Genomic DNA, 44,327 nt, shown 5'->3' on the forward strand with positions numbered 1-44,327 from the left:
TCGACCCCAGGCCCTACGTCTGGACCAAGACCGCGGACGAGATCCTCGAACGCCTCGCCTCATATCTGAACAGAATTCCTGACTCAGAAGACTAGGGTGTGTCGCGCATATGCCAGACACACCGCTCCGGGGGGGAACGGAATGCCCAACTCCGCGCGCTCGCGCACAAGATCCCGAAGATCCGGAAGATCGCTCTTCCTGGTCCCCGCTCTGCTGACAGCCCTCGTGGGGCCAATGCTCCCGACGGGCACGGCGCTGGCGGCGACGCCGGCCCCGGCGCCGTCCAGCGCGGCACCCGCGCAGGACCCGGCTCCCGCGCCCGACCCCACGACATCCGCGCCCGAGCCGTCCGCGACGACGGACCCGACGCCCGCGCCGACGGTCGAGCCGCCGCCGAACCCGACACCGCCGTCCACGACCGAGGCGTGCCCCGCGCTGCCGCTGACCCCGCTGGGCGCGACGGGAGCTCCCGAGGGCTCCGTGACGCTGGGGGCGAACGAGGAGACCTGCTTCACCGTCACGGCGGAGCAGCAGGGCCTGCACCGCGTGATGCGCGACGGCGCGGCCAACATCCACCTCACTTTCTTCTCGGGCGCCACCCAGGTCTCCTGCGAGCGTGACGAAGCCGATGAGCAGCTCTGTCCGCTCAGCCCGGGCACCTATACCGTCCGCGTGCGCAACCACGCGTGGGCGGACTCGCTGCGCTTCTCCGTCATCCCCCTGACACCGGGACCGAGCTGCCCGGAGATCCCCGGCACCGGTTACGACACCGCCCCGGCAACCGGTCCCGGCACCGGCCGGCTGGGCCTCGTCTGCCACACGTTCCACGCCTCCGCCGGTGACCGAATCACCACCGAGCTGCGCTCCGGGAGGAACTACCTCCACCACTGGATCACCGACGACACCGGCCGGCGGATCTGCCCCGCCTCCTCGTACGACGGCCTCCCCGGCTGCATCCTGCCCCAGGGGGCCGGCGGCTACCGCGTCATCGGCGACCTGTCCCGGGCCACCGACCCCGCCGCGGAGTACAGGCTCCTGGTCCGCCGCCTGTCGAACCCGGAGGGCTGCACCCCGATCACCCCGACCGCCTACGGCACCGCCGCCGTCCAGGCGTCACCGCCGAGCGGGTGCAGGAGCTTCACCCCGCAGGTGAGCCGCCGCTACGAGGCACGGTCCCTCGACACCAACGGCTGGGAGACGCATCTCGACATCTACCACCAGGACGGCCGATCGATCTCCTGCACCCTCATGAACGGTTGCGTCCTCACGGCCGGTGTCACGTACGCGTTCATCAGCGACGACCTGGTCGAGCTGCGCGACCGCGCTTCCGCCGAGGGCTGCACCGAGGACCTCGCCCTTTCGACCCTGTACCACGGCACCCTCACCGGCCTGGGCGAGACCGACTGCCTCACCCTGCCCGCCCCGCAGGGCTCCTCCGTGGTCCTCCGGCCGGACGACGCCGTGCACCTGAGCGTGCTGGACGCCACGGGCAGGGAAGTCTGCTCCTACCGTGACGCGGACGAGGACAGCACCTGCACCCTGACGGGCACCGCCCCGCACCGACTGCTCGTCACGAGTGCGAGGACCTCCGCGCCGACCGGCGCGTACCGGATCCGCGTGGACCGCGCCGACATGCCGGGCGACTGCCGTGTCCTCCCGTCCGGGGATTTCACGGACGACACGCCCCGCGCCGATCTGACGACCGGTGACGGCGTCTTCAACGACTGCCTGACGATCCCGGCGGCCGACCACTCCGCGAGGGAGCTGCTCCAGCTCCGGCGGACGGCGGGAGAGCGCGCGGCCGGCCTGGTGGTCTTCGACGCCTCGGGCAAGTGGGCCTGTTCCCTCCGGGCAGAGGGAAGCTCCGCACAGGAACTGTGCGGGCTGGCCCCGGGAGTGGCACACACCGTCTTCTTCCAGGGCCATGACGCACCGGCCACGTACGCCCTGGTCCGCCAGGATGTCACCGCCACCGCCAAGGGCTGCCCGAGCGGCCCCGCGGCCCCGGTCGGCGGCCCGTCCCTCGACGGCCTCCCCGGTCCGGTCGACGTCTCCCACTGCCACCAGGTGACCGCCGCCGCCACGGACAGGCTCCACCTGACCCTCCGCGGAGCGGGGGACACCGTGCGGTTCGTCGTGTACGACGCGAACGGCGTGGAGGTCTGCACGGACTCCCCGGAGGACTGCGCCCCCACCGGCTCCACCCGGTACCAGGCGGTCGTCACGCCGAACGCCGGGACGGCCCTTCCCTCCCACCACATCGACGCCCTGCGGATCGGCACCGGCACGGTCCCCGCGCCGGAGTGCGTCCGGCTCTCCGACGTGAGCCACGGCTTCGGCCCGCTCACCGACGAGCTGAGCGAGCAGAAGTCCGCGCTCTGCGCGGTGCTGCCGACCGCGGCGAGCGATGCGTTCACGCTCGACTTCTCGTCGACGGGCACGTACGCGACCTGGCCCAAGGCATGGCTCTACGACATCGCCACGGGCCGGAACACCTGCCAGAAGGCGTCCGGTTACTGGTCTCCCGAATACAGCTGTGCCCCGCAGGGCGACACGAAGGCGTCCTTCCCGACCACGCTCGTGATCGGACTGCCCGACCGACCCACGGCGTCCACCACCCCGATCCGGGCGGAGGCCGGGTGCATCGTGGCGGAAGGCGTCTGCGGCCTCGTGCCGTGGACGGTGACGTCGGTGACGCCTGGCACGGTCGGCGCCGGCAAGATCACGATGACCGTCACCGGCACCTCGCTCAGCAGCTGGACCCGGGTCGTCGTCGAGGAGCACGACGACCCGTACGCCTACTTCTACGGGGCCACGTCCACCACGGTCTCCGTCGCGCCCGACCGCCGCAGCATGGTCGTGGCTCTGGACCTGACCGGTGCGCCGGTCGGGCACAGACTGAGTCTTCGCGTGGACTCGGGCAGGGGCGTGGAGTACCGGCCCGCCCCGATCACCATCACGGCCCCGCTCGCCTCCACCGGCGTGCCCGCCATCACGGGCACGGTGGTCGTGGGCGGCAAGGTGACGGCGAGTCCGGGGCCGTGGTCGCCGGTGCCCGACGGGTACGCGTACCAGTGGAAGGCGGACGGCGTCGCCATCTCCGGCGCCACGGCGTCCACCTACACGATTCCCACGGCCCTCCAGGGGAAGCAGCTGACGGTGACGCTGACCGCGCGCAAGGCCGGCCACCCGAACGCGACCGCCACCACCCGGCCCGTGGTCGTGAAGGGCGTCGCGCCCAGGCCGACCACGGTGCCGTACATGTCCGGGGCCGTGCGGGTCGGCGGCAAGGTGACGGCCGTCGTCGGCGCCTGGTCGCCGACGCCGACCTCGTACGCGTACCAGTGGCGGGCGAACGGCGTGGCGATCTCCGGCGCGACCGGTTCCTCGTACGTGCCCGTCCCGGCCGTCCTCGGCAAGAAGCTCACGGTGACCGTGACGGCGCTGCGGACCGGGCACCTGAGCGGGGCGTACACGACGGCGGGGGTCGCCGTCGCCCTGGGCCTCGCGCCGAAGGCGACGAGCGCGCCGTACCTCACGGGCACGGTCCGCGTCGGTCGGACGCTCACCCTGAACCGGGGTGCGTGGACGCCGGCGCCGACCTCGTACGCCTACCAGTGGTACGCGAGCGGGCGGGCCATCAGCGGGGCGACGCGGACGACGTACACGCTGACGTCGGCCCAGCGCGGACTGAGGATCACCGTCCGGGTGACGGCGCTGCGGACCGGGCACACGTCCGGTGTCGCGTGGACCCGGGCGACGGGAGCCGTCGCGGGCTGACCGGAGCCGGTGGCCGTCGTCCCCGAAGGGTTCTCATCTGATGCACCGTCAGGTTCAATGGACGGTGTGATGGGACATGCGGGGATGGCGGCCACCGCCGTCCGACACCTGAGAGCGGCCGGTTCGCCGACGGCCGTGGAACCACTGCCCCGGCCGGATCTGCGCGCGGTCGGGGAGAACGAACGGGCCCCCGTCGACCCCGGCGAATTCCGCCGCGTCCTGGGCCACTTCGCCAGCGGCGTCACCGTCGTGACGGCCCTCGACGCGGACGGGCCGACGGGCTTCGCCTGCCAGTCCTTCGCCTCGCTCTCCCTCGACCCGCCCCTCGTGGCCTTCATGGTCGCCCGTACGTCGACCACCTGGCCCCGGATCGCGGCGGCCGGTACCTTCTGCGTCAACGTCCTCGGGGCCGGGCAGGGCGAGCTGTGCCGGTCGTTCGCGGTGAGCGGCGCGGACAAGTTCGCGGGCGTCTCATGGGCCCCGGCCCCGGCCACCGGCTCCCCGCGCCTCGCCGGCGCGCCCGCCTGGATCGACTGCACGATCACCGCGGTCCACACGGGCGGGGACCATCTGATCGTGGTGGGGCGGGTGGAGTCGCTGGACGCGACGGAGGGGACTGGGGATCCTCTGCTTTTCCACCGGGGGCGGTTCGGGCGGTTCAGCGCGTAGGCCCCCGTCGTCCGTTGTGGGCGGTCGTTCCGCCGGGGCGGTGCCCACCCCCGCCTCGCCCCGTTGTGGGCGGTCGTTCCGCCGGGGCAAGGGGGTCCCCCCTGCTCGAGCGGAGCCGAGAGCTTGGGGGAGGGTGGGCACAACGGACGGCGCCCCTTGCCGGGCCCAGGCTCCCGCGCCTGAACGGCCACCACCGGTGCGCCGCACACGGGGTGCGGGTCCAGGCGCGGAACGCGGAGGCCCCGCGAAGGGCGCCGTCCCGTGTGCCCACCCGTCCCGCCCCAGCGGGACGACCGCCCACACGGCAGGTGGCGGAGGGGCACCGCCCCCGCCGGGTGCGGGTCCGTGTCGCAAGGTCAGGCCGCAGCGATCCCGCCCAGCATGGAGACCGTCAGGACCGCCACCGTGCCCCACAGGAGCAGCCCGACGAAGTAGCCCTTCCGGGCGGGGCGGGTGAGGAGGGCCGCCACGGCGACGCAGACCGCCCCCACGAGCCACCCCTCCCACCCCGCGAGCGGCAGCAGCAGCGCCCCCGCGGCGGTCGACAGGAGCAGCTGCCACCACAGGGCGCGGCTTCCGGTCCGCCGCGCCAGGTCCTCGCCGAGCAGCACCGTCGGCAGCACGATCGCCGCGGAGACCCCCGCGGCGGCCAGCAGCGCCAGCAGCGACACGAGCGGAAGCGCCAGCAGCGTCAGGGCGCTGACGCGCTCCTCGCCCGGCTCCGGCTGCCCGGCCTCGCCGAACACCATCCCCAGGACCAGGGCCAGCGCCGCCTCCAGCAACAGCACCAGGGTCGAGACCCTCAGCATCCGGGCAAAGCTCCGCGCGCCCTCGTCAGGACCGCTCATCGGCGATCACCCCCCGAGAGGCATCATGCTCCTGCCGGGGACGGCGGCTCCGTCCGGGGTCGGCTGATGACCAGGGCCATCAGGGCCGCCGCCGCGCACAGTGCGCCCGAGGCGTACCAGACGACGTCGTACGTGCCGAAGACGTCGCGGGCCACGCCGCCCGCGAAGGCGACGGCCGCGGCGCCGACCTGGTGGGAGGCGAGGACCCAGCCGAAGACGATCGCCGAGTCCTCGCCGTAGTGCTCGCGGCACAGGGCGATCGTGGGCGGGACGGTGGCGACCCAGTCGAGGCCGTAGAAGACGATGAAGAAGAGCATCGGGGGGTGCACCGAGGGCGCCAGGAGCATGGGGAGGAACAGCAGCGAGACCCCCCGCAGCGCGTAGTAGACCGCCAGCAGCCGACGCGGCGAGAAGCGGTCCGTGAACCAGCCCGAGGCCACCGTGCCGACGACGTCGAAGACGCCGATCACCGCGAGCAGTCCGGCCGCCGCCGTCACGGGCATGCCGTGGTCGTGGGCGGCGGGCACGAAGTGGGTCTTGACGAGGCCGTTCGTCGAGGCGCCGCAGATCGCGAAGGAACCGGCGAGGAGCCAGAAGGGGCCGGTGCGGGCCGCCCTGAGGAGGACGGCGATCGCGCGGCGGGCCGCACCGGGGACGGGGGCGGGCTTGTCGGCGTGCTCCCCGCCGTACGGGGCGAGCCCGACGTCCGCCGGGTGGTCGCGGAGCAGCAGCCAGACGAAGGGGACGACGGTGAGGGCCGCCAGGGCCACCGTCACCGCGGCGGGGCGCCAGCCCTGGTGCTCCACCAGCCAGGAGAGCAGGGGCAGGAAGATCAGCTGGCCCGAGGCGCCCGCCGCCGTGAGGATGCCCGTCACCAGCCCCCGCCGCGCGACGAACCAGCGGTTCGTGACCGTCGCGGCGAAGGCCAGCGCCATGGAGCCGCTGCCGAGGCCGACGAGGACGCCCCAGTAGAGGACGAGCTGCCAGGCCGCCGTCATCCGGACGGTGAGGAGGGAGCCCAGCGCGATCACGCTCAGGGCCACCGCCACCACCCTGCGGATGCCGAAGCGGTCCATGAGCGCGGCGGCGAACGGCGCCGTCAGTCCGTAGAGGGCGAGGTTCACCGAGACGGCGAAGCCGATGGTGCCGCGCGACCAGTGGAACTCCTCGTGCAGCGGTTCGATCAGCAGGCCGGGCAGGGAGGCGAAGGCCGCCGCGCCGATGATCGTGACGAAGGTGACCGCCGCGACGAACCAGGCGCGGTGGACGCGGGGGGTGCGGAGCGGTCGGCCGGCCGGTGTACGGGCGGACGTCTCGGTTGTCTGGGCCATGCCACCGAGCATTCCGGGCCGGTTCCTCCCCCGCCATTGGCCCGAATGACAGGTTTCCAAAGGATCGGGACATGCGCCCTCAGATGCGCGGCAGCGTCCTGATCGGGCGCGCGACCAGCAGCGCCGCCACCACGAGCACCGCGATCCCCGCCCCCGTGAGCAGCACCTCCTCCGTGCCGACCGCCGCCGCCACCGGCCCCGACAGGGTGCGGCCGACGCCCATCATCAGGAGCGAGCCGGCCACGTCGTACGCGTGCATCCGGTTCAGGGCCTCCTGCGGCACGTGCGTCTGGACCGAGGTGGACCACATGACCAGCCAGAAGGCGAAGGCCGCCCCGCCGACGAACTGCCCGGCGCCGAGGACCCCGACCGGCGCGCCCGTGCCGAGCAGGGCGAGGCTCACGGGGAGGCCGAGGAGCGCCACCGCGCCCGCCGCGAGGGGGCGGCGCGGGCGCAGTCGGATCGCGAGGAGGCCGCCGACGGCGCTGCCGGCGCCGTTGACGGCCATGAGCACGCCGTACGCCGCCGCGCCGTGCTCCTCGGTGACGAGGCTCGCGGTGAGCGGGACCATGGGTCCGGCGACGGTCAGTCCGTACACCGTCCAGATGGAGATGACGCCCCAGAGCCAGCTCCGGGCACGGAACTCCCGCCAGCCGCCGGCGAGTTCGGCGCCGAGGGAGGCGCGGGGGACGGAGTCGGAGGGGATCGGGGGAAGCCGCATCAGCAGGAAGCAGACGGCGCTGACCGCGAAGGTGGCGCCGTTGACGGCGAAGGCCGCGCCCGCGTTCCAGACGGCGACGAGCAGGCCGGCGGCGGCCGGTCCCGCCATGGTCATCAGGGCTTCGACGACCCGCAGGACGGCGTTGGCCCGCTGCACGTCGGGGGCGATGCGGGGGATGGTGGAGGCGACGCCCGGCTGGAAGAGGGCGGCGCCGACGCCGCTGAGGACGGAGAGGGCGTAGACCGCCCAGAGCGGCGGGCCGCCGAGCGTGAAGGAGACGGCGAGGACGGCGGCGCCGGGCAGCCGCAGGAGGTCGGCGAGGATCATCATGCGGCGGGCGGTGAAGCGGTCGGCGAGGACGCCGCCGAAGAGCACGAAGAGCGCGAAGGCGGCGGTCCAGCCGCCCAGCGCGTAGCCGACGGTGGAGCCGGGGTGGCCGGCGCCGAGGAGGCCGGCGGCGAAGGCGACCGGGACCATGCCCTCGCCGAGGACGGCGACGCCGCGGGCGACGAAGAAGAGCCGGAAGTTACGGTTCCACAGCGTGGTCGGCGCGGGCGGCTGCTGTGCGGCCGGCGCGACCGGGACGGGAATCCGCCCGGGGGCCTCAGACTTGTACGTGTTGTCCGTCACGGACACGTACTCGTACCAGCCCTATGGTCTGGACCACCACCGATTAACGGAGGGAGCACCCCGCCCGTGCAGCAGCCGCACCGCGTCGCCGTCCTCGCCCTGCCCGGCCTCCTCCCCTTCGAGCTGGGCATCCCGCACCGCATCTTCGGCCGCGCGAAGGACCCCGGGGGCCGGCCGCTGTACGAGATCGTGACCTGCGCCCCGAAGGCCGGTCCGGTGCCGACGGACGCCGACTTCTCGATCCACGTCGAGCACGGCCCGGAGGCCCTCGCGACCGCCGACACGGTCGTCGTGCCCGCCTCGTACGAGCTCGGTCCGGTCCACGAGGAGGGCAGGCTCCCCGAGGAGCTGGCCGCGGCGCTCGGCCACATCAGGCCCGGCACCCGGCTCGTCTCCATCTGCACCGGCGGGTACGTGCTCGCCGCCGCCGGCTTCCTCGACGGGCGCCCGGCCACCACCCACTGGGCGTCCGCCGAGCACTTCCAGCGCCTCTTCCCGAGCGTGCGGGTCGACGCCGACGTCCTCTTCATCGACGACGGCGACGTCCTCACCTCGGCCGGGGTGGCGGCCGGGATCGACCTCTGCCTGCACATCGTGCGCCGCGACCACGGCACGGCCGTCGCCAACGAGGTCGCCCGCCGGACCGTCGTACCGCCCCACCGGGACGGTGGCCAGGCCCAGTACATCGAGCGGCCCCTGCCGGAGAGCGGCACCCACACCACGACCACCGCGCGGGCCTGGGCGCTGGCCCACCTCCACGAGCCGATCCAGCTGCGGGACCTGGCGGAGAAGGAGGCGATGAGCGTCCGGACGTTCACCCGCCGCTTCCGCGACGAGGTCGGCCTCAGCCCCGGCCAGTGGCTCACCCAGCAGCGCGTCGAACGCGCCCGGCACCTCCTGGAGTCCACCGGCCTGCCCATCGACCGGGTCGCCCGGGACGCCGGCTTCGGCACGGCCCAGTCGCTGCGGGTGCACCTGATGAGCGCGATCGGGGTGACCCCGACGTCCTACCGGCGGACGTTCCGCTCGGGTGCCTCCGCGGCGGCGTCCGCCGCGACCTGAGCACCGGGCGCGACCCCCACGGCACCGGGCGCGACTCCCGCCCGGACCTCCGGCACGTCGGGGGTGCGCCGGGACAGCCGCCGCTCCCCCACCGCGCCGATCGCCGTGAGCAGCGCCGTGAGGCCCACCCCGCAGAGGATCGCCGTCGACGGGGCCACCACCTCCAGCAGCCCGCCGGCGAGGCTGCCGCCGGCCGCGTAACCGGCGCCCACCGCCGCGTACATGACCGAGTACCCGGCGGCGAGCGCGCCCGGCGGGAGGACCTGCCGGAGCTGCAGGTTCCGGGTGAGGCTCGCCGGGGCCTGGAGGAGGCCGGCGGCCACCAGGGCGACCGCGATCGCCGCCGTCCAGGGCAGTACGGCGACCAGCGCGACGCCCGCGGCCACGCCGAGGACCAGGACCATGGACTGGACGGCCGGCGGGCCGGGCCAGCCCTCCCGGAGGCCGTACAGGAACGCGCCGACCGCCGAGCCGATCGAGAAGCCGGCGAGCAGCGGGCCCGCCCAGCCGATGCCGATCCCGCGCTGTTCGAGGAGGGCGGGCAGGATGAGTTCGGCGAGCGCGAGCAGGGTGAGGCCGGCGGCTCCCAGGACGTACACGGGCCAGGCCCGCAGCAGGGTCCGCCGCATCGACGCCCCCTTCTCCTGCGCCTCGGCGGACCAGCCGGCCGGCAGCAGCCGCAGCCCGGCCACCGAGAGCCCCGTCAGGAGGCCTTGCAGCAGCAGCGGCACCGCCGGGCCGACGCCGAGCGCCAGGCCGGTGGTGAGCGCGGGTGCGGCCGCCCAGAGGAGGAAGGTCGTCATCGACTCCACGCTCATCGCCTGGTTGACGGCCCGCTCCGGGACGAGGCTGGTGAGCAGGGCCCGCAGCGCGCCGGGCACGGCGGCGGGTCCGGTGCCCGCGACCAGCGCGAGGGCGGCGAGGACGACGGGGTGGGCACCGGGCGCGAGCCCGAGCCCGGTGAACCCGGCGGCGCCGACCGCGAGCCCGGCGACGAGCTGCGGCCGGGCCCGCTCCGCGTTCAGCCGCATGCCGAGGACGGGCGCGGCGAGGATCTCCCCGAGGACGTACACGGCGGCGAGGGCCGCCCCGAGCGTGTAGCCGCCGGGCCGCTCCCGCACGAGGAACACGAGCGCGAGCGGCGCCATGGCGACGGGCAGCCGGCCGGTGACCATGACGGCGGACCAGGCGAGGACGGAGCGGGTGGCGAGCTCGCGGTAGGACATGACCGGGACCGTAACGGCCGACGGCTCCGGGCCCCACCGCGTTTCGCGGGTCGGTCAGAAGGTGAGCACGCCCCGCGCCACCTTCCCCCGTTCCGCGTCCTGGACGGCCCGTGCGAAGTCCTCCACGGGGTAGGTCCGGGTCACCAGTTCGTCGAGGAGGAGGGTTCCGGAGCGGTACAGCTCCGCGTAGAGGGCGATGTCCTTCTGCGGGCGGGAGGAGCCGTACCGGCAGCCCAGGATCGACTTGTCCAGGAACATCGCGGCCGGCGGGAAGCTCGCCTCCGCCTTCGGCGCGGTCATGCCGAGCAGGACCGCCTGGCCGTGCCGGTCGAGGAGGTCGATCGCGGTCCGGACGAGACCGGTGTGGCCGACGCACTCGAAGACGTGGTCGGCGCCGGTGGGCAGGACGTCCCGCACGCCGTCGGCGGAGGCGAGGAAGTGGGTCGCCCCGAACCGCCGGGCCACCGCCTCCTTCTCCGGGTTCGTGTCGACGGCGACGATCGTCAGCGCGCCCGCGATCCGCGCGCCCTGGAGGACGTTCAGGCCGATGCCGCCGGTGCCGATGACGACGACGGTGTCGCCGCGGTCGACCTTCGCCCGGTTCAGTACGGCTCCGACGCCGGTGAGGACGCCGCAGCCCATGAGGGCGGCGGAGGTCAGCGGGATGTCCTTCGGGATCTTCACGGCCTGGACGGCCTTGACGACGGTCCGCTCGGCGAAGGCCGAGTTCGAGGCGAACTGGTGGAGGGGCCGCCCGTCGCGCGAGAACGGCTGCCCCGGCATCCCGATCGCCTTCCGGCACATGGTCGGCCGGCCCCGGTCGCAGTCGGCGCAGGCGCCGCAGTTCGCGAGGGTGGACAGGGCGACGTGGTCGCCGGGCGTGACGTGGACGACCCCCGGGCCGACGGCCCGGACGACACCGGCGCCCTCGTGGCCGAGGACGACGGGCGGGGGGAAGGGGATGGTCCCGTCGACGACGGACAGATCGCTGTGGCAGAGCCCGGCGGCGGCGATCGCCACGAGCACCTCGCCGGGGCCGGGGTCCCGCACCTCCAGGTCGTCGACGACCTGGACCCGCTTCCCGTCGAAGACGACGCCTCTCATGACCGCTCCCCCTCGCCGGCGCCGGGGCGCGTGCCCGCGTCGGAACGCTCACCGACGCCGGAGCGCGCGCCCGCGTTGGGGCGCGCGCCCTCCGCCGCCGCCTTCGCCATCTCCTCCAGGCGCGCCAGCATCGGCATCGGGTCCGTCCCCACCGTCCCCGGCAGGAAGTCCGCGATGCGTTCGGGGGTCCACGCGCCGCCCTCGGCGTAGCCCGCGCGCAGTTCCCGGGGCTGGGCCCAGACCGCGATCTTGGGGCCGGCGACGGTGTACACCTGGCCGGTGATCCGTTCCTCCCTGGCCCGCTCGCTCAGCAGGTAGACGACGAGCGCGGCCACGTCCTCCGGTTCGCCGATCTCCTTGAGCTCCATGGGGACGTTCGCGGACATCCGGGTGCGCGCCACGGGCGCGACCGCGTTCGCGGTGACCCCGTACTTGTGGAGGCCGAGGGCCGCGCTCCGCACGAGGGAGATGATCCCGCCCTTCGCCGCCGAGTAGTTGGCCTGGGCCACGGAGCCCTGGTGGTTGCCGCTGGTGAAGCCGATGAGGGTCCCGGTGCCCTGCTTGCGCATGACCGCCGACGCCGCCCGGAAGACGGTGAAGGTGCCCTTCAGGTGGGTGGCGACGACCGGGTCCCACTCCTCCTCGGACATGTTGAAGAGCATCCGCTCGCGCAGGATGCCGGCGACGCACACGACCCCGTCGACGCGTCCGTACGCGGTGAGGGCGGTCTCGACGACCCGCGCCCCGCCCGCCATCGTGGAGACGTCGTCCGCGACGGCGACGGCGGTCCCGCCCGCCGCCTCGATCTCCTTCACGACCGTCGCGGCGATCTCCGAGGTCGGCTCGCCGCCCCCGATCGACACCCCGTAGTCGTTGACGACGACCTTCGCGCCCTCCGCCGCGCAGGCGAGGGCGACGGCGCGGCCGATGCCGCGCCCCGCTCCCGTCACGGCGACGACCTTGCCAGCCAAGAAGTTCCCCACGCCCGGCCCCTTCCCGCGGTTTCTGACGGACCGTTAGATTTAAGGCCCGCCGGGTCCGCGAGCACAAGACCTCAGGAGGTCCCATGTCCCTGCCCGCCGAGTTCCACGGCATCGCCGAGCGCGTGAACAACTGGGGCCGCTGGGGGGCCGACGACGAGATCGGAACGCTGAACCTGATCACCGGGGACGTGGTGCGGGCCGCCGTCGGCGAGGTCCGCACCGGCCGCCGGATACCGCTCGCGCTTCCGCTGAAGGAGGACGGCGTCCAGGCGGGACTGATCCCGGGACGGATCAACCCCCTCCACAGCATGGTCCAGATCAACCAGGAGATCTTCGGCCCGGGCACGGTGGCCTGCAGCGACGACGCCGTCACCATGGGCCTGCAGGCGGCCACCCACTGGGACGCGCTGACCCACGTCTCCCACTCGGGGAGGATCTACAACGGCCGCCCCGCCACGACCATCACCGCCCACTCGCGCGCCGAGTTCAGCGGCATCGACAAGGCCGCCCCCATCGTCTCGCGCGGGGTCCTGCTCGACGTGGCCCGTGCGAAGGGCGTGGACCGGCTGCCGGGGGGCCATGCCGTGACCCCCGAAGACCTCGCGGAGGCGGAGGAGTTCGGGCGGGTCACCGTACGGGCGGGGGACATCGTGCTGGTCCGCACCGGCCAGATCCAGGTCTACCTGGCCGGCGACAGACACGGTTACGGCTTCCCGTCGCCGGGGCTGTCCGTCCGCACCCCGGAGTGGTTCCACGCCAGGGACGTGGCGGCCGTCGCCAACGACACCCTCACCTTCGAGATCTTCCCGCCGGAGATCGAGAACCTCTGGCTGCCCGTCCACGCTCTCGACCTGGTCGAGATGGGCATGCACCAGGGCCAGAACTGGAACCTCGAAGCCCTGTCCACAGCCTGTGCGGAAGAGGGCCGTTACGGCTTCCTCCTCTCCGCGATGGCCGAGCCCTTCGTCGGCGGCACGGGCACACCGGTGGCGCCGGTGGCGATCCTCTAGGAGCCCTCGGGAGCGGATCTCCGGTCCAGCGCCTCCGGGAAGGGACTCCGGCCCAGTGCGGGCCCCTGAAGCGCCACTGCTGGTCGAACCCCGGGTCCCACGGGTACGCCTGGAGGACGTTCGCCGCGTGGGCGACACTGCCGTGGGCGACGATCTCGTACCAGCCGGTGCCCACGGGCCGTTGCCGCATCGCCCCCGCCGGGACCGTCAGACCCCAGAGGCCGCTGGCCACGGCGACGTCGAAACAGGCCCACGTGCGGGCGGTTCTACGTCTCTCCCATACACGGGCCGCACGTTCCACACGGTGCACTCGGTTCCTGGCCGTGGTTTCTTCTCTCTCGAAACCGGCTCTCCCCCACCTCACCCGGCCTAGGACGCACCCCACCCCCACGCACCCCGGCCCGGGCCGGCACGTTCCAGCGGGTGGCGGCGCACTCGCGCGCGCCCCGAGCACGGCACGACCCGCCGCCACCCGGCTGCGACCCGCACACGCCGAGGGCACACGGCCCTCGGCTCCCCTCGCCACGAATCGCTCACCCCAGGGTGGGCAAAACGGAACGAACCGTCAACAGTGCACCCGTCCAGGGGACAAGGACGGCACCGGGGACACGGGCGCCATCCGGCCCACCTCGCACCAGATGCTCTTGCCGGCGCCCTCCGGCTGCCAGCCCCAGCGGTCCGCGAGGCCGTCCACCAGCTCCAGGCCGCGCCCGTTGGTGTCCTCGCCCTCCGCGTGCCGGGGCCGCGGCGGCCGGTCACTCGTGTCGGCCACCTCGACCCGCACCCCGCCCTCCGCGGCGAACAGCATCCGCAGCACCGCCGGACAGCCGGTGTGCACCACGGCGTTGGTCACGAGTTCGGAGATCAGCAGCACCAGCGTCTCGGCGAGCGACTCGTCGTCCCCTATGCCCGACCCGGCGAGCCGCGAACGGGCCCACCTCCGGGCTCGCCCCACCTCCGCCGGGTCCGGCCCGACCACCAACTGAACCTGAAGCACCTGCACCGCTCACACCATCCGAACCGGCGGACAACACACCTTCACGGAACGTGATTCCCTTGTGGGACAGCATGGTTGACGTACAGTCACCGCAACAAGCGCTTCGGGCATATTCCAGCGCGAAGGAGTACGCGTGGTCCATACTGTGCGACGCACGCTGCGGGTAGTCGAACGCCGGGCGCGAGCGGCGGGCATTCCCGGCCGCGGAGCCGCCACAGGGGCGACACCGGGACGATCCGGGCCGACGAGCACTCGCATCCCACGGAGCGTACCGGAGCCGGAGGCCGACTCCGGGCCGTGACGGCCCCGTCGAAGGACACAACCCGATATCGACATTCCGCCACCCTCCGGGCACGCAGCGCTACAGCCCCGCCGCCACCGTCTCCTCCGCCCGCGCCGCGGGCATCCGCAGCTCGGCCCGCACCCAGGCCCGCTTCAGGTGCAGGTGCACGTCCGCCTCCCAGGTGAAGCCCATCCCGCCGTGCACCTGGAGACAGTCCCGCGCGTTGCCGACGGCGGCCTCGTCGGCGAGGAGCTTGGCCCCCGCGATCTCGACGGGATCGCCGGTCACGGACGCGGCCCACACGGCCGCCCGCGCGAGCTCGGCCCGCACGAGCATCCCGGCGCACAGGTGCTTCACCGCCTGGAACCCCCCGATGACCTGCCCGAACTGCTCCCGCCGCCGAGCGTGTGAAACGGCCATGTCGGTGGTGGCCCGCGCGCTTCCGACCTGCTCGGCGGCGGTGAGCAGGGCCTCCGTCAGCCCCGTCGCGGGCAGGCGCCCCGCAGGGCGAGGGGGGTACCCCCCGCTCGGGGAAGGGCGGGCGCGCCCCCCGGGCCCGGGCACCCGATGGAGCGGCGTCAGCGGATCGACGGACCGCACCGGCACGGCACCGTCCACGTCCCCCAGCACCACGTCGGCCTCGTCCAGCCAGGGAACGAGCCCCTCCGAGGCATCGGTCACCACGACGGCCCCCTCCGCGGCGCCCGGAACGGAACCCGCGGCCAGGTGCGTCGCGACCAGCGGCCCCGGCAGCAGCACCCTTCCCGCCTCCTCGAAGACGAGCACCGCCTCGGGGAGCCCGAGCCCCACGCCCCCCTCCTCCTCCGGGAGCCGGAGCGCGAAGAACCCGGCGTCGCCGAGCTCCCGCCACAGCTCCCGGTCCAAGGAGGCCTCGGAGACGGCCGCCCGCAGCGCCTCCCGGTCGAAGAGCCGCGCGAGCAGTTCCCGCACCCCTCGCCGCAACGCCCTCTGGTCCTCCGTGAGTCGGAAGTCCACGACAGGATCACCGCCCCTTCGGCAGGCCGAGGATGCGCTCGGCGACGATGTCGCGCTGGATCTGGGACGTGCCGGCCGCGATCGTGTACGAGAGCGAGGACAGCCGGTCGAGGTTCCAGTCGCGGCCGAGGTCGAGCGCGTCGGGGCCCAGGACGGCGGCGGCCGCGTCGTACAGCTCCTGGCGGGCGTGCGAGTAGTGCAGTTTGAAGACGGAGCCGCCCGCGCCGGGGACCCCGCCGGTGGCCTGGGCCTCGCTGACGTTGGCCTGGACGATCCGCCAGAGGGCCTGGAACTCGGCGGAGAGCCTGCCGAGCCGGCGCCGCAGGACGGGATCGTCCCAGGTGCCGTCCTTCCGGGCGGTGCGGGCGAGTTCGCCGAGGAGGCGGCGGCAGGCGACGACCTCGCCGACGAAGGCGGTGCCGCGTTCGAAGGAGAGCGTGACCATGGTGACGCGCCAGCCGTCGTTCTCCTCCCCCACCCGGTTCGCGACGGGCACTCGCACCTCGTCGAGGAAGACCTCGGCGAACTCGGTCGATCCGGCGAGGGTGCGCAGCGGCCGCACGGTGATGCCGGGGGCGTCCATGGGCATGGCGAGCCAGGTGATGCCCCGGTGCCTGGGGGCCGTCGGGTCGGTGCGGACGAGGAGTTCGCACCAGTCGGCGACCTCGGCGTGCGAGGTCCAGATCTTCTGTCCGGTGACGACGTACGCGTCTCCGTCCCGTACCGCCCGGGTGCGGAGGGAGGCGAGGTCGGACCCGGCGTCGGGTTCGCTGAAGCCCTGGCACCAGACCTCGTCGCCGCGCAGGATCGGCGGCAGCCAGCGCTCGCGCTGCGCGGCCGTGCCCTCGGCGGCGACGGTGGGGCCGGCGTGGAGCAGGCCGACGAAGTTGGCCCCGACGTAGGGCGCCCCGGCGAGTTCGGTCTCCTCCAGGAAGATGAGGCGCTGGGTCGGGGAGGCGTCCCAGTGGGTGTCGGCGTATCCGGCGTCGTACAGGCGGCGTTGCCAGCCGCAGTCGTAGGCGCGGCGGGCGGGCCAGTCGAGCGGGTCGGGGCGTTCGGGGAGGCCGGGCAGGGTGACGGCGAGCCATTCCCGCAGGCGGGCGCGGTAGGCCTCCTCCTCTTCGGTGCAGGAGAGGTCCATCAGACGATGTCCAGGTCCAGCATGCGGATGGCGTTGCCGCGCATGAGTTTGTAGACCGTCTCGTCGTCGAGGCCGCGGACGTGGTCGAGGGCGACCTCCTTGGTGTGCGGGAAGGTCGAGTCGACGTGCGGGTAGTCGGTCTCGAAGGTGGCGTTGTCCCTGCCGACCACGTCCAGCGAGGCGATGCCGTGCTTGTCGCGGAAGAAGCAGCAGAAGATCTGCCGGTAGTAGTACGTGGACGGCGGCTCGGGGATCAGGCCGCGGACGCCGCCCCAGGCGCGGTGCTCCTCCCAGACGTCGTCGGCGCGTTCGAGGGCGTACGGGATCCAGCCCATCTGGCCTTCGCTGTAGGCGAGCTTGAGCCGGGGGAACTTGACGAGGACGCCGCTGAAGAGGAAGTCCATCATCGAGGCCATGGCGTTGTTGAAGCTCAGCGAGGCCTGGACGGCGGGCGGGGCGTCGGGGGAGGCGGCGGGCATCTGGCTGCTGGAGCCGATGTGCATGTTCACCACCGTCCCGGTCTCCTGGCAGACGGCGAAGAACGGGTCCCAGTGGCCGGAGTGGATCGACGGAAGGCCGAGGTGGGTGGGGATCTCGGAGAAGGTGACGGCCTTCACCCCCCGGGCGGCGTTGCGGCGGATCTCGGCGACGGCGAGGTCGATGTCCCAGAGCGGGATGATGCAGAGCGGGATGAGCCGGCCGCCGCTGTCGCCGCACCACTCCTCGACCATCCAGTCGTTGTAGGCGCGGACGCAGGCGAGGGCGACCTCCTTGTCGCGGGCCTCGGCGAAGGTCTGGCCGCAGAAGCGGGGGAAGGTGGGGAAGCAGAGGGAGGCCTCGACGTGGTTGAGGTCCATGTCGGCGAGGCGGGCCTTCGGGTCCCAGCAGCCGCGCCGCATCTCCTCCCGCGTGATCCCCTCCAGGGTCATGTCGTCGCGGTCGAAGCCGACGGCGGCGATGTTGCGCTTGTACGGGAACTTGAGGTCCTCGTAGATCCACCAGTCGGTGGGCGGGCCTTCGGGGTCCATCGTGATCTGGTACTTGCCGGCGACGTAGGCGAGCTCGCCGATGCCGGCCGTGAGGGGGCGGGGACCACGGTCGCGGTACTTCTTCGGGAGCCAGGTCTCGAAGAGGTGGGCGGGCTCGATCACGTGGTCGTCGACGCTGATGATGCGGGGCAGTTCCGTCATGGAGCCTTCTCCATTTTCTGATGACCCGTCAGATCCGATGGCATCAGGCTAGCCCCGCACCCCTGGACCGACAAGCGCCGGACCTCTACGCTCACCGCACCATCTGACGGAACGTCAGCAATGAGGAGTACGGGATGAATGAGACCGCACACACGCTCGGCGAGTCCCGCACGCTCTGGGAGCTCGTCGAGCGCCGCGCCGCCCTCACCCCCGACCGGCCCGTCCTCCTCCAGGACGACCGCGTCCTCACCTTCGGCGGCCTCCGCGAGCGTGCCGAGCGCTGCGCCGCCGGCCTCCACGGAATGGGCGTGCGCCCCGGCACGGTGGTCGCCTGGCAGCTGCCCACCCGCATCGAGACCGCCGTGCTCTCCTTCGCGCTCGCCCGCATCGGCGCCGTGCAGTCCCCGGTGATCCCCTTCCACCGGGACAAGGAGGTCGGCTTCGCGCTGCGCGAGTCGAAGGCCGAGTTCTTCGCGGTCCCCGGAATCTGGCGCGGATTCGACCATGCGGAGATGGCGAGGAGGCTCGGCGCGCGCGGGATCTTCGAGGCCTACGAGGAGCTGCCCGACGGCGACCCGGCCGTCCTGCCCCCGCCGCCCGCCTCCGGCACCGACGTCCGCTGGATCTACTGGACCTCCGGCACCACCTCCGATCCCAAGGGCGTCCTGCACACCGACCGCTCGCTGCTCGCCGGCGGCTCCTGCCTCGCCCACGCCCTCCGGCTGACGGCCGAGGACGTCGGCTCGATGGCCTTCCCGTACGCGCACATCGCCGGGCCCGACTACACGGTGATGCTCCTGTTGTACGGATTCCCGGCCGTGATGTTCGAACAGTTCGCGCTGCCGGAGGCGCTCGACGCGTACAACCGGCACGGCGTGACCGTCGCCGGCGGCTCCACCGCCTTCTACTCGATGTTCCTCGCCGAGCAGCGCAAGCAGCCGGGAAAGCCCGTCATCCCCACCCTCCGCCTGCTGGCGGGCGGCGGCGCGCCCAAGCCGCCGGAGATCTACCACGCGGTGCGCGAGGAGCTGGGCTGCCAGCTCACCCACGGGTACGGCATGACCGAGGTCCCCATGATCACGATGGGCGCCCCCGACGACACCGTCGAGAACCTCGCCACGACCGAGGGCCGTCCGCCCGCCGGCATGGAGATCCGAATCACCGGCGACGGCGAGGTCCGGCTCCGCGGCGAGGCCGTCTGCCAGGGCTATCTCGACCCGGCGCAGACGGCCGCCGCCTTCGACGAGGACGGCTTCCTCGTCACCGGCGACGTCGGGCACCTCACGCCCACCGGCCACCTCGTGCTCACGGGCCGGATCAAGGACATCATCATCCGAAAGGGAGAGAACATCTCGGCCAAGGAGATCGAGGACCTCCTCCACCGGCACCCGGACGTGGGCGACGCCGCCGTCATAGGCCTCCCGGACGCCGAGCGCGGCGAACGCGTCTGCGCCGTCGTCGAACAGCCCCCGGGCGCCGCCCCGCTCGGTCTCCCACAGGTCACGGCCTTCCTGCGGGAGGCCGGGCTCTCCGTCCACAAGCTGCCGGAACAGCTGGAGGTGGTGGACGCGCTCCCCCGCAACGAGACCCTGCGCAAAGTGCTGAAGTACAAGCTCAGGGAGCGATTCGGCCCGGCTCGGTGAGCGTCGCCCCCGGCACGTCCTCGTACACGTCGAAGAGGCGCTGCACGCCCAGCGCGGAGAGCACCCGGCCGACGTGGCCCTCCCCGTCCGCCCGCTGCTCCGGCAGGATCAGGCGCAGCCGGCCGCCGCACGAGCGGAGCAGGCGGCGGGACGCGATCAGCACGCCGACGCCGCTGGAATCGCAGAACCGCACGGCGGACAGGTCGATGACCAGGTCGTGCCGGCCGCCCGCGACGGCGTCGTGGACGCGGCGGCGTATCCGGGGAGAGGTGACCAGGTCCACTTCACCCCGGACACGGAGAACCGTCCAGGAGCCGTGCTCGTCCTCGTCGACCTCGATCGTCGTCACGGACGCCGCCTGCCCCACCGGGAGGCGCCGAAACCCTTGGACGCGGGGATGACGCTTTCCTTACCATCCGCATCCGCGTCAAGGGCGCACTTGCGGCAAACAGGCGTGCGTTGTCGGAGCGGCCCATTACTTTGGAGGAGACCGGGGATCCAGGAGGGGCGGAGGGCCGCATGGCGATGGACACACCACCGCGCTGGGACCGCAGGATGCAGCAGCGGCTGGCGCGCGGGGAGGCCGCCGCCCTCGGCGAGTTCTACGACCGGTTCGCCGCCCTGGTGCACAGCCTCGCCCACCGGGTCCTCGACGACGACGCGGCGGCCGACCAGGTCACACGCGAGGTCTTCGGCTACATCTGGGAGAACCCCGACTCCTACGACCCCAAGCAGGGCAACATGCGCTCGTGGGTCGCCAAGCTGACCCAGCGGCAGGCCGTGCACCGGCTGCGGCAGGCCGAGGCCCTGGCGTTCGCGGAGACGGGCCTCGGCTCCGCCGAGGAGCTGGAGCAGAAGGTCCACCGGGCCACGGTCGCCGCCCGCGCCGACTACATCGTGACCTCCATGCCGGCGCCGCTCCGGAAGGCGCTCGAACTGGCGTACTTCCAGCGCCGCGACTACCGCCAGACCGCCGCCGACCTCGGCGTCACCGAGGACGAGGCCCGCCGGCGCCTCCGGCTGGGGCTCCAGCTGCTCTCCTCCGCGCACGCCCGCCCCCTCGAAGGGTCCTCGCCGCCCGGCTACGGACGGCCGCTGTGACCGGGCCGGACGACGACGCGGACGACGTCGCACGCGCCCCCTGGATACCGGGGCCGCGCCGGGCGGCGGACGACCACGCGGACCTGACGGCGCGGCTGCCGGAGGTTCCGGGGGCGGAGGCGGAAGAAGCGGACATGGAGGAACCGGAGGAACCGGAAGTACCGGACCTCAGCCACAACGTGCTCAAGTCCCTCCTCGGGGCCTGGGCCCTTTCGGCGTGCTCCGCCGGCGAGACCAAGGCCGTCGAGAACCACCTCACGGCGTGCGCGCCCTGCGCCGACGAGGCCCTCCGGCTCCGCGACGCCGTCACGCTCCTCCACGAGGACCGCGACCTGGACCTCGACCCGCTGCTCCGCTCCCGGGTCCTGGAGAACTGCCTGGGCCGCCGCCCCGCCCGCATCCCCGTCCCCGACTGGGTCACGCCGTACGACGCGGAGACCGCCCGGCTCGACGCGCTCCTGAGGGACATCGGCGAGTCCGAGTGGCACGCGCCGGTACGGCTCAAGTGGTACGAGGAGGACCACGTCGTGCGCCGCAAGGCCACCGTCGCGGCGGTCATCGGCCACCTCCTGGCGGTGGACGGCCTGGTGTCGGCGGCGCTCGGCCTGGACGACCCGCTGGGCACGGCCCTGCCGGAACTGTCGCCGACGGAGCGGACGGAGGCCTTCTGGGCGGCGCTCGACCGGCCGCCGAACCGGTCCCTCCGGGGACCGTGGCGCGAGCAGTCGCACACGCTGATCCGGACGGTGGCCTTCGCGGGCCGGGGAGTGGCGGACCTCACCGTCACCTACAAGGACTTCGCCCTGCCCCTCCGCGACTCGCTCCTGGAGCGGGCCTTCGAGTGCTGGCTGCACGCGGACGACATCGCGACCGCGGTGGCGTACCCGTACGCGCCGCCCAGCGGCCCGCACCTCCACGGCATGATCGACCTCGCGGCCCGGCTGCTTCCGGCGGCCCTCGCGAACCGCCGGCGAACGGGCCTGGCCGGTCCCGCCAAGGAGCTCGTCGCGGCCGGTGCGCCGGGCCGCTCGCTCCACCTGGAGGTGGAGGGCGCGGGCGGCGGCCACTGGTACATCTCCCTGGACTCCCCGGCGGCGGTCGGCTCGCCGGAGCGGGCGGTGGCGCAGGTGGCGATGGACGGGGTCGAGTTCTGCCAGCTGGTGGCGGGGCACATCACGCCGGAGGAGGCGGCGGCGGGGCAGGACGGGGACCGCGAGGCCATCAAGGACGTCCTCTCCGCCACGGCGTCCTTGAGCCGCCTGTAGCCGCCCCGGACTCCCGCCCGCGGAACCCGCACTCACCTGGACGACGCCCCCGCGGGCGCCGCGCCCTGCTGGGCGGTGCCGCCGCCCCCGCCCGTTCGGGCCCGCGCCCGGCGGGGCGGTGCCCCTCCGCCACCTGCCGTGTGGGCAGTCGTCCCGCTGGGCGGGACGGGTGGGCACACGGGACGGCGCCCATAGCGGCGCCTCCGCGTTCCGCGCCTGGACCCGCACCGCAAGGGGCGGCACACGTCCGGTGCGGGTCAGGGCGCGGGAGCCTGGGCCCGGCAAGGGGCGCCGTCCCGTTGCGCCCACCCTCCCCCGAGCTCTCGGCTCCGCTCGAGCAGGGGCCCCCTTGCCCCAGCGGAACGACCGCCCACAACGGGGGTGGGCGGGGGCGCCGTCCCGGCGGAACGACTGCCCACGACGGGGCGGGGGCGCCGGCCCGGGGGCGCGGGGGTTCGGGTGAGTTACCCGAAGACGACCGTGCGGCGGCCGTTCAGGAGGATCCGGCGTTCCGCGTGCCACTTGACCGCCCGCGCCAGCGCCTGGCACTCCACGTCCCGCCCGATCGCCACCAGCTGGTCCGGCGTCACCTCGTGGCCGACGCGCTCGACCTCCTGCTCGATGATCGGGCCCTCGTCGAGGTCGGCCGTCACGTAGTGCGCGGTCGCGCCGATGAGCTTCACGCCGCGGGCGTGCGCCTGGTGGTAGGGCTTGGCGCCCTTGAAGCTGGGGAGGAAGGAGTGGTGGATGTTGATGATCCGGCCGGAGAGCTGCTTGCACAGGTCGTCGGAGAGGACCTGCATGTAGCGGGCCAGGACGACCAGCTCGACGTTCTCCGAGCGGACGAGGTCGAGGAGCTCCGCTTCCGCCTCCGGCTTGGTCTCCTTCGTCACCGGGATGTGCCGGAACGGGATCCCGTACGAGCCCACCAGCTCCTCGAAGTCCGTGTGGTTGGAGACGACCGCGACGATCTCCACCGGCAGCGCCCCGATCCGCGACCGGAAGAGCAGGTCGTTCAGGCAGTGGCCGAACTTGGAGACCATGAGCACGACCCGCATGGGCTGGTCGGCGCGGTTGATCTGCCAGTCCATGGCGAAGGAGTCGCCGACGGCGGCGAAGCTCGCCCGGAGCTTGTCGACCGTCACCGGCGCCTCGGCGGAGAAGTGGACCCGCATGAAGAAGAGACCCGTGTCACGGTCTCCGAACTGCTGGCTGTCCTCGATGTTGCACCCGGTGATGAAGAGGTAGCTCGACACGGCGTGCACGATGCCCTGCTTGTCGGGGCACGAGAGGGTGAGGACGTACTGGTCGGTCATCCTGTCAGCCTGCCATACGACGCCCGGCCGGGAGGCCGGCGTCCGTCAGGCGGAACGCCTCAGGACCGGGTCATGATACGCAGCACGTCGAGGGAGCGCGGGGGCGCGTCCGGGTCATCGCCGTCGGCCTGCGCCATCCGTACGTGTGCCTCGCGTGCGGCGCGGACGGCTTCCGGCCAGCCGGGATGGGCGACGTAGGCGGTGACGGGGGCGTCGGGTCCGACCTGGTGCATGATCCGCAGCACCCGGAGGACGGCGACGTCGACGAGGGCGGCCTCGCCGGAGTCCCGGAAGATCGCGCCGACGTACTTCTCGGCGGACCAGTTGTCGAGCCAGGTGTCCTCGACGAGGCGGTAGACGGCGTCGGTGACGTCGCCGTACCCCTCCTGGCCGGTCAGCCAGGTCGTCTCGTGGAACACGGGGTCGGAGAGCATGTGCAGCGCCGAGCGCACGTTGCTGCGCCAGCGCCACCACGGCATGTCGTTGAGCGGCATGCCGCCCATGGTGGAGGAGCGACGGCCGCGACGGGAAGAGTTAACCGAACCGGGGACCGGACCGGGGACTGGACTGGACACGTTTCGATCGTACGTTCCCTTGTCCGGTAAGCGGATCCGGCCCCTCCCCCTCCGATCGCCCGCCCCCGCAATTCACCTTCACGTCACCCACCGTTGAACCGCGCTCACTCCCGCGTTACCCGTGAGGCGGAAATGTGCATGCCCATGACCGGTAGGCGACTGACCTCACTCCTCGCGTACGTCACGACCGCGGCGGCCGGAGCGTCGCTGCTCACCGGGTGTGGCGTGCTCCCTGGGGCCACGGGGGGCTCCAGGGAGCCCGTCACGGTGATGACCTGGGCTCCCGACCAGACCCGAGCGACCAACATGCCCGGAATGCCCGCCATGGCACAGACCTACGCCCGGTGGGTCAACTCCCAGGGCGGCATCGACGGACACGAACTGCGCGTCCTGACCTGCAACGAACAGAACACCACCGCGGGCGCCGCCGCCTGCGCCCGCCGGGCCGTGCGCGAGAACGCGGTGGCCGTCGTCGGCTCGTACAGCCAGAACGGCCGCGCCTTCATGGCCCCGCTGGAAGCCGCGGGCATCCCGTACATCGGCGGCTACGGCATCGCGGAGGACGAGTTCACCAGCCCCCTCTCCTACCCCGTCAACGGCGGAGTGGCCTCCCTCGTCGCCGGGCACGGCATGCAGCTCGCCGGCTCCTGCGACAAGGTCTCCCTCGTCCGTCCCGACACCACCGCCGGGGACAAGCTCCCCGAGCTCCTCGACTCCGGCCTGCGCAAGGAGAGTCACCGGGGCGCCGTCGACATCCCGGCCCTGGAGGACGCCGCCGAGTACACCGAGCAGGCGCACCGGGCCCGCAACCGGGCGGCCGGCGACAAGGGCTGCGTGACCGCCGTCCTCGGCGAGCGCACCCAGACCTTCTTCGACTCCTTCCGCCGCCTCCCCGGCCGGGAGGAGGAGAAGCGGGACAAGGACGCCGTCCGGATCTCCTCGGTCCTCGGCAGCGTCGACCAGCCCGTCATCGACCGCACCGGCGGCCCCCACAGCCCCTTCGAAGGCGCCTTCGTCACCAGCTGGTACCCGGAGGCGGGCGACAAGAGCTGGGCGCCGATGCGCAAGGTCATCCAGGAGCACGCCTTCGCCGACAACCGGGTCGACCCGGCCGACGCCGGCGTCCAGACCACCTGGATCGCGTACACGGTCCTCAAGGAGGTCATCGAGTCCCTCCAGCAGGACACGATCACGGCCGAGCAGATCAGCCACGCCCTCGACCGGGGCGAGCGGATCGACACCGGCGGCCTCACCCCCGTCCTGCGCTGGAAGTACGAGGACATGCTCGGTGCCCCCGGCTTCACCCGGATCGTCAACCACGAGGTGACCTTCCAGGTGGTCCGCCAGGGGCGGCTCGTGGCGCAGAAGCCCGGTTTCGTCGACGTCGGCGAGACCGTCCTCAGCGCCCCGTAGACCCGCTCAGAGCTGCGTCCAGCTCCGCTTCTCCAGGCCGTACTTCACGGCGGTCGGGTTCCACAGCCCGGCCGCCGTCTTCTTGGCGGCGGAGGCCTCGCCGCTCTTCGCGTCCCCCGCGGCCTTCTGGCTGGTGGTCCGGGCGTGACCGTCCTTGCAGGCCTTCTTGCCCTTCATCTGGACGGCCCAGGCCGCGTAGTGGTCGTCGGCGGCGGCCGAGGCCTGCCAGGCCTTGGTGAGCGCCGCCGTCAGCGCGGCGTTGTCCGGGATCTTGTCGACCGACAGCGACTGGAGCCTGGTGATCAGCCCGCGGCGCTGCTCGGCGGCGCCCCGCAGGTCGTTCGCGGCCTTGTCGAGGTTCTTGCACTGGTTGATGGACGCGACCGAGCTGATCACCGTCTCGCGGCTGCTGCTGCTGGTCGCGAGCAGCTTGCTGAGCTCCCGCGCCTGCGGCTCCGCCGGGTCGACCGGCTCCTCCGTGGGCTCGGGCGCGCCGGTGGAGGGCGCGGCGGAGCTCGCCGCCACGTTCTGTCCGGGGGTCTTGGGGTCCTTCTCCTCGTCCCCGCCGCTGAGCAGCATCCCGGCGCCGAGGCCGACGACCGCGCAGCCGACGACGACGGCGGCGATCAGCGCGAGCGGCGACCTGCGGCGCGGCTCGGGCTCGTCGTCGTAGTAGGCGTCCTGGTAGGCGTACTGCTGCGGGGACTGCGGCAGCTGGTGGTGGTGCTGGGTCTGCTGCTGGTACGGGGCCGGGCCCGGCTGCTGGTAGCCCTGCGGCGCGTGCGGCTGCTGGGGCGACCGCGGGGCCTCCGTGCGGAAGAGGCTGTCGAACTCGGCGGGCGGCTGCCGCTCACCGGGCGGCTGCGCCGGCACGGGGGCGATGTACTGGGTGGCGTCCGAGGCTCCGGCCGGCCCGGGCCCCTGGTGCGCGAGCGGGCCCGTGCCGAGGAACTGGGTGTCGGAGCCCCCGCCCTGCTGCGGCGGTACCGGGGCGATGTACCGGGTCGCCTCCGAGGCGCCGGCCGGCGGCGGGTAGCCGTACCCCGGCTGCGGCGCGGCCTGGACCGGCGGCATCCCGCCCGGGACCGGCGCGATGTGCTGGGTCGCCTGCATGTCGGCGGCGGCCGGAGCACCCGGGCCCGGGTAGCCGTAGCCGGGCTGCGGCGCGGCCTGCTGCGGGGGTATCGGCGGCAGGTACTGGGTGGACTGCATGTCGGCGCCGCCCTGCGGCACCTCCGGGGGCAGCGGCTGCGCGGGCGGCAGCGGCTGCCCGCCCTGCTGCCCTCCCGCCTGGCCACCGGCGGGACCCCAGGCGCCGCCCCACGGCTGACCGCCGCCATGCTCCGGACCCTGTCCGTTCTGCGTCACCGGGACTCCCACCCATAAACCTACGGAATCGTCGGCTCACGCTACCGGGTGCCGACAGGGCTCCGCACATACGTGTGAGACCGGTTACACAAGCCGTTCACGAAATGGACGGCGGTGTCCGGAGGCGCCCCGCCGGTCAGGCCGCGTACAGCTCCATCCGCGCACCGAACTCCCGCACCACCGCCTCTCCCGCGTACGGCTCCAGGCGCTCCCTCAGATCGTCCAGGTACTCCGCGCCCCGCGACGAGCGCAGCGTGCCGAGCAGTTCGAGCGCCTGCGTGCCCGTCCGGCAGGCCTGCTCCACCTCCCGCTGCTGGACCTGCGCCGAGGCGAGGAGCGCCAGGCCGATCGCGCGCCGCCGCGCCCGCGTCTCCGGGTGTCCGGCGATCGACTCCTCCGCCGCCCGCGCCGCCGCCTCCGCCCGCCCCAGGTCCCGGTGGCAGTGCGCCAGTTCGTCGGCGAGGTAGGCCGCGTCGAAGTGGGCGATCCACGCCGGGTCGTCGCCCGCCTTCGGATCGGCCTGCTCCAGCGCCCGTGCGGCACGGCCCGCCGCCGCCTCGAAGGCGCGCACGTCGCCCATCAGCGCGTGCCCGCGCGCCTCCGCCGCGAGGAACATCGCCTCCGCGCGCGGCGGCACCTTCCCGCGGGCGCCCTCCTGCGCCGCCCGCGCCAACTGGGCGATCTCCCGCGGGTTGCCGAGCTGCGCGGCGAGGTGGCTCATCGAGGCGGCGAGCACATAGCCGCCGTACCCCCGGTCCCCCGCCGCCTGCGCGAGCCGCAGCGCCTGGATGTAGTACCTCTGCGCGAGCCCCGGTTCGCCGGTGTCCACCGCCATGTACCCGGCGAGCTCGGTCAGTCGGGCGGCCGCCGCGAAGAGCTGCCGGCCGACCGCCTCCCGGTAGGAGCCCGACAGCATCCCCGACACCACGCTGTTGAGGTAGTGCACCACCACCGGCCGCACGTGGCCGCTGCCGAAGCGCCGGTCGAGGTCGACCAGCGCGGCCGTCATCTCCCGCACCGCCGCGACGTCCGCGACCCCGACGCGGGCCCCCGACGTCCGGGCCACGTGCGTGTCGGGCCCGGTGATCAGCCAGTCCCGGCTGGGCTCGACGAGGGCGGAGGCCGCGACCGCCGTGCCGTTCAGGAACTCCCGGCGCCCCACGTCGCTGCGCCACAGCTCGCAGACCTGCTCGATCGCGCCGGGCACGGTCGGCGCGAACTGCAGCCCCACCCCGGCGGCGAGGTTCCGGCCGTTGGCCATGCCGACCTCGTCGATCGTGACCGTGCGGCCGAGCTTGCGGCCCAGCGCCTCCGCGATGATCCCCGGCGCCCGGCCGCGCGGCTGCTGGCCGCGCAGCCAGCGCGCCACCGACGTCTTGTCGTAGCGCAGGTCGAGGCCGCGCTCGGCGCCGACCATGTTGACCCTGCGGGCGAGGCCGGCGTTGGAGCAGCCGGCTTCCTGGATGAGCGCCTGGAGCCGTTCGTTGAGCTGACGCGGAACGAGTGGCCTGGCTGCCATGAGTACCCCCTGAGGCCGTGCGGTGATCACCGGAGAAGGGATCACTGCCCGGTGGATATCCGGTCAATGCCGATGTGAACACGCGAAACCGGACACGTCGGCCGCGTGGATGAACCCGCCCCCGCCGCCGGCGCCCCCCTCTGTCCGTACCCACCCCCGCTCCCCGGGCCGCCACGCGCCCCCGCCGGTGCACCCATGCGCCCCGCGTGCAGGATCGATGCGTCAACACGGCCGCCGCCGCGCCCGTAACCCCAGGTGGCGGGGGAAGTTGTGCTCAGCGTGGAAGAGACCATGGGAGTCACGGAAGCCGCACAGATCCCCAAGCAGCGGGGCGAGCAGCTGCTGGACAGCGCCGTGCGGTACGCGGAAGAGCGGCACTGGGACGTGTTTCCCGGGACCTGGCTGGAAGCCGTCGAGGGCAGGGAGCGCTGCTCCTGCGGCGCGGACGCGTGCGCCGTGCCCGGGGCCCACGCGGTCAGGCCCGACTGGTCGACCCAGGCGACCGGAAGCGGGGTCGGGGCGCGGCGGATGTGGTCGAAGACGCCGAAGGCGTCGATCCTGCTGCCGACCGGCCGTACCTTCGACGCGATCGAGGTGTCCGAGTCGGCCGGCTTCCTGGCCCTCGCCCGCATGGAGCGGATGGAGCTGACGCTCGGCCCGGTGACCTGCACCCCGGACCGCCGCATGTACTTCTTCGTGCTGCCCGGCGCCGCCGCCAAGGTCCCGGACCTCGTCCGCAAGCTCGGCTGGGCCCCGGCCTCCATCGACCTCGTCACGCGCGGCGAGGGCCACTACGTGGCGGCCCCGCCCACCCGGATCGGCGGGTTCGGCGCGGTCCAGTGGGCGCGGCGCCCCACCCCGGCGAACCGCTGGCTGCCGGACGCGGAGGAACTGATCAGCGCCCTCGCGTACGCCTGCGGCCGGGAGGCGGCGGAGGCCCGGAGCCGCGCGCAGTGACCCGGGGGCGCCGCCGGTCCCGCCCGTAGGGTTGTCCCCGTAAGCATGACGGGGACAACCGAAGGATTGACGGACCATGCCTGACCAGGCATTTGACGGAGCGTTCGACGGATCGGGCACCGCACCGGGGGAAGGTGCGGTGCCCGCCGTGCGCGTCGAGGGGCTGTGGAAGCGCTTCGGGCAGCAGATCGCGGTGAACGGGATCGATCTCGTGCTGCCCGCCGGCCGGTTCATCGGGCTCGTGGGGCCCAACGGGGCCGGCAAGACCACCACCCTCTCCATGATCACCGGCCTGCTGCGGCCCGACCAGGGACGGATCCTCGTCGCCGGCCACGACGTGTGGGCCGACCCGGAGTCGGTCGCCCAGGTCAAGGCCCGCATCGGCGTCCTGCCGGAGGGCCTGCGGCTCTTCGAGCGCCTCTCGGGCCGTGAACTCCTCGCCTACAGCGGCCGGCTGCGCGGTCTGCCCGGCGTCGAGGTCGACAAGCGGGCGGCGCAGCTCCTGGACGTGCTCGACCTGACCGGCTCGCAGAACAAGCTGGTCGTCGACTACTCGACCGGCATGCGGAAGAAGATCGGCCTCGCCGCCGCGCTCCTCCACAACCCGGAGGTGCTCTTCCTCGACGAGCCCTTCGAGGGCGTCGACCCGGTCTCCGCGCAGACCATCCGCGGCGTCCTGGAGCGGTACACCTCCTCCGGCGCGACCGTCGTCTTCTCCAGCCACGTCATGGAGCTCGTCGAGTCCCTCTGCGACTGGGTCGCCGTCATGGCGGCCGGCCGGATCCGGGCGCAGGGCCCGCTGGCCGAGGTCCGGGGCTCCGCGCCCTCCCTCCAGGCGGCCTTCCTCGAACTCGTCGGCGCGAACGGCCGCGAGGCGGCCGGGGACTCGCTGGACTGGCTGGGCGGCGGGACGGGTACGGACGGGGGCCGGCGATGAACGTCGGCACCACCGCCCCCGTCCCCGCGCCGTCCCTCACGTCCGTCTTCGTACGGCTCAAGCTGTCGCTGCTGCGGAACGGGCTGCGGCAGTCCGGCGGGCGGACCGCCGCGTACATCACGTCGACCGTCTTCGGCGCCCTCTTCGCCGCCGGCACGGTGCTGGCCTTCGTCCTGCTGCGGGGCCACGCGGCCGCCGCCACCGTCGCGGTCCTCCTCACCGGGGTCCTCGCGCTGTCCTGGGCGTTCATGCCGCTGTTCGTCCCGAGCGGCGACGAGACCCTGGACCCCTCGCGGCTCGTGATGCTGCCGCTCCTGCCCCGGCCGCTGGTGCGGGCGCTGCTCGTGGCCTCCCTCGTGGGCGTCGGGCCCGCCCTCACCTTCGTGCTGGCCCTGGGCGCCTCCCTGTCCCTCGCGCACGGCACGGCCGGCACCGTCGTCGCCGTCCTCGCCGTGCCGCTCGCGACCGTGACGTGCGTGGCGCTGTCCCGGGCCGTGGCCGCCGCCAACGTCCGGCTCCTCACCTCCCGCAAGGGCCGGGACCTGGCCCTGCTGAGCGGTCTGGTCATCGCGATCGGCATGCAGCTGGTGAACTTCGGCGCCCAGCGGCTCGGCCGGGCCGGGGGCCTGGACTCCCTGGAGCCGGCGGCGGCCGTCGTCGGCTGGCTGCCGCCGGCCACCGCGATCGGCGCCGTCGACTCGGCGAGCCGGGGCGACCACGCGGTGGCGGCGGCCCGGCTGCTGCTCACGGCGGCGGTCCTGGCGGCGCTCGTGCACTGGTGGCGGCGGAGCCTGGTGCGGCTGATGGTGGAGCCGGACGGCTCCACCATCGGCGCGGCCTCCGACGCCGCCCGCGACGGGTCCGGCGGCTCGGGACTGCTCGCCCGGATCCTTCCGGCGGGGCGCACCGGCACGGTCATGGAGCGCAGCCTGCGGTACATCTGGCGCGACCCGAAGACGAAGGCCGCGTGGGTGACCTCGCTGGCCATCGGTCTGATCGTGCCGCTCTTCAACGCCTTCCAGGGCGGGGGCTCGATCTACTTCGCCTGCTTCGCCTCCGGCATGCTCGGCATGCTGATGTACAACCAGTTCGGGCAGGACACCTCGGCGTTCTGGATGGTCGCGCAGACCATCGCGACGCCGGCCGACGCGTACGCCGAGCTCCGGGCGCGGGCCCTGGCCCTGCTGGCGGTCACGCTGCCGTTCACGGTGTTCGTGACCGCGGTGACGGCCGGCGTCCTCGGCGACTGGGAGAAGTTCCCCGAGGGCCTCGGGCTGGCGTTCGGCCTGCTCGGCGCGATGGTCGGGACGGGCGCGGTGACCTCGGCGCGCTTCCCGTACTCGATCCCCCAGGACAGCGGCTACAAGAACGTGGTGCCGGGGCAGGCCGGGCTGGCCTGGATCTCGATCTTCGGCGGGATGCTCGCGGCGGCGGTGCTGAGCGCCCCGCTCATCGCCGCGACGGTCTACCTCCACGTCTCCGACCGGCAGCCCCTGCTGTGGCTGATCCTCCCGGGCGGCCTCCTCTACGGCGCCCTCCTCGTCCTGGCGGGCCTCAGGCTGGGGGCCCCGAGCACGGCGCGGCGCCTGCCGGAGATCCTGACGGCGGTCAGCAAGGGGTAGGGACGAAGGTCCTCCCGGGGCGGGCGCCGGCCCTCGCTCACGCCGGCACCCGCCGAAATCCCTTGCCCGGCGCGACCCGCACGGGTGATCCTCCCCGCATGGACCTCTCACGGCACGCCCCTCGGGAACGCATCGAGCTCGACGGGGGACTCACGCTGCGCGCGTTCGAGGGCGAGGCGGACCTTCCGGAGTTCTTCCGGGTCGTCGACGAGTCGGTGGAGCACCTGCGGCCGTGGATGCCGTGGGTCGCCGAGCACAGCCGGGAGAGGACCGCGCAGTTCCTGGCCGGCCGGGCGGAGCTGTGGGCGAGCGGCGTCCAGTACAGCTACGCGATCGTGCTCGACGGGGCCGTCGTCGGCAGCTGCGGGCTGCACCGGCTCCCGGACACCCCCGACGGCACCGTCGAGATCGGCTACTGGCTGCATCCGGCCGCCACCGGCCGGGGCCTCGCCACGCGCGCCGCCCGCGCCCTCGTCGAGCAGGCGTTCCGCCTTCCCGGCGTCACCGCCGTCGAGATCGTCCACGACGTCGCCAACCGTGCCAGCGCCGCCGTCCCCGCCCGACTCGGCTTCACCGACCACCTCCGCCGCCCCCACCAGCCGGCCGCCCCGGCGGAGACGGGCGAGGACCGGATCTGGCGGCTGGGCCGGTGAACGGCGTTCCCCGAGATGCGCGCGTGGCACGGTTCGACGACGTCAGGGCGACGTTCTGGGACGAGGGCGCCGACGCGGACCGGCCGCCGCTGACCGACGCGGTCGTACGGGACGCCGAGCAGCGGCTCGGCGTCCGTCTGCCGGTGCCGCTGCTCGACCTCCTGCGGGTCCGCGACGGCGGTGTCGTGGCGGAGTCGTGGGACGCGTACCCCACCGACGTCCCCACCTCGTGGAGCGACGACCACGTCCCGTTCGACGTGCTGATGGGCATCGACCCGGACGACGGCCTGTCGGTCCTCGACTCGGCCCACCTGATCGAGGAGTGGGGCCTGCCGTCCCCCCTCGTCCTGCTCTCCGGCGACGGCCACACGTGGATCGCGCTCGACTACCGGACGTGCGGAGCGGACGGGGAGCCGTCCGTCACGTGGTTCGACGCCGATGCCGCGACGGAGGTGCCCCTGGCCGGGGACTTCCGGACGTTCGTGGAGGGGCTGACCTCCGCGGCGTCGTTCGACGACGGACTGGACTGAGGGGGAGGCGGCCATGCCGATGCGTACGAGAACCGCTCTTCTGCTCGCCGTCGTCCTGACGACCGGGGGCCTCACCGGCTGCTCGTCGCTCACGGCCGTCATGGGCCTCGGCAGCTGCGACGGGAGCGAGGAGCGGGTGGAGCGGATCCGGTCGATCGCCCTCCTCGACGCGCCGCCGGAGGGAGCCACCGAGCCCCGGGGGTACGAGGGCGTCGAGGCGAGCTGCTGGGAGGACAGCGGCGACGCCGCGATCTCCGCCGGCCACACGTACGCCTTCCCCGGCACCCCCGCCGAAGTGATCCGGCACTACCGGACGGAGGCGGCCCGGGACGGCTGGCGCCCCGGCCCGTCCCTCCCCTCGACCCCCGAGGTGCCGATCGACCTGTGCTTCACCCGCAGCGTGGACGGCATCCCGACGATCCTGACCGTCTACTCCCTCACCCCCGGGTCCTTCGGCGCCACGGAGGAGCACCCGTTTCCCCCCGAACTCACCACCGGCTCGGGCTTCCACGTCGAGGCGATGGCGGACGCCGCGGGAGAGGCGATCGACTGCGAGAGCTGAACGGACTTCCGCCGGTCGGCACCGAGATCCCCTCCTTCGAGGTCTCGCCCGCCGCCCGGGGCGCCTCCGTCGAAGCGGTGCGAACGCCGAGGGCCTCCACCCGTCGGGGTGGAGGCCCTCGCGGGATCACCGCGTGATCAGAACGTACCGCGCAGGTCCGACCAGTCGATCTCCCAGCTCTCCGGGGCGCCCGGGTTGAGCGCGCCCGTGCCCTTGCCGCTGTAGCGGACCAGGCAGCCCACTCCACGGCAGCCCTCGCCGACGTAGGCGCTGGTGGTGACGGTGGCCAGGTCGTTGAGGCCGTCCCCGCCGAAGTCGCCGACCGCGAGGAACGAGGCCATGACGTTCCAGCCGCCGGAGCCGATCAGGACGCGCGAGCCGAAGGCGCCGGTGCCGGTGCCCGGGTAGAACCAGAGCTTGCCGGTGGAGGCCTCGCGGGCGATCAGGTCGGCCTTGCCGTTGCCGTTCATGTCACCCGGCGCGACCAGCGCGTTCATGGCGTTCCAGCCGCCGCTGCCGACGAGCCTGCGCGCGGCCAGGGTGCCGGTGGAGGTGCCGGGGTAGGCCCAGAGCTTGCCCGTGGACGGCTCGACGGCGAGCAGATCGGAACGGCCGTCGCCGGTCAGGTCACCGTACGCGGTGATCCTGCTCATGCCGTTCCAGCCGCCCGAGCCGATCAGCTTGCGGGTGCCGAGGGATCCCGTGCCGGTGCCCGGGTAGAGCCACAGCCTGCCCGTGGCCGACTCGCGGGCGATGACGTCCTCCCGGCCGTCGCCGGTGAAGTCGCCGTGCCGGGTGAGGGCGTTCATGGCGCCCCAGCCGCCGGAGCCGACGAGCCTGCCCGTGCCGTCGCCGGGCAGGAACCACAGGCGGCCCGCCTCGTCCCGGGCCAGGACGTCCGACCTCCTGTCGGCGTTCAGGTCGCCGAAGCCCGCCGCCTTGGGGGCGGTTGCCGCCTGCCACTTCGGATAGGCGGTCCCGACGCACTCGCGCTCGGTGGGCACGAGCTTCACCGAGCTGACGGTGCTCCCCGGGTAGCCCCACTCCGTGCCCGCCGGGTCCGGACGCCAGATGTCGGTGCCGCCGTCGACGTCGTAGTTCGGCTCGTCGTACAGGCAGGCGTACTTGTTCGTGTGGTTGACGATCGAGCGGAACGCGTTGTCCCACGTCCCGAGCGTCGCCCGGTTCACGTTCGTCTTGTACATCGTGCCGGTGCCGTCGTCGGACTTCCAGGCACAGAAGTAGCCGGACGGGCAGTCGCTGATCGCGGCCTGCGCCGGCGCCGCGCCCGCGCCGAAGAGGCCGAGCGAGGTGAGCCCCAGCGTCGTGACCACCGTGGCCACGCGCCGCAGCATGGAATCGCGCATCGAGTTCCCTCCAACCGGCGCGGAGACGTGCTGCTCGACGCGCCGTGGGAGGGACCGTACCGCGCGCCGCTCCGGCCGTCGCCGTCAGGGGGTCAGCACTCCGTTCAGGAAGGGCTCCACGGCCTCGCTCCAGGCCTCCGGGTGGGTGTAGTGCAGGAGGTGGCCCGCGTCGGGGATCTCCGCGTACGCACCGTGGGGCAGGACCCGGACCATCTCCTGGGCCTCCGCGCGGCCCAGCTCGCCGTCCAGGCCGCGGACGACGAGGGTGGGGCAGCGGACCTGGGCGAGGGAGTCCCAGTGGGCGTCGTGCACCCAGGTCTCGCGGGAGGTCAGCATCTGCTCCGGGTCGAAGACCGGGCGCCAGCCGTCGGGGTGCTCGGCCATCACCTCGGCGAAGAAGGCGCCCCGCGCCGGGTTCGCGGTCTCCACCCAGGGGTCCTCGTCGCCGAACCAGCGGTGGACGGCCTCCAGGGACGGGAAGGGCGCGGGCCAGCCGCGGAACCAGTCCTGCCAGGCGCGCTGCGAGGCCGCGCCGAGGGCCGAGGCCCGCATGTCGCAGATGACGAGCGCACGGACGAGGTCGGGGCGCTCGGCGGCCAGCTGCCAGGCGGTCAGGGCGCCCATGGAGTGGCCGACGAGGGTGACCGGGCCGAGGCCGAGCTGCTCGACGACGGCGGCGGCGTCCGCCACGTACGCCTCGCGCGTGAAGGGGCCGTCGGCGGGCTTCTCGCTCGCGCCGTGGCCGCGCTGGTCGAGGGCGACGATCCGGTGGCCGCCGGTGAGGTGGCGGACGGCGGGGGCCCAGTGGCCGGCGTGGCCCATCAGGCCGTGGAGGAGTAACACGCCCGGAGCGGGAACCCGCGGTGCCTGCGGCCCCGGTGCCGTCGGGGTCTGCGGGGCGCGTGCGGGGCGGGGGACGGGACGGCCGCCGGGGCGCGCGGCGGTGTCCGGCCCGGGCTGCGGGACGATCCCGCGGCCGCCGGTCCCGGTCGTGTGGGCCGGGGCCGTACGGACCGGGGTCATGTGGGCCGGGGCCGTACGGACCGGGGCCGTGTGGTCCCAGGCCGCCAGCCGGACGCCGTCGGCCCCGGTGACGTCGAGTCGTCGCGCCATGGATCCGGCACCCCCTCTTTTCCGTCGAACCTCGCCAGACTATCGAACTCGCATTCGAAAATGCGCTCCTGCCACACAACACCCCTCGTTCGAGTGACAGGCCTCAAGGATTGACGCGCTCTGCCGAGGGGAGATCTTGAGCGGGAGGCGGACCGCTCGGGGAAAAACGGTCCGAGGGGAATGACCTTGAGAGCTCGGGGCTCCAGGTCAGCACAGGGGAGGACAGGCCCCGGCGCCGGAAGGCGCCGGGGCCCTCTGTCGTCCGCAGCCCTCATGGCCCACCCCCGCACCCGCTCATCGCCCGGCTCGTACCAGCGTGGCACGACGAGGGCGCGGGCGTGGCGATTCCGGCGTAAAACGGGGCGCGCGCGGGGGTTCTCGGGGCGGGACCGCCCAACCCGCCCCAGGTCGAAGCCTCTTCGTGACCCGAAGCCGTACAAGCCGATGCCTCTTCGTGACCCGGAGCCGTACAACCGGATGGGGCCCGTACGGGTCAACGAAGCGTGCTGTCACCCCAGATCCTCACCAAGGGCACCGACACGGCCGCCCTCGAAGCCGACCGGCTCGTCGTCACGACGGCCGCCACGCGCAAGGAGATCCCGCTCGCCGTCGTCCAGGAGGTCCGGCGGGACTCCGAGACGTCCCTCACGATCGTCCTGACCGACGGCGTCACGCACTCGGTCACGGGTGGCAACCCGACCGCGACCGCACTGTTCCACACGGCCCTGGACGCCGCCCTCCCCGAGGAGAGGGACCCCGCCGGCAGCTCCCTCGTCACCGTCGAGGACGACCCGGGGGCGGTCCCCTGGCCGAAGGTGTTCGCCTGGGGCGCGGCCTTCGTCGCCGCCTACGCCGGCTACGTCTGGTGGACCGCCGTCGCCCACGGCGGCGCGATGGCCGTCATCGCCTTCTTCGCCGCGTTCGGGACGCTCGTCGGCCTGCTCGGCGTCTTCGGCGTCGTCAGCAACCTCCGCGACCGGTGGATCCTCCGCCGGCGCGGCGTCACCGTCCGGGCCGCCGCGGACCACTACCCGAACGGCAAGCGGTCGCACTACTACAAGTTCACCGACACCCACGGCAACGAGTACCTCCAGCGCGCCTCCAGCAACTCCACCCCCTACATCCACGTCGTCTACGACCCGCAGGGACCCGGTCGCCGCGTCCAGGGGAAGTGGCTCCCCATCCTGATCTCGCAGTACGTCTTCGGCTCGCTCGCCGCCCTCGGCGTGCTCGCGCTCGGCCTGTGGGGAGTGCTCGCCCCGTACGTCTGACGGCGGCGAGACGCGAAGGAGGGGCGCCCGCAGGGGCGCCCCTCGATCACGTACCGGAAGACGTCAGCGCTTCGCGACGAACACGTGCGCCGCGATCTCCGCGTCCAGCTCCGCCGCCTCGCCGCTGCTGCCCACCAGGACGCCGCCCGGCGACTCCGACACCGACACCACCGAGCCGGGCTGCACGCCCGCCCTCCGCAGCGTGTACATCAGCTGGGCGTCCGTCTGGATCGGCTCGCCGATCCGGCGGACGATCACCGTCTTGCCGTTGCTCGCGTCCAGGTCGGCGAGCGACACCATCGAGTCGTCGAGGAAGGCCTCGGGCTCCGCCTTCTCGCCCAGCTCGTCCAGGCCCGGGATCGGGTTCCCGTACGGCGACTCCGTCGGGTGGCGCAGCAGCTCCAGGACCCGCCGCTCCACGGCCTCGCTCATCACGTGCTCCCAGCGGCAGGCCTCGGCGTGGACCTGCTCCCACTCCAGGCCGATCACGTCCACGAGCAGGCACTCGGCCAGGCGGTGCTTGCGCATCACCCGGGTGGCGAGGCGCCGCCCCTCGTCCGTGAGCTCCAGATGGCGGTCACTCGCCACGGCCACCAGGCCGTCGCGCTCCATCCTGGCCACCGTCTGGCTCACCGTCGGGCCGCTCTGGTCGAGCCGCTCGGCGATCCGGGCGCGCATCGGGACCACGCCCTCTTCCTCGAGCTCGAGGATGGTGCGGAGATACATCTCCGTTGTGTCGATCAGTCCGGACATACATGCCCCTCGATGAGTCGTGCGCTGGCCCTGCCGCAATTGTTGCGCATCGAGCCGACAACCGGGTCGCACCGGGTGGGGCGGTATTGACAGAGCAATGGTCCAGACCGCACCGTGATCCGCGACCTCGGCGAGAGCCACGACGAGAAGGAGCCGCCGCGATGGGCGAGAGCAAGCTGGCCGGACAGTTCTTCGACGCCGCGATCGGCCTGCTCAAGGAGGTGCGCGACGGGGACTCCGCCGAGATCGCCGCCGCCGGAGCCGCGATCGCCGCGGCCGTCGCGAACGGCAACCGGCTCTTCGCCTTCGGCGCCGGGCACTCCTCGCTCGCCGCGCAGGACGTCGTCTACCGGGCCGGCGGCCTCGCCCTGATGAACCTGCTCGCCGTCCCCGGCGCCGTCGGCGTCGACGTCATGCCCGCCACCCTCGGCTCCGCCCTGGAGCGCGTCGACGGCCTCGCCGGAGCGGTCCTCGACTCGTCCCCCGCCAAGGCCGGCGACGTCCTGATCGTCATCTCCCTCTCCGGGCGCAACGCACTGCCCGTCGAGATGGCCATGAACGCCCGCGCGCTCGGCCTCACCGTCATCGGCGTCACCTCCGTGGCGTACGCGACGGAGACGAAGTCACGGCACGTGTCGGGGACGTACCTCAAGGACCACTGCGACATCGTCCTCGACTCGAAGATCGCCATCGGGGACGCGGAGCTCACCCACGAGGGCATCGAGGCACCCTTCGCGCCCGCCTCCACCGTCGTCACCTGCGCCCTCATGCAGGCCACGATGGCCGCCGCCGCCGAGGAGCTCGTCCGCCTCGGCATCGAGCCGCCGCTGCTGCGCTCCGGCAACGTCGACGGCGGGCACGAGTGGAACGGGCGCGTCATGGACGAGTACGGGGACCGGATCTTCTACCGGCGCTAGAACCCGTCTTCCGGATCGGGCCGGATCAGGGAGCGGGGCCCGGCACGATCCGAACGACACCCCCTGGACCTTGGTGCGCGGGGCCCGTCCGCGCCGCGGGCTCCGCCGGCTCGACGCGATCAGGGCGATGCCCATGAGCTCCAGGAAGTTCCCGACGAACGCGAGCCACGGGTCACGCGACACGACATCGCTCGGGAGGCTGAAGTAGGTGGCCGCCGAGATGAGCAGACCCAGGCCCGCCAGCGCGATGCCGACGCCGTAGACCCGGGGCTGCAGGACGCCGCTCCGGCGTGCCGGAACCATCATCCATCCCGTACGGAACGCGACCACGCCCATCGCGATCGCCGCCACGCCGAACGGCACGGTCGCACCCAGAATCCACCCCACCATGACGGCCCCCACAGAGTTCCGGACGTGGGCACATCGTCGTCCCGCCGCACCGGGACCGTCCATACCGGACCCCGGCAGCGTCCGGCCCCCCTCGTTGCCGGTCAGCCGCGCTCCACGACCTGCGTCACCCGCGTGAAGCCGTCCGCGCCGTGCCCCCGCTCCACCGCCCGCCGCGCCAGGGCCTCCGCCGCGCGCATGACGCTCGCGTCGATGCCGTGCGCCTCGGCGGCGTGCACGACGTGGCCCATCGTCGACACGGCCGAGGTGAGCGGATTGCCCTCGCCCGAGTACGAGCCGCCGTCCACGTCCTCGGCCCACTCCTGGAACAGCGGCGGCAGGATCGCCCCGATGCCCTGGGCGAACGGCGCGAGCTCCCGCGCCGAGATCCCCTCCGCCCGGGCCACCGCGAGGGCGTGCACGTACCCCGTCATCGACGTCCAGAAGATGTCGAGCAGCGCCACGTCGTACGCGGCGGCCCGGCCGATGTCCTCCCCCAGGTGGGTGTGGGAACCGCCCAGCGCGTCGAGCACCGCCCGGTGCTCGCCGTACAGCGCCTCGGGCCCGCTGTGCAGGAACACCCCCGCGGGCGTCCCTATGGTCGGCGTCGGGGTCATGATCGCGCCCTCCAGATAGCCGACGCCGTGCTCCGCCGCCCAGCGGTCGGTGTCCCGGGCCCGCTCGGGGGTGTCGGCGCTCAGGTTGACGACGGTCCGGCCCTTGAGCGCGTCCGTGACGGCCGGCTGCCGCAGGACCGAGTCCGTGGCGTCGTAGTTGACCAGGCAGATCACCGTGAGCGCGCTCGCGGCGACCGCCTCCTCGGCGCTCGCCGCCAGGACCGCGCCCCGCGCGCCGAGGTCGCCCTCCTTGCCCGGCGTGCGGTTCCACACGGTGGTCCGCACCCCGGCGTCCAGGAAGGCGCCGGCCAGCGCCCGGCCCATGGGCCCGAGACCGAGAACGGTGACGGAGGCGGAGGCGGAGGCGGGGGAAGGCTGGCGGGAAGAAGACATGACGGAACTCCCTTGCACATAAGTTTGGTTACACAGAGATGACCGACGACGGAGAGGGACGCGGATGACACGCCTCAGGGCCCAGGACACCGACGTCTGCGGCGTGACGGCCGCGATCGCCGTGATCGACGGCAAGTGGAAGACGTTGCTGCTGTGGCTGCTGGAGTCAGGACCGCACCGGCCCGGCGAACTGCGCCGCAGGATCCCCGGGATCAGCGAGAAGGTGCTGACCCAGGCGCTGCGGGAAATGGAGACGGACGGTCTCGTGCACCGCGAGGTGCACGACGTGCTGCCGCCGAAGACCGTCTACTCGCTGACGGAGCCCGGGCGCGAACTCTCCGAACTGCTCGGCCCGTTGTCGGACTGGGGCCACCGCCGACTGGACCGGATGACGGAGGCGGCCGCCGCCTCCTGAGGCCCGCCCTCCCCTCTCCTCCCGGGCCGCCACCAGGTTCTCCCGGGCACCCGGCCCCGACAAGTACCCACAAAAAAGTGGGTGTACGGGGGCTAGGCGGTGTCGCCGAGGTCCAGGAGCGCCGCCACCCGGGACGCCACCGCCTCCGCGTGGGCCACGTCCTCGCGCTCGAAGGGGGCGCGGCAGGCGGCCCGCAGGAACGTCAGGACGCCGAGGGTCCGGCCCCGGGAGCGCAGGACCGCGCACAGGGCGTGGGCCGCGTCCCCCGGCCACTGGTGGGCCTCCGCCCACACCTCGGCGGTACGGCCCGCGCTCGCCCGCACCGTGCCCACCCGGTCCCATGCCTGGAGCGCCGGATGCCTGGGCCCGTACCGCAGCGGGATGCCGCCGCCCACGACGGGCGAGGACGGGCCCGGCGCGGCGCCCGCCGGGGTGGCCAGGGCCCGGGTGAGGCGCCGCTCCCCCGCCGGGCGGTCCACCAGGGCGTGGTCGGCGAACCCGGCCAGGGCGAAGTCGAGCAGGACCGTCGCCGCCTCGACCGGGTCCTCGCACTCCGCGGCCGCCGCGCCCGCCCGGTGCAGCTGGCTCCACCGGAACCGCAGCCGGTCGGCCTCGCGCGCCGCGAGCCGCTCCTCCGTGACGTCCTGGAACAGCCAGGCCACGCCCAGCGGCACCGGCTCCTCCGCCATCGGCGAGGCCAGCAGCAGGAAACCGCTGCGCCAGCACCGGCGCCGCTCCTCCGAGGCCGTCCGCAGCGTCACCCACACCTCGGCGGGCGCGGGCGGCGTGCCCTCGGCCAGGACGTGCTGGAGGGCGGCCTCCAGCTCCTCCGCGCCGTGCACGACGACGTCGCCGAGGGGCCGGCCGAGCAGGGCCGTGCGCCCGGTCCCGAAGGCACGGGCCGCGTGGGCGTTGACCATGGCGGGGCGCAGGTCGGCGTCGACGAGGACGACGCCCCAGGAGGCGTCCTCGAAGAGGGCCTCGCTGAGGGCCACCGACCGCTCCAGGTCGAGCTGGACGTGGACCTCGCTGAACGCGCAGTACACGCCCGCCGGGCTGCCGTCCGCGCCGCGCACGCCCGCGGCCTGGCTCCGTACGAGCACCCGGCCGCCGTCCTTGCGCAGCAGCACGAACTCGTGGACCTGGCGCCCTGGGCCCTTCATGGCCCGCATCAGCCGGCCCAGGGTCTCCTCGGCGTCCGCGCTCCGCGCCGCCCATCCCTCGAACCCTCGCCGCCCGACCGCCTCGGCGGCGGACCAGCCGAGGATCCGCTCGGCCTCCCGGTTCCAGTGCGTGATCGTCCCGTCGGCGTCGAACGCGCAGAGCGCCGCGTCCATCCCGTCGAGCAGCGCGGCCAGCAGATCGGCCCCCGCCCCCGGGACGGACACGGCGCCGCTCGTGGCCTCTGTGAATGCGCTCATCCAGGCACCCCCCATGCTGCGACCATTCAACTGGAAGGTGACGCAGAGCACATCACCTTCGCCCCAATCACTCGTTTCGAATCACCCGAATAAATCGCTTGAGCGGGGGACGGACCGTTCGTAGGGTGTGGGTACACGCGAAAGGAGGTGATCCGAAAAAATGGTTTCTTTTCGGACTCGTGAGGTGACTGCGGGCTGAGGCCTGCCAGTCGCACTCTGTGCACCTCGGCAGGCCTTCTGCCGAAAACCCAAGCAGTCACCCGACCCGTGAGTCGCCGGCAAGTCCGGCCGGCCGGTTTCCGTCCGAACCTAGGCGGACGGAGCCGAGACTCACGGGTCGTCTGCGTTTCCGGGGCCCGTCAGGTCCGGACCCGTCAGGGCGCCAGCCGTTCCACCCGCCACGCCCCGTCGGGTTCGTGGACGTAGCGCAGGCGGTCGTGGAGGCGGTTCTCGTGGCCCTGCCAGAACTCGACCGTCTCGGGGACGACGCGGATGCCGCCCCAGGACGGGGGGACCGGGACCTGTTCGTGGTCCGGGTAGCGGGCGGCCAGTTCCCGGTAGCGGGCGAGGAGGTCCTCGCGGGACGGGATCACCGCGGACTGGGGGCTGGCCCAGGCGCCGAGCTGGGAGCCGTGCGGGCGGGTGCGGAAGTAGGCGACCGTCTCGTCGCGGCCGACGCGGACCGCGCGGCCGGTGACGATGACCTGGCGGGCCAGCGGGTGCCAGGGGAAGAGCAGCGAGGCGTACGGGTTGGCCGACAGCTCCCTGCCCTTGCGGGACTCGTAGTTGGTGAAGAAGACGAAGCCGGCCACGTCGTAGTGCTTGAGGAGGACCGTACGGGACGAGGGGCGGCCTTCGGGGGTGGCCGTCGAGACGATCATCGCGTTCGGTTCGTGGATCGCCGGGTTCGCGGCGGTCTCCTTGAACCAGCGGGCGAACTGCCCGATCGGTTCGGGGGCGAGGTCGGCCGCGGACAGCTCCGTGGTGCGGTACTGCTCGCGCATGTCGGCGGGATCCAGGGCGTCGGTCACAGGGCCATCCTGCCGCAGCGCCCCAGTCTGCCCGGCACCACGGGGCGTTAATCCTCTCTCGCCGGATCGGCGCAGTGTGCCGGATGTCACGCTTCCCCGCATCATCGGAACCGTACAGACTCTTCCGCTGGATGACTGTTGATTCCCCACCATCGACCGACACGGTTGATCGATCATCGATAGAGGAGCCGCCTGATGTCCGACTTCGTACCCGGGCTCGAGGGAGTCGTCGCGTTCGAGACGGAGATCGCCGAACCCGACAAGGAGGGCGGTGCCCTCCGCTACCGCGGGGTCGACATCGAGGACCTCGTGGGTCACGTCTCCTTCGGCAACGTGTGGGGGCTGCTCGTCGACGGCGCCTTCAACCCCGGTCTCCCGGCCGCCGAGCCCTTCCCGATCCCCGTCCACTCCGGTGACATCCGGGTCGACGTGCAGTCCGCGCTCGCGATGCTCGCGCCCGTGTGGGGTCTCAAACCGCTCCTCGACATCTCCGCCGAGCAGGCCCGCGACGACCTCGCCCGCGCGGCCGTCATGGCCCTCTCGTACGTCGCGCAGTCCGCGCGCGGCCAGGGCCTGCCGATGGTCCCGCAGAGCGAGATCGACAAGGCGGAGTCCATCGTCGAGCGCTTCATGATCCGCTGGCGCGGCGAGCCCGACCCGAAGCACGTCAAGGCCGTCGACGCCTACTGGACCTCCGCCGCCGAGCACGGCATGAACGCGTCCACGTTCACCGCGCGGGTCATCGCGTCGACCGGCGCGGACGTCGCCGCCTCGCTCTCCGGTGCCGTGGGCGCCATGTCCGGCCCGCTGCACGGCGGCGCGCCCTCCCGCGTCCTCGGCATGATCGAGGAGATCGAGCGGACCGGCGACGCCACCGCGTACGTGAGGCAGGCCCTCGACAAGGGCGAGCGCCTCATGGGCTTCGGCCACCGCGTCTACCGCGCCGAGGACCCCCGCGCCCGTGTGCTCCGCCGTACGGCCAAGGAGCTGGCGGCCCCGCGCTTCGAGGTCGCCGAGGCGCTGGAGAAGGCCGCCCTGGAGGAGCTGCACAACCGCCGCCCGGACCGGGTCCTGGCGACGAACGTGGAGTTCTGGGCGGCGATCGTCCTCGACTTCGCCGAGGTCCCGGCCCACATGTTCACGTCGATGTTCACGTGCGCGCGGACGGCCGGCTGGTCGGCGCACATCCTGGAGCAGAAGCGCACCGGCC

The 44,327-nt window shown here is 73.3% G+C and carries 39 protein-coding genes; 18 read left to right on the plus strand and 21 right to left on the minus strand.

Going from position 1 to position 44,327, the window contains the following annotated elements; translation table 11 throughout:
• Positions 1-234 precede the first annotated feature (234 nt).
• Together K7G60_RS27775 and K7G60_RS27780 are read left to right on the plus strand one after the other, a co-directional pair.
• Positions 235-3,780, plus strand: coding sequence for a hypothetical protein (locus tag K7G60_RS27775; protein ID WP_225803694.1), 3,546 nt, complete (start codon positions 235-237; stop codon positions 3,778-3,780).
• Between the two features lie 69 nt (positions 3,781-3,849).
• Positions 3,850-4,449 (plus strand): flavin reductase family protein, encoded by a 600-nt coding sequence (locus K7G60_RS27780; protein WP_225803695.1) that lies wholly within the window; start codon positions 3,850-3,852, stop codon positions 4,447-4,449.
• A gap of 356 nt (positions 4,450-4,805) precedes the next feature.
• Here K7G60_RS27780 and K7G60_RS27785 read toward each other — a convergent pair whose 3' ends face one another.
• The 3 genes from K7G60_RS27785 to K7G60_RS27795 form a co-directional block, all read right to left on the minus strand.
• Positions 4,806-5,297, minus strand: coding sequence for a hypothetical protein (locus tag K7G60_RS27785; protein ID WP_225803696.1), 492 nt, complete (start codon positions 5,295-5,297; stop codon positions 4,806-4,808).
• A 23-nt stretch (positions 5,298-5,320) separates the two neighbouring features.
• Positions 5,321-6,628, minus strand: a complete 1,308-nt coding sequence (locus K7G60_RS27790) for an MFS transporter (protein ID WP_225803697.1) — start codon at positions 6,626-6,628, stop codon at positions 5,321-5,323.
• 79 nt (positions 6,629-6,707) lie between these two features.
• On the minus strand, positions 6,708-7,985 hold the full coding sequence (locus K7G60_RS27795; RefSeq protein ID WP_374115698.1) for an MFS transporter: 1,278 nt from the start codon (positions 7,983-7,985) through the stop codon (positions 6,708-6,710).
• 60 nt (positions 7,986-8,045) lie between these two features.
• Here K7G60_RS27795 and K7G60_RS27800 point away from each other — a divergent pair, with 60 nt between their 5' ends.
• On the plus strand, positions 8,046-9,041 hold the full coding sequence (locus tag K7G60_RS27800) for a GlxA family transcriptional regulator (RefSeq protein WP_225803698.1): 996 nt from the start codon (positions 8,046-8,048) through the stop codon (positions 9,039-9,041).
• Here the strand turns inward: K7G60_RS27800 and K7G60_RS27805 are convergent.
• From K7G60_RS27805 to K7G60_RS27815, 3 genes are read right to left on the minus strand one after another with little or no spacing between them, the layout of a single operon-like run.
• Positions 8,987-10,267 carry an MFS transporter gene (locus tag K7G60_RS27805; protein ID WP_225803699.1) on the minus strand — a complete coding sequence of 427 codons (1,281 nt, stop codon included), beginning with the start codon at positions 10,265-10,267 and terminating at the stop codon, positions 8,987-8,989. The two genes, K7G60_RS27800 and K7G60_RS27805, sit on opposite strands and share 55 nt — an antisense overlap.
• A 54-nt stretch (positions 10,268-10,321) precedes the next feature.
• Positions 10,322-11,371 carry a Zn-dependent alcohol dehydrogenase gene (locus K7G60_RS27810; protein WP_225803700.1) on the minus strand — a complete coding sequence of 350 codons (1,050 nt, stop codon included), beginning with the start codon at positions 11,369-11,371 and terminating at the stop codon, positions 10,322-10,324.
• Positions 11,368-12,354, minus strand: a complete 987-nt coding sequence (locus tag K7G60_RS27815) for an SDR family oxidoreductase (RefSeq protein ID WP_225803701.1) — start codon at positions 12,352-12,354, stop codon at positions 11,368-11,370. Before K7G60_RS27815 ends, K7G60_RS27810 begins: the two co-directional genes overlap by 4 nt.
• Positions 12,355-12,437: 83 nt before the next feature.
• On the opposite strand from K7G60_RS27815, the gene K7G60_RS27820 reads away from it, so the two are divergent.
• Positions 12,438-13,364 carry a cyclase family protein gene (locus K7G60_RS27820; RefSeq protein ID WP_225803702.1) on the plus strand — a complete coding sequence of 309 codons (927 nt, stop codon included), beginning with the start codon at positions 12,438-12,440 and terminating at the stop codon, positions 13,362-13,364.
• 565 nt (positions 13,365-13,929) lie between these two features.
• Here K7G60_RS27820 and K7G60_RS27825 read toward each other — a convergent pair.
• The 4 genes from K7G60_RS27825 to K7G60_RS27840 all read right to left on the minus strand — a co-directional run bounded on the left by K7G60_RS27825 (position 13,930) and on the right by K7G60_RS27840 (position 17,971).
• Entirely contained in the window at positions 13,930-14,367 is a 438-nt protein-coding gene (locus K7G60_RS27825; RefSeq protein ID WP_225803703.1) for an ATP-binding protein, read from the minus strand.
• A 355-nt stretch (positions 14,368-14,722) separates the two neighbouring features.
• Positions 14,723-15,640 (minus strand): acyl-CoA dehydrogenase family protein, encoded by a 918-nt coding sequence (locus K7G60_RS27830; RefSeq protein ID WP_225803704.1) that lies wholly within the window; start codon positions 15,638-15,640, stop codon positions 14,723-14,725.
• A 7-nt stretch (positions 15,641-15,647) separates the two neighbouring features.
• Positions 15,648-16,781, minus strand: a complete 1,134-nt coding sequence (locus K7G60_RS27835) for an acyl-CoA dehydrogenase family protein (RefSeq protein WP_225803705.1) — start codon at positions 16,779-16,781, stop codon at positions 15,648-15,650.
• Positions 16,781-17,971: an amidohydrolase family protein gene (locus tag K7G60_RS27840; RefSeq protein WP_225803706.1), complete on the minus strand. Its 1,191-nt coding sequence runs from the start codon at positions 17,969-17,971 to the stop codon at positions 16,781-16,783. Before K7G60_RS27840 ends, K7G60_RS27835 begins: the two co-directional genes overlap by 1 nt.
• 134 nt (positions 17,972-18,105) lie before the next feature.
• Here K7G60_RS27840 and K7G60_RS27845 point away from each other — a divergent pair, with 134 nt between their 5' ends.
• Entirely contained in the window at positions 18,106-19,614 is a 1,509-nt protein-coding gene (locus K7G60_RS27845) for a class I adenylate-forming enzyme family protein (RefSeq protein ID WP_225803707.1), read from the plus strand.
• On the opposite strand, the gene K7G60_RS27850 is transcribed toward K7G60_RS27845, so the two are convergent.
• Positions 19,586-19,963 carry an STAS domain-containing protein gene (locus K7G60_RS27850; protein ID WP_225803708.1) on the minus strand — a complete coding sequence of 126 codons (378 nt, stop codon included), beginning with the start codon at positions 19,961-19,963 and terminating at the stop codon, positions 19,586-19,588. The two genes, K7G60_RS27845 and K7G60_RS27850, sit on opposite strands and share 29 nt — an antisense overlap.
• Before the next feature lie 170 nt (positions 19,964-20,133).
• On the opposite strand from K7G60_RS27850, the gene K7G60_RS27855 reads away from it, so the two are divergent.
• Both K7G60_RS27855 and K7G60_RS27860 read left to right on the plus strand, forming a co-directional pair.
• A complete protein-coding gene (locus K7G60_RS27855) occupies positions 20,134-20,715 on the plus strand; it encodes a sigma-70 family RNA polymerase sigma factor (protein WP_225803709.1) in 582 nt (193 codons plus the stop codon).
• Positions 20,712-21,980 (plus strand): maleylpyruvate isomerase N-terminal domain-containing protein, encoded by a 1,269-nt coding sequence (locus K7G60_RS27860; protein ID WP_225803710.1) that lies wholly within the window; start codon positions 20,712-20,714, stop codon positions 21,978-21,980. Before K7G60_RS27855 ends, K7G60_RS27860 begins: the two co-directional genes overlap by 4 nt.
• A gap of 464 nt (positions 21,981-22,444) precedes the next feature.
• On the opposite strand, the gene purU is transcribed toward K7G60_RS27860, so the two are convergent.
• Together purU and K7G60_RS27870 are read right to left on the minus strand one after the other, a co-directional pair.
• The gene (gene purU, locus K7G60_RS27865) at positions 22,445-23,296 is read right to left on the minus strand and encodes a formyltetrahydrofolate deformylase (RefSeq protein WP_225803711.1); all 852 of its coding nucleotides are present in this window, start codon (positions 23,294-23,296) and stop codon (positions 22,445-22,447) included.
• Positions 23,297-23,355: 59 nt separating this feature from the next.
• Positions 23,356-23,799 carry a hypothetical protein gene (locus K7G60_RS27870; RefSeq protein ID WP_225803712.1) on the minus strand — a complete coding sequence of 148 codons (444 nt, stop codon included), beginning with the start codon at positions 23,797-23,799 and terminating at the stop codon, positions 23,356-23,358.
• Positions 23,800-24,015: 216 nt separating this feature from the next.
• On the opposite strand from K7G60_RS27870, the gene K7G60_RS27875 reads away from it, so the two are divergent.
• Positions 24,016-25,284, plus strand: a complete 1,269-nt coding sequence (locus tag K7G60_RS27875) for an ABC transporter substrate-binding protein (protein ID WP_374115699.1) — start codon at positions 24,016-24,018, stop codon at positions 25,282-25,284.
• 6 nt (positions 25,285-25,290) lie between these two features.
• On the opposite strand, the gene K7G60_RS27880 is transcribed toward K7G60_RS27875, so the two are convergent.
• Together K7G60_RS27880 and K7G60_RS27885 are read right to left on the minus strand one after the other, a co-directional pair.
• Complete coding sequence (locus tag K7G60_RS27880) at positions 25,291-26,652, minus strand: hypothetical protein (protein ID WP_225803714.1); 1,362 nt, start codon at positions 26,650-26,652, stop codon at positions 25,291-25,293.
• A 136-nt stretch (positions 26,653-26,788) separates the two neighbouring features.
• Positions 26,789-28,171 carry a transcriptional regulator gene (locus K7G60_RS27885; protein WP_225803715.1) on the minus strand — a complete coding sequence of 461 codons (1,383 nt, stop codon included), beginning with the start codon at positions 28,169-28,171 and terminating at the stop codon, positions 26,789-26,791.
• A 270-nt stretch (positions 28,172-28,441) separates the two neighbouring features.
• Between K7G60_RS27885 and K7G60_RS27890 the strand changes: the two genes are divergently transcribed.
• The 6 genes from K7G60_RS27890 to K7G60_RS27915 all read left to right on the plus strand — a co-directional run bounded on the left by K7G60_RS27890 (position 28,442) and on the right by K7G60_RS27915 (position 33,432).
• Entirely contained in the window at positions 28,442-29,128 is a 687-nt protein-coding gene (locus tag K7G60_RS27890; protein WP_225803716.1) for a bifunctional DNA primase/polymerase, read from the plus strand.
• Between the two features lie 76 nt (positions 29,129-29,204).
• Positions 29,205-30,065, plus strand: coding sequence for an ABC transporter ATP-binding protein (locus tag K7G60_RS27895; protein WP_225803717.1), 861 nt, complete (start codon positions 29,205-29,207; stop codon positions 30,063-30,065).
• Positions 30,062-31,687, plus strand: coding sequence for a transporter (locus tag K7G60_RS27900; protein ID WP_225803718.1), 1,626 nt, complete (start codon positions 30,062-30,064; stop codon positions 31,685-31,687). The genes K7G60_RS27895 and K7G60_RS27900 overlap by 4 nt, the downstream gene beginning before the upstream one ends.
• A 98-nt stretch (positions 31,688-31,785) precedes the next feature.
• Positions 31,786-32,340: a GNAT family N-acetyltransferase gene (locus K7G60_RS27905; RefSeq protein ID WP_225803719.1), complete on the plus strand. Its 555-nt coding sequence runs from the start codon at positions 31,786-31,788 to the stop codon at positions 32,338-32,340.
• A gap of 23 nt (positions 32,341-32,363) precedes the next feature.
• Complete coding sequence (locus tag K7G60_RS27910; protein WP_225803720.1) at positions 32,364-32,870, plus strand: SMI1/KNR4 family protein; 507 nt, start codon at positions 32,364-32,366, stop codon at positions 32,868-32,870.
• A 13-nt stretch (positions 32,871-32,883) separates the two neighbouring features.
• Positions 32,884-33,432, plus strand: a complete 549-nt coding sequence (locus K7G60_RS27915) for a hypothetical protein (RefSeq protein WP_225803721.1) — start codon at positions 32,884-32,886, stop codon at positions 33,430-33,432.
• 137 nt (positions 33,433-33,569) lie between these two features.
• Here the strand turns inward: K7G60_RS27915 and K7G60_RS27920 are convergent, their stop codons facing one another.
• Positions 33,570-34,799 carry an FG-GAP-like repeat-containing protein gene (locus K7G60_RS27920; protein WP_225803722.1) on the minus strand — a complete coding sequence of 410 codons (1,230 nt, stop codon included), beginning with the start codon at positions 34,797-34,799 and terminating at the stop codon, positions 33,570-33,572.
• Between the two features lie 84 nt (positions 34,800-34,883).
• Complete coding sequence (locus tag K7G60_RS27925; protein ID WP_225803723.1) at positions 34,884-35,912, minus strand: alpha/beta fold hydrolase; 1,029 nt, start codon at positions 35,910-35,912, stop codon at positions 34,884-34,886.
• 503 nt (positions 35,913-36,415) lie between these two features.
• On the opposite strand from K7G60_RS27925, the gene K7G60_RS27930 reads away from it, so the two are divergent.
• A complete protein-coding gene (locus K7G60_RS27930; RefSeq protein WP_225803724.1) occupies positions 36,416-37,183 on the plus strand; it encodes a hypothetical protein in 768 nt (255 codons plus the stop codon).
• 63 nt (positions 37,184-37,246) lie between these two features.
• Here K7G60_RS27930 and K7G60_RS27935 read toward each other — a convergent pair whose 3' ends face one another.
• A complete protein-coding gene (locus tag K7G60_RS27935) occupies positions 37,247-37,936 on the minus strand; it encodes a metal-dependent transcriptional regulator (RefSeq protein WP_225803725.1) in 690 nt (229 codons plus the stop codon).
• Positions 37,937-38,097: 161 nt separating this feature from the next.
• Between K7G60_RS27935 and K7G60_RS27940 the strand changes: the two genes are divergently transcribed.
• On the plus strand, positions 38,098-38,853 hold the full coding sequence (locus tag K7G60_RS27940) for an SIS domain-containing protein (RefSeq protein ID WP_225803726.1): 756 nt from the start codon (positions 38,098-38,100) through the stop codon (positions 38,851-38,853).
• A gap of 491 nt (positions 38,854-39,344) precedes the next feature.
• Here K7G60_RS27940 and K7G60_RS27945 read toward each other — a convergent pair whose 3' ends face one another.
• Positions 39,345-40,250, minus strand: a complete 906-nt coding sequence (locus K7G60_RS27945; RefSeq protein WP_225803727.1) for an NAD(P)-dependent oxidoreductase — start codon at positions 40,248-40,250, stop codon at positions 39,345-39,347.
• 64 nt (positions 40,251-40,314) lie between these two features.
• Between K7G60_RS27945 and K7G60_RS27950 the strand changes: the two genes are divergently transcribed.
• Positions 40,315-40,665 (plus strand): helix-turn-helix domain-containing protein, encoded by a 351-nt coding sequence (locus tag K7G60_RS27950; RefSeq protein ID WP_225803728.1) that lies wholly within the window; start codon positions 40,315-40,317, stop codon positions 40,663-40,665.
• Between the two features lie 92 nt (positions 40,666-40,757).
• Here the strand turns inward: K7G60_RS27950 and K7G60_RS27955 are convergent, their stop codons facing one another.
• Both K7G60_RS27955 and pdxH read right to left on the minus strand, forming a co-directional pair.
• Positions 40,758-42,086 (minus strand): PAS domain-containing protein, encoded by a 1,329-nt coding sequence (locus K7G60_RS27955; RefSeq protein WP_225803729.1) that lies wholly within the window; start codon positions 42,084-42,086, stop codon positions 40,758-40,760.
• 374 nt (positions 42,087-42,460) lie between these two features.
• A complete protein-coding gene (gene pdxH, locus K7G60_RS27960) occupies positions 42,461-43,117 on the minus strand; it encodes a pyridoxamine 5'-phosphate oxidase (RefSeq protein ID WP_374115700.1) in 657 nt (218 codons plus the stop codon).
• Positions 43,118-43,312: 195 nt separating this feature from the next.
• Between pdxH and K7G60_RS27965 the strand changes: the two genes are divergently transcribed.
• Positions 43,313-44,327 (plus strand): citrate synthase 2 (locus K7G60_RS27965; protein ID WP_225803730.1); only part of this gene is annotated, 1,015 nt, incomplete at its 3' end.

The sequence above is a fragment of the Streptomyces sp. NK15101 genome, assembly GCF_020400725.1.
Taxonomy (GTDB): Bacteria; Actinomycetota; Actinomycetes; order Streptomycetales; family Streptomycetaceae; genus Streptomyces.

What these genes read in the sequence shown, in the direction of transcription:
- K7G60_RS27775 (WP_225803694.1), top strand. Translation starts at nt 235, where the DNA reads ATGCTCCCGACGGGCACGGCGCTGGCGGCGACGCCGGCCCCGGCGCCG.
- K7G60_RS27820 (WP_225803702.1), top strand. Translation starts at nt 12,438, where the DNA reads ATGTCCCTGCCCGCCGAGTTCCACGGCATCGCCGAGCGCGTGAACAAC.
- K7G60_RS27790 (WP_225803697.1), bottom strand. Translation starts at nt 6,628, where the DNA reads ATGGCCCAGACAACCGAGACGTCCGCCCGTACACCGGCCGGCCGACCG.
- K7G60_RS27810 (WP_225803700.1), bottom strand. Translation starts at nt 11,371, where the DNA reads ATGAGAGGCGTCGTCTTCGACGGGAAGCGGGTCCAGGTCGTCGACGAC.
- K7G60_RS27905 (WP_225803719.1), top strand. Translation starts at nt 31,786, where the DNA reads ATGGACCTCTCACGGCACGCCCCTCGGGAACGCATCGAGCTCGACGGG.
- K7G60_RS27785 (WP_225803696.1), bottom strand. Translation starts at nt 5,297, where the DNA reads ATGAGCGGTCCTGACGAGGGCGCGCGGAGCTTTGCCCGGATGCTGAGG.
- K7G60_RS27885 (WP_225803715.1), bottom strand. Translation starts at nt 28,171, where the DNA reads ATGGCAGCCAGGCCACTCGTTCCGCGTCAGCTCAACGAACGGCTCCAG.
- K7G60_RS27945 (WP_225803727.1), bottom strand. Translation starts at nt 40,250, where the DNA reads ATGTCTTCTTCCCGCCAGCCTTCCCCCGCCTCCGCCTCCGCCTCCGTC.
- K7G60_RS27805 (WP_225803699.1), bottom strand. Translation starts at nt 10,267, where the DNA reads ATGTCCTACCGCGAGCTCGCCACCCGCTCCGTCCTCGCCTGGTCCGCC.
- K7G60_RS27835 (WP_225803705.1), bottom strand. Translation starts at nt 16,781, where the DNA reads ATGGACCTCTCCTGCACCGAAGAGGAGGAGGCCTACCGCGCCCGCCTG.
- K7G60_RS27900 (WP_225803718.1), top strand. Translation starts at nt 30,062, where the DNA reads ATGAACGTCGGCACCACCGCCCCCGTCCCCGCGCCGTCCCTCACGTCC.
- K7G60_RS27875 (WP_374115699.1), top strand. Translation starts at nt 24,016, where the DNA reads ATGACCGGTAGGCGACTGACCTCACTCCTCGCGTACGTCACGACCGCG.
- K7G60_RS27925 (WP_225803723.1), bottom strand. Translation starts at nt 35,912, where the DNA reads ATGGCGCGACGACTCGACGTCACCGGGGCCGACGGCGTCCGGCTGGCG.
- K7G60_RS27855 (WP_225803709.1), top strand. Translation starts at nt 20,134, where the DNA reads ATGGCGATGGACACACCACCGCGCTGGGACCGCAGGATGCAGCAGCGG.
- K7G60_RS27935 (WP_225803725.1), bottom strand. Translation starts at nt 37,936, where the DNA reads ATGTCCGGACTGATCGACACAACGGAGATGTATCTCCGCACCATCCTC.
- K7G60_RS27780 (WP_225803695.1), top strand. Translation starts at nt 3,850, where the DNA reads ATGGGACATGCGGGGATGGCGGCCACCGCCGTCCGACACCTGAGAGCG.
- K7G60_RS27915 (WP_225803721.1), top strand. Translation starts at nt 32,884, where the DNA reads ATGCCGATGCGTACGAGAACCGCTCTTCTGCTCGCCGTCGTCCTGACG.
- K7G60_RS27955 (WP_225803729.1), bottom strand. Translation starts at nt 42,086, where the DNA reads ATGAGCGCATTCACAGAGGCCACGAGCGGCGCCGTGTCCGTCCCGGGG.
- purU (WP_225803711.1), bottom strand. Translation starts at nt 23,296, where the DNA reads ATGACCGACCAGTACGTCCTCACCCTCTCGTGCCCCGACAAGCAGGGC.
- K7G60_RS27845 (WP_225803707.1), top strand. Translation starts at nt 18,106, where the DNA reads ATGAATGAGACCGCACACACGCTCGGCGAGTCCCGCACGCTCTGGGAG.
- K7G60_RS27840 (WP_225803706.1), bottom strand. Translation starts at nt 17,971, where the DNA reads ATGACGGAACTGCCCCGCATCATCAGCGTCGACGACCACGTGATCGAG.
- K7G60_RS27940 (WP_225803726.1), top strand. Translation starts at nt 38,098, where the DNA reads ATGGGCGAGAGCAAGCTGGCCGGACAGTTCTTCGACGCCGCGATCGGC.
- K7G60_RS27870 (WP_225803712.1), bottom strand. Translation starts at nt 23,799, where the DNA reads ATGGGCGGCATGCCGCTCAACGACATGCCGTGGTGGCGCTGGCGCAGC.
- K7G60_RS27950 (WP_225803728.1), top strand. Translation starts at nt 40,315, where the DNA reads ATGACACGCCTCAGGGCCCAGGACACCGACGTCTGCGGCGTGACGGCC.
- K7G60_RS27920 (WP_225803722.1), bottom strand. Translation starts at nt 34,799, where the DNA reads ATGCGCGATTCCATGCTGCGGCGCGTGGCCACGGTGGTCACGACGCTG.
- K7G60_RS27895 (WP_225803717.1), top strand. Translation starts at nt 29,205, where the DNA reads ATGCCTGACCAGGCATTTGACGGAGCGTTCGACGGATCGGGCACCGCA.